The organism is Kribbella sp. NPDC006257, from assembly GCF_040613535.1.
Taxonomy (GTDB): domain Bacteria; phylum Actinomycetota; class Actinomycetes; order Propionibacteriales; family Kribbellaceae; genus Kribbella.
Genome location: NZ_JBEXSJ010000044.1, coordinates 1 through 56,421 on the forward strand (window position 1 = coordinate 1; position 56,421 = coordinate 56,421).

At 67.4% G+C, this 56,421-nt stretch carries 57 protein-coding genes and 1 tRNA gene (1 of these 58 only partly in view); 22 read left to right on the forward strand and 36 right to left on the reverse strand.

The window, feature by feature from the left end:
* Positions 1-61: 61 nt before the first annotated feature.
* Positions 62-520: a group II truncated hemoglobin gene (locus tag ABZ004_RS35300; protein ID WP_355685881.1), complete on the reverse strand. Its 459-nt coding sequence runs from the start codon at positions 518-520 to the stop codon at positions 62-64.
* Between the two features lie 36 nt (positions 521-556).
* A complete protein-coding gene (locus ABZ004_RS35305; protein WP_355685883.1) occupies positions 557-1,462 on the reverse strand; it encodes an aminoglycoside phosphotransferase family protein in 906 nt (301 codons plus the stop codon).
* A gap of 70 nt (positions 1,463-1,532) precedes the next feature.
* Between ABZ004_RS35305 and ABZ004_RS35310 the strand changes: the two genes are divergently transcribed.
* The gene (locus tag ABZ004_RS35310) at positions 1,533-2,306 is read left to right on the forward strand and encodes a hypothetical protein (RefSeq protein ID WP_355685885.1); all 774 of its coding nucleotides are present in this window, start codon (positions 1,533-1,535) and stop codon (positions 2,304-2,306) included.
* A gap of 677 nt (positions 2,307-2,983) precedes the next feature.
* Here ABZ004_RS35310 and ABZ004_RS35315 read toward each other — a convergent pair.
* The 8 genes from ABZ004_RS35315 to ABZ004_RS35350 form a co-directional block, all read right to left on the reverse strand.
* A complete protein-coding gene (locus ABZ004_RS35315) occupies positions 2,984-3,805 on the reverse strand; it encodes a siderophore-interacting protein (RefSeq protein WP_355685887.1) in 822 nt (273 codons plus the stop codon).
* A gap of 811 nt (positions 3,806-4,616) precedes the next feature.
* Entirely contained in the window at positions 4,617-5,594 is a 978-nt protein-coding gene (locus tag ABZ004_RS35320) for a cation transporter (protein WP_355685889.1), read from the reverse strand.
* Positions 5,591-5,923 (reverse strand): metalloregulator ArsR/SmtB family transcription factor, encoded by a 333-nt coding sequence (locus ABZ004_RS35325; protein ID WP_355685891.1) that lies wholly within the window; start codon positions 5,921-5,923, stop codon positions 5,591-5,593. Before ABZ004_RS35325 ends, ABZ004_RS35320 begins: the two co-directional genes overlap by 4 nt.
* A 43-nt stretch (positions 5,924-5,966) precedes the next feature.
* Entirely contained in the window at positions 5,967-7,199 is a 1,233-nt protein-coding gene (locus ABZ004_RS35330; protein ID WP_355685892.1) for an MFS transporter, read from the reverse strand.
* Positions 7,200-7,540: 341 nt separating this feature from the next.
* Entirely contained in the window at positions 7,541-7,981 is a 441-nt protein-coding gene (locus ABZ004_RS35335) for a type II toxin-antitoxin system VapC family toxin (protein WP_355685894.1), read from the reverse strand.
* The gene (locus ABZ004_RS35340; protein ID WP_355685896.1) at positions 7,978-8,250 is read right to left on the reverse strand and encodes a type II toxin-antitoxin system prevent-host-death family antitoxin; all 273 of its coding nucleotides are present in this window, start codon (positions 8,248-8,250) and stop codon (positions 7,978-7,980) included. Before ABZ004_RS35340 ends, ABZ004_RS35335 begins: the two co-directional genes overlap by 4 nt.
* A 115-nt stretch (positions 8,251-8,365) precedes the next feature.
* Entirely contained in the window at positions 8,366-8,797 is a 432-nt protein-coding gene (locus ABZ004_RS35345; protein ID WP_355685898.1) for a VOC family protein, read from the reverse strand.
* Positions 8,798-8,851: 54 nt separating this feature from the next.
* Entirely contained in the window at positions 8,852-9,973 is a 1,122-nt protein-coding gene (locus ABZ004_RS35350; RefSeq protein WP_355685899.1) for an endonuclease, read from the reverse strand.
* 156 nt (positions 9,974-10,129) lie between these two features.
* Between ABZ004_RS35350 and ctaD the strand changes: the two genes are divergently transcribed.
* Positions 10,130-11,890 (forward strand): cytochrome c oxidase subunit I, encoded by a 1,761-nt coding sequence (gene ctaD, locus ABZ004_RS35355; protein WP_355685900.1) that lies wholly within the window; start codon positions 10,130-10,132, stop codon positions 11,888-11,890.
* A gap of 13 nt (positions 11,891-11,903) precedes the next feature.
* Positions 11,904-12,515: a hypothetical protein gene (locus ABZ004_RS35360; RefSeq protein ID WP_355685901.1), complete on the forward strand. Its 612-nt coding sequence runs from the start codon at positions 11,904-11,906 to the stop codon at positions 12,513-12,515.
* A gap of 288 nt (positions 12,516-12,803) precedes the next feature.
* Here the strand turns inward: ABZ004_RS35360 and ABZ004_RS35365 are convergent, their stop codons facing one another.
* Positions 12,804-13,739 carry a glycoside hydrolase family 16 protein gene (locus ABZ004_RS35365; protein WP_355685903.1) on the reverse strand — a complete coding sequence of 312 codons (936 nt, stop codon included), beginning with the start codon at positions 13,737-13,739 and terminating at the stop codon, positions 12,804-12,806.
* Between the two features lie 152 nt (positions 13,740-13,891).
* Between ABZ004_RS35365 and ABZ004_RS35370 the strand changes: the two genes are divergently transcribed.
* Positions 13,892-14,599 (forward strand): GntR family transcriptional regulator, encoded by a 708-nt coding sequence (locus ABZ004_RS35370; protein WP_355685905.1) that lies wholly within the window; start codon positions 13,892-13,894, stop codon positions 14,597-14,599.
* Positions 14,600-14,696: 97 nt separating this feature from the next.
* Here ABZ004_RS35370 and ABZ004_RS35375 read toward each other — a convergent pair whose 3' ends face one another.
* The 7 genes from ABZ004_RS35375 to ABZ004_RS35405 form a co-directional block, all read right to left on the reverse strand.
* The gene (locus ABZ004_RS35375; RefSeq protein ID WP_355685906.1) at positions 14,697-15,530 is read right to left on the reverse strand and encodes a carbohydrate ABC transporter permease; all 834 of its coding nucleotides are present in this window, start codon (positions 15,528-15,530) and stop codon (positions 14,697-14,699) included.
* Positions 15,527-16,495, reverse strand: coding sequence for a sugar ABC transporter permease (locus ABZ004_RS35380; RefSeq protein WP_355685908.1), 969 nt, complete (start codon positions 16,493-16,495; stop codon positions 15,527-15,529). The genes ABZ004_RS35375 and ABZ004_RS35380 overlap by 4 nt, the downstream gene beginning before the upstream one ends.
* Before the next feature lie 4 nt (positions 16,496-16,499).
* Entirely contained in the window at positions 16,500-17,762 is a 1,263-nt protein-coding gene (locus ABZ004_RS35385; RefSeq protein WP_355685910.1) for an extracellular solute-binding protein, read from the reverse strand.
* A gap of 231 nt (positions 17,763-17,993) precedes the next feature.
* Complete coding sequence (locus ABZ004_RS35390; protein ID WP_355685912.1) at positions 17,994-18,902, reverse strand: hypothetical protein; 909 nt, start codon at positions 18,900-18,902, stop codon at positions 17,994-17,996.
* The gene (locus ABZ004_RS35395) at positions 18,899-20,029 is read right to left on the reverse strand and encodes a pyridoxal phosphate-dependent aminotransferase (protein WP_355685914.1); all 1,131 of its coding nucleotides are present in this window, start codon (positions 20,027-20,029) and stop codon (positions 18,899-18,901) included. The genes ABZ004_RS35390 and ABZ004_RS35395 overlap by 4 nt, the downstream gene beginning before the upstream one ends.
* A complete protein-coding gene (locus tag ABZ004_RS35400; protein WP_355685916.1) occupies positions 20,013-20,636 on the reverse strand; it encodes a PAS domain-containing protein in 624 nt (207 codons plus the stop codon). The genes ABZ004_RS35395 and ABZ004_RS35400 overlap by 17 nt, the downstream gene beginning before the upstream one ends.
* Positions 20,637-20,654: 18 nt before the next feature.
* Entirely contained in the window at positions 20,655-21,446 is a 792-nt protein-coding gene (locus ABZ004_RS35405; protein ID WP_355685918.1) for a PrsW family intramembrane metalloprotease, read from the reverse strand.
* Positions 21,447-21,491: 45 nt separating this feature from the next.
* Here ABZ004_RS35405 and ABZ004_RS35410 point away from each other — a divergent pair, with 45 nt between their 5' ends.
* A complete protein-coding gene (locus ABZ004_RS35410) occupies positions 21,492-21,866 on the forward strand; it encodes a PASTA domain-containing protein (RefSeq protein ID WP_355685920.1) in 375 nt (124 codons plus the stop codon).
* Between the two features lie 23 nt (positions 21,867-21,889).
* Here ABZ004_RS35410 and ABZ004_RS35415 read toward each other — a convergent pair whose 3' ends face one another.
* A complete protein-coding gene (locus ABZ004_RS35415) occupies positions 21,890-22,369 on the reverse strand; it encodes an alkyl sulfatase C-terminal domain-containing protein (protein ID WP_355685921.1) in 480 nt (159 codons plus the stop codon).
* A 19-nt stretch (positions 22,370-22,388) separates the two neighbouring features.
* On the opposite strand from ABZ004_RS35415, the gene ABZ004_RS35420 reads away from it, so the two are divergent.
* A complete protein-coding gene (locus ABZ004_RS35420) occupies positions 22,389-23,216 on the forward strand; it encodes an alpha/beta hydrolase (RefSeq protein WP_355685923.1) in 828 nt (275 codons plus the stop codon).
* 144 nt (positions 23,217-23,360) lie between these two features.
* Complete coding sequence (locus tag ABZ004_RS35425) at positions 23,361-27,017, forward strand: S8 family serine peptidase (protein WP_355685924.1); 3,657 nt, start codon at positions 23,361-23,363, stop codon at positions 27,015-27,017.
* Positions 27,018-27,060: 43 nt separating this feature from the next.
* On the opposite strand, the gene ABZ004_RS35430 is transcribed toward ABZ004_RS35425, so the two are convergent.
* Positions 27,061-28,035, reverse strand: coding sequence for a helix-turn-helix domain-containing protein (locus ABZ004_RS35430; RefSeq protein WP_355685926.1), 975 nt, complete (start codon positions 28,033-28,035; stop codon positions 27,061-27,063).
* 215 nt (positions 28,036-28,250) lie between these two features.
* On the opposite strand from ABZ004_RS35430, the gene ABZ004_RS35435 reads away from it, so the two are divergent.
* On the forward strand, positions 28,251-28,454 hold the full coding sequence (locus tag ABZ004_RS35435; protein WP_355685928.1) for a hypothetical protein: 204 nt from the start codon (positions 28,251-28,253) through the stop codon (positions 28,452-28,454).
* On the opposite strand, the gene ABZ004_RS35440 is transcribed toward ABZ004_RS35435, so the two are convergent.
* From ABZ004_RS35440 to ABZ004_RS35450, 3 genes are read right to left on the reverse strand one after another with little or no spacing between them, the layout of a single operon-like run.
* The gene (locus ABZ004_RS35440; RefSeq protein ID WP_355685930.1) at positions 28,398-30,269 is read right to left on the reverse strand and encodes a hypothetical protein; all 1,872 of its coding nucleotides are present in this window, start codon (positions 30,267-30,269) and stop codon (positions 28,398-28,400) included. The two genes, ABZ004_RS35435 and ABZ004_RS35440, sit on opposite strands and share 57 nt — an antisense overlap.
* The gene (locus tag ABZ004_RS35445; protein WP_355685932.1) at positions 30,254-31,006 is read right to left on the reverse strand and encodes an ABC transporter ATP-binding protein; all 753 of its coding nucleotides are present in this window, start codon (positions 31,004-31,006) and stop codon (positions 30,254-30,256) included. Before ABZ004_RS35445 ends, ABZ004_RS35440 begins: the two co-directional genes overlap by 16 nt.
* Positions 31,006-31,596, reverse strand: a complete 591-nt coding sequence (locus tag ABZ004_RS35450) for a TetR/AcrR family transcriptional regulator (protein ID WP_355685934.1) — start codon at positions 31,594-31,596, stop codon at positions 31,006-31,008. The genes ABZ004_RS35445 and ABZ004_RS35450 overlap by 1 nt, the downstream gene beginning before the upstream one ends.
* Before the next feature lie 84 nt (positions 31,597-31,680).
* Between ABZ004_RS35450 and ABZ004_RS35455 the strand changes: the two genes are divergently transcribed.
* A complete protein-coding gene (locus ABZ004_RS35455; protein ID WP_355685935.1) occupies positions 31,681-32,286 on the forward strand; it encodes a GNAT family N-acetyltransferase in 606 nt (201 codons plus the stop codon).
* Here ABZ004_RS35455 and ABZ004_RS35460 read toward each other — a convergent pair.
* The 5 genes from ABZ004_RS35460 to ABZ004_RS35480 all read right to left on the reverse strand — a co-directional run bounded on the left by ABZ004_RS35460 (position 32,283) and on the right by ABZ004_RS35480 (position 37,861).
* Entirely contained in the window at positions 32,283-33,110 is an 828-nt protein-coding gene (locus tag ABZ004_RS35460) for a carbon-nitrogen hydrolase family protein (RefSeq protein WP_355685937.1), read from the reverse strand. The two genes, ABZ004_RS35455 and ABZ004_RS35460, sit on opposite strands and share 4 nt — an antisense overlap.
* 76 nt (positions 33,111-33,186) lie before the next feature.
* Positions 33,187-34,239, reverse strand: coding sequence for a glucose 1-dehydrogenase (locus ABZ004_RS35465; protein ID WP_355685939.1), 1,053 nt, complete (start codon positions 34,237-34,239; stop codon positions 33,187-33,189).
* Between the two features lie 6 nt (positions 34,240-34,245).
* Positions 34,246-36,030: a glycoside hydrolase family 15 protein gene (locus tag ABZ004_RS35470; RefSeq protein ID WP_355685941.1), complete on the reverse strand. Its 1,785-nt coding sequence runs from the start codon at positions 36,028-36,030 to the stop codon at positions 34,246-34,248.
* Between the two features lie 90 nt (positions 36,031-36,120).
* A complete protein-coding gene (locus tag ABZ004_RS35475) occupies positions 36,121-36,696 on the reverse strand; it encodes a hypothetical protein (RefSeq protein WP_355685943.1) in 576 nt (191 codons plus the stop codon).
* Positions 36,697-36,712: 16 nt separating this feature from the next.
* Positions 36,713-37,861, reverse strand: coding sequence for a zinc-dependent alcohol dehydrogenase (locus ABZ004_RS35480; RefSeq protein WP_355685945.1), 1,149 nt, complete (start codon positions 37,859-37,861; stop codon positions 36,713-36,715).
* Between the two features lie 112 nt (positions 37,862-37,973).
* On the opposite strand from ABZ004_RS35480, the gene ABZ004_RS35485 reads away from it, so the two are divergent.
* A complete protein-coding gene (locus ABZ004_RS35485; protein ID WP_355685999.1) occupies positions 37,974-38,156 on the forward strand; it encodes a DUF2231 domain-containing protein in 183 nt (60 codons plus the stop codon).
* Between the two features lie 18 nt (positions 38,157-38,174).
* On the opposite strand, the gene glgX is transcribed toward ABZ004_RS35485, so the two are convergent.
* From glgX to ABZ004_RS35505, 4 genes are all read right to left on the reverse strand, one after another.
* Positions 38,175-40,298, reverse strand: a complete 2,124-nt coding sequence (glgX, locus tag ABZ004_RS35490) for a glycogen debranching protein GlgX (protein ID WP_355685947.1) — start codon at positions 40,296-40,298, stop codon at positions 38,175-38,177.
* A gap of 66 nt (positions 40,299-40,364) precedes the next feature.
* Positions 40,365-41,141, reverse strand: a complete 777-nt coding sequence (locus ABZ004_RS35495) for an MBL fold metallo-hydrolase (protein WP_355685949.1) — start codon at positions 41,139-41,141, stop codon at positions 40,365-40,367.
* A 31-nt stretch (positions 41,142-41,172) separates the two neighbouring features.
* Positions 41,173-41,382 (reverse strand): hypothetical protein, encoded by a 210-nt coding sequence (locus ABZ004_RS35500; protein WP_355685950.1) that lies wholly within the window; start codon positions 41,380-41,382, stop codon positions 41,173-41,175.
* A 274-nt stretch (positions 41,383-41,656) separates the two neighbouring features.
* Positions 41,657-41,740 (reverse strand) — tRNA-Leu (locus ABZ004_RS35505).
* Positions 41,741-41,961: 221 nt separating this feature from the next.
* Here ABZ004_RS35505 and ABZ004_RS35510 point away from each other — a divergent pair.
* The 6 genes from ABZ004_RS35510 (at position 41,962) to pknB (ending at position 49,457) form a co-directional block, all read left to right on the forward strand.
* Entirely contained in the window at positions 41,962-42,780 is an 819-nt protein-coding gene (locus tag ABZ004_RS35510; protein WP_355685952.1) for a DUF3662 and FHA domain-containing protein, read from the forward strand.
* A gap of 10 nt (positions 42,781-42,790) precedes the next feature.
* Positions 42,791-43,273: an FHA domain-containing protein gene (locus ABZ004_RS35515; protein WP_355685953.1), complete on the forward strand. Its 483-nt coding sequence runs from the start codon at positions 42,791-42,793 to the stop codon at positions 43,271-43,273.
* Positions 43,274-43,281: 8 nt separating this feature from the next.
* A complete protein-coding gene (locus ABZ004_RS35520; RefSeq protein WP_355685954.1) occupies positions 43,282-44,652 on the forward strand; it encodes a protein phosphatase 2C domain-containing protein in 1,371 nt (456 codons plus the stop codon).
* Entirely contained in the window at positions 44,649-46,046 is a 1,398-nt protein-coding gene (locus ABZ004_RS35525; protein ID WP_355685956.1) for an FtsW/RodA/SpoVE family cell cycle protein, read from the forward strand. Before ABZ004_RS35520 ends, ABZ004_RS35525 begins: the two co-directional genes overlap by 4 nt.
* Complete coding sequence (locus tag ABZ004_RS35530; RefSeq protein ID WP_355685958.1) at positions 46,043-47,500, forward strand: penicillin-binding protein 2; 1,458 nt, start codon at positions 46,043-46,045, stop codon at positions 47,498-47,500. Before ABZ004_RS35525 ends, ABZ004_RS35530 begins: the two co-directional genes overlap by 4 nt.
* A 115-nt stretch (positions 47,501-47,615) precedes the next feature.
* Positions 47,616-49,457: a Stk1 family PASTA domain-containing Ser/Thr kinase gene (pknB, locus tag ABZ004_RS35535; protein WP_355685960.1), complete on the forward strand. Its 1,842-nt coding sequence runs from the start codon at positions 47,616-47,618 to the stop codon at positions 49,455-49,457.
* 45 nt (positions 49,458-49,502) lie between these two features.
* Here pknB and ABZ004_RS35540 read toward each other — a convergent pair whose 3' ends face one another.
* Both ABZ004_RS35540 and ABZ004_RS35545 read right to left on the reverse strand, forming a co-directional pair.
* Positions 49,503-50,120, reverse strand: a complete 618-nt coding sequence (locus tag ABZ004_RS35540; protein ID WP_355685961.1) for an aminodeoxychorismate/anthranilate synthase component II — start codon at positions 50,118-50,120, stop codon at positions 49,503-49,505.
* 39 nt (positions 50,121-50,159) lie between these two features.
* Positions 50,160-50,936 carry a DUF881 domain-containing protein gene (locus tag ABZ004_RS35545; RefSeq protein ID WP_355685963.1) on the reverse strand — a complete coding sequence of 259 codons (777 nt, stop codon included), beginning with the start codon at positions 50,934-50,936 and terminating at the stop codon, positions 50,160-50,162.
* 126 nt (positions 50,937-51,062) lie between these two features.
* Here ABZ004_RS35545 and ABZ004_RS35550 point away from each other — a divergent pair, with 126 nt between their 5' ends.
* Positions 51,063-51,329, forward strand: coding sequence for a cell division protein CrgA (locus ABZ004_RS35550; protein WP_355685965.1), 267 nt, complete (start codon positions 51,063-51,065; stop codon positions 51,327-51,329).
* Positions 51,330-51,624: 295 nt separating this feature from the next.
* On the opposite strand, the gene ABZ004_RS35555 is transcribed toward ABZ004_RS35550, so the two are convergent.
* On the reverse strand, positions 51,625-52,515 hold the full coding sequence (locus ABZ004_RS35555; RefSeq protein ID WP_355685966.1) for an alpha/beta hydrolase: 891 nt from the start codon (positions 52,513-52,515) through the stop codon (positions 51,625-51,627).
* A 95-nt stretch (positions 52,516-52,610) separates the two neighbouring features.
* Between ABZ004_RS35555 and ABZ004_RS35560 the strand changes: the two genes are divergently transcribed.
* The 4 genes from ABZ004_RS35560 (at position 52,611) to ABZ004_RS35575 (ending at position 55,515) form a co-directional block, all read left to right on the forward strand.
* A complete protein-coding gene (locus tag ABZ004_RS35560; protein ID WP_355685968.1) occupies positions 52,611-53,144 on the forward strand; it encodes an EXLDI protein in 534 nt (177 codons plus the stop codon).
* 141 nt (positions 53,145-53,285) lie between these two features.
* Positions 53,286-54,254, forward strand: coding sequence for an ATP-binding cassette domain-containing protein (locus tag ABZ004_RS35565; RefSeq protein ID WP_355685970.1), 969 nt, complete (start codon positions 53,286-53,288; stop codon positions 54,252-54,254).
* On the forward strand, positions 54,251-55,033 hold the full coding sequence (locus tag ABZ004_RS35570) for an ABC transporter permease (protein WP_355685972.1): 783 nt from the start codon (positions 54,251-54,253) through the stop codon (positions 55,031-55,033). Before ABZ004_RS35565 ends, ABZ004_RS35570 begins: the two co-directional genes overlap by 4 nt.
* 197 nt (positions 55,034-55,230) lie before the next feature.
* The gene (locus ABZ004_RS35575) at positions 55,231-55,515 is read left to right on the forward strand and encodes a hypothetical protein (RefSeq protein ID WP_355685974.1); all 285 of its coding nucleotides are present in this window, start codon (positions 55,231-55,233) and stop codon (positions 55,513-55,515) included.
* Here the strand turns inward: ABZ004_RS35575 and ABZ004_RS35580 are convergent.
* Positions 55,478-56,197, reverse strand: coding sequence for a pyridoxamine 5'-phosphate oxidase family protein (locus ABZ004_RS35580; protein WP_355685976.1), 720 nt, complete (start codon positions 56,195-56,197; stop codon positions 55,478-55,480). The two genes, ABZ004_RS35575 and ABZ004_RS35580, sit on opposite strands and share 38 nt — an antisense overlap.
* A gap of 186 nt (positions 56,198-56,383) precedes the next feature.
* Here ABZ004_RS35580 and ABZ004_RS35585 point away from each other — a divergent pair, with 186 nt between their 5' ends.
* Positions 56,384-56,421 carry the beginning of a PLP-dependent aminotransferase family protein gene (locus ABZ004_RS35585; RefSeq protein ID WP_355685978.1) on the forward strand. Its footprint extends 1,333 nt past the window's final position, so 38 of the gene's 1,371 nt are visible here — the first part of the coding sequence; the start codon lies at positions 56,384-56,386; the stop codon falls past the right edge of the window.

Consider the following 56,421-nt stretch of genomic DNA (forward strand, 5'->3'; position numbering starts at 1 on the left):
CGCCGTGCGGTCCGCGGCGCCGGTGCGCGGGGCGGGGCGGGACGCCCGCGCTCCCCACGTACTACGGCTGGTAGGGCGGGGCTTCGCCCCAGCCCCATTTGGGGACGGGGGCCTTGGGGGGTGGGGTGGCGCCGGGTTGGGAGTTGGCGAGGGCGAGGCGGGTGCCCCATTCGACGTACGCGACGAAGGCGGAGCGGAACTCGGGGTCGTCCGGAAGGCCGGCCGGGTCGGCGCTGGCGGCGATCAGGGCGGCCCAGCGGGAGCGTTGTTCCTCGGTCAGGCCGAGGTTCAGGTGGTGGCCGAGCATCGCGGGATACCCACCGAGCTCCTCGGTGTAACCCTTGGGACCGCCGAACACCTCGCTCAACCAGATCGCCACATGCTCGCGATGCTTGTCGCTCATGTGCGCGAACACCGGCGCCAGGATCGGGTCCTCCAGCACCTTGTCGTAGAACACCTCGGTCAGCCGCCGGAACGCATCCAGCCCGCCTGCCCACTCGTACACCGTCGGCGTAGTCATCTCACATCTCCTCCTGATTTCACGGTAATCATGTAATCAGATCCCAGGTTCATCAAGCGCCTCGGCGATCGCGACCTGAATCGGATCGACCTCGCGTTCGCCGTCCGCCAGATCCCAGAGCACGTTCTGCAGGATCCGCCCGAGCGTCCACCCGACCGCCCGCTCGCGATCCACCCCGACCACCTCGGTCATCAGATCGAAGCGTCGCCGGATCGCCTTCGGCAGGTCGCCGGTCGCGGTCAGGTCGTCCCACCGGTTGTTCAGCGCCGGGAACAACTCGAAGCCCGGATCACCCGCGAGCGGCTTCGGGTCGATCACCAGCCACGGTTCACGGTCGGCAGCCATCACGTTGTCGTAGTGGAGGTCCCAGTGGAGCAGCCGATCACCAGGCTCGTCTGCCAAGTCGGCTAGCCGCGCAGCGCACCGGCGTACGAGTGCCTGTTGTTCTGTGTCCGCCAGTAGCGGGATCTGCGTCGGCGCCTCGGCCAGCATCGCGTCGGTGATCTCCTTGAGCTTCCGGAGCTGCGGAGGAGCCTGTACTGCGCTCAGCCGGGCGAGCAGCTCTGCAAGACGCTGCGTGGCTTCCTGGTCATCAGGAACGTCGCTGAGCATCTCCGGACGCAGCCGCTCGAGCAGGATCGTGGCGGTTTCCTGGTCGTCCTCCAGGACTCGTACTACGCCGTCGCCGTTCCAGACGCGGAGTGCCTGGGCCTCGCCGGCGTTCTCCTCGTTGACCGACTGCAGCTTCAACATCGCTTGTGTGCCGTCCTGCCGCACTACGGGGAGCACGAGCGAAGCAGCGCCGTACAGGGGCTCACCGTCTTGCTTCAGCGCCCACTGCTCGAGGTACGCGGTCACCTGCTTCGGTAGAGCGTCCAGCCACGGCTGTGCGTCTTCACCATGGAGCTCAACCAGCGCAGCCGGTACTACGAACTCGGGCAAGCTGTACTCCTTCAGTGTCGGCCGAGTCCGACAGTAGGTGCTCCGGGGAATGTGTGCTTGGGTTTTCCCCGTGAGCTCTCTGGAAGCGGCCGATGGGGCCAGTGAAGTCGACCGACAGCACCGGCGGGCTCAGGTACGGGTGGCGCTGGTCTACCTCGGTGTGCCGCTGGTGTTTCTGGCCGTGACGGTCTGGATCGCATCTACTCGGTCGTCGTTCGCCTGGCAGGCTGTGGTGTTTCCGGTCGTCTTGGTGATGCTCGGCTTGTTCCTGTGGCGGCGGCAGCGCTATGAGACCCGGTGGTGGACGACGATCGGCGCCTGGTTCGGTGGAGTCTCCACGCTGTACACCGGGTTCTTTTCGCTCGTACTCGGTGTTCGGTGGATGGGCGCGGCCGTCCTTCCCGCTGTGCTGGTCGGGACGCTCTTGGCCGCGTTCCTCGGACGAGCCGCACAGTCGGCGATCATGGTGCCGCTGCGGCCGGAGCTCGCCGGTACGCCGTACGAACTGCTCCTGCCGTTGCGTGGGGTGCTGCTTACGACGCTGGAGATCGGAACCTCATCCGTGACGATCAGGGCGCGCTTCTTCGCCAGCCCGCCGGGTGGACGCGACGCGGCCCGGCGTACCTATCAACTGTCCGAGGTGACCGGGGTGTATCCGGCGTCCCTCACCGGCTCGGAGCGACTCAAGTTCCCCATCGCCCTCCCGGCCAAGCCGGTCGGCTCCCCCGGCCCCGCCCTCATCCTCCAGGCCCGCGGCGAAGACTGGGTCCTCCCCCTACCCGCCGCCGACGCAGTAGCAGCCTTCCTCGACCGCCGAGTAGCCGCCGCCAAGCTCACCGCTTAGCGGCAAAGGTCGAGTGCGTCGCCGACCTCGGTCGAACGCCAGCCGTTCGCCCCACCAGTCCTCGGACGCCTACCCAAACCGCGAACACCACCCGGTCACCTCCAGCCCCACGCGCGGCGCCAGACACCCCCGGTGCCTCACCCAAGATCCCGGGGTCCGGCCAAGTTCCGCGGGGGGCCGGACAGGATGGCGGGGATCCGGACAAGATCGCGGGGGCCCGGACAAGATCGCGGGGGCCCGGACAGGATCGCGGGGGCCCGGACAGGATCGCGGGGATCCGGACAGGATCGCGGGGATCCGGATAGGTCGCAGAGTGCGGACAGGTCGCGGGGGCCAGGGCGGGTCCGCGGGGGTCCGGACATCAACCGGTACGCCCGGACAAGGCCTGCCATGACCCCACCCACCAAAAGGTGTCCGCACCCCCGCGTCCAGGCCCTGACCACCGACACCTTGGCCCAGACCTCGGGCACCACCCAGTAGGCCCGGACAAGCAATCGAGGGTCCGGACAGGTAATGCCATGACCCCACCCACCAGAAGGTGTCCGAACCCCCGGGTTCGGGCCCTCACCACCGAGTTGTGTTCGGACTCCCGGGTTGTGTTCGGACCCCCGGGCTAGTGTCCGAACCCCCGGGTTGGCACCCGAACCCCCCCGGGTTGGGGGCGGACTCGGTGGTTGTTAGGCGCTGGCGGTTTCGCGTTCTTTGCGGGCGGTTTCGGCTTTTTCGGCCTGCCAGCCGTCCTCGTTCTTGCCGAGGCGCCAGTAGCCGGAGATCGAGACGCGATCGCGGGGGAGACCGCGGTCGGCGTACAGGTGGCGGCGGAGTTGCGTGACGAACCCGGCTTCGCCATGGACGAAAACATGGACGTCGTCGGACGGGAACTCGAGCTCCTCGACCGCGCGAACCAGATCCGCACCCCGGGTCCCGGCTCGGTGGAACCAGGTGAGTTCGACGTCGCCCGAGATGTCGAGCTTCTGCTGCTCGCTCTCGTTCTCGACCTCCACGAAAACCTTGGCCCGCGCACCCGCCGGAAGCTGCTCGATCGCGGCGCTGATCGCCGGCAGCGCGCTCTCGTCGCCGACCAGCAGGTGCCAACCGGCCTCGGGATTCGGCAAGTAGGCGCCGCCCGGACCGTTGAACCAGAGCTTGTCGCCCGGCTGAGCCGACGCCGCCCACGGACCCGCGATCCCCTCGTCACCGTGATAGACGAAGTCGATCGTCAGTTCCTTCGCCGCTTCGTCCCAGCTGCGAACGGTGTAGGTCCGCATCGTCGGCCACTGCTCGGCCGGGAACTGCTCCCGGACAACACCCATGTCGAGCGGCTCCGGGTAGCTCACGCCCGGCTTCGGGAAGAGCAGTTTCACGTAGTGGTCGCTGGTGCCGTTGTCGACGAACTCGTCGCAGCTCAGCACCAGCCGGATCATGTGCGGGGTGATCCGCTCCCTCCGGCGGACAACCGCCAGTTTCGCGCGGCGACTACGGGGTGCGGGGCTGGTCACTCGACCACAGTCCTCTCAAAACTTCGGGCAGATAGTTAGGCATACCTAACTCAGGTTAACCGACACCCCCCAAATCCCCACCTCGCCGACAAAACACCACCCAGTACGCCGTACGCCGGTGCCACCGCGAGACCAACCCGCGCCCGAAGCGCAGGCCCCTCCATACGGGGATCTGCTGCCGGAGCGCAGACCCGCCCAGGACACCGGAGCGCTGCACCTCGTACGCCGTGCTCCCACAGGCGCAGGCCGACCGGCGCCGGAGCGCAGCGCCTCCGTACGCCGGGCTGCCGCGGCATCTACACCGGGCACGCACAGGCGCGCAGACCGACCGGTGCGCAGCACATCCGTACGCGGGATCTGCCCCGGAAGCGCAGATCGAACCGGGACACCGGACGGCAGCGCTCGTACGCCGGGCGCCCACAGGCGCGCAGACCGCTCAGGTGCCGGAGCGCACCACCCTTCGTACGCCGCGCTGCCGCGGGCGCGAGACCGACCGGCACCCCGGACCGCAGCGCTGGTACGCCGGCTCCCGCAGAGCGAGGACCGACCGGGCGCGGCGGGCAGCGCCTTGTACGCGGGCGCTGCCACCGGTGCGCAGACCGACCGGTGCACCGGAGCGCAGCGCGTCGTACGCCGGGCTGCTGCGGGGCTGATTACTCGAATGTCACCTGCGGGTGCCGGGAGAGCGTGCCGGGGTTGGTTCGGCGATGAGAGCGGGGGATGAGTCAGGCGTTCGATGCGATCGCGGCGGCGGCCGAGGGTGTCGGTTGCGGCGGCGTCGATCAGGTATGGCGAAGTGCGTGGTAAATGGCTAGCAGCAGCCGTCGGTGCAGGTGGACTTGGCGGTGGGGGCGCAGCAACCCTTGCCCTGCCAGGCCTGGATACCTTCGCGGAGAGCGATCGCGGCGATTATCAAGCCTGCAACGGGATCTGCCCAGTACCAGCCGAGGGTTGCGTTGAGCAGGAGGCCTATCAGGAGCACTGCGGACAGGTAGGTGCACAACAGAGTTTGGGTGCTGTCGGCAACTACTGCGTTGGAGTTGAGTGCCTTGCCCGTACGGCGTTGTGCGTACGAGAGCAGTGGCATCACGACGAGCGAGGCGATCGCCAGGCCGATGCCGATCCGTGAAGTGTCGGACTCGTGCTGGCCCAGCAAACCGCGGGCCGACTCGACTCCGACGTACGCGGCGAGACCGAAAAACGACAGCGCGATCAGTCGCAGTGCGCGGCGTTCGCGCGTCTCCGGCAGCGGGTGCCGGAACTGCCAGAGGATGATCAGCCCGCTCGCCACCTCGACGACCGAGTCGAGCCCGAACCCCACCAGCGCAACAGATCCCGCCACCGAGCCGGCCGAAATCGCGACCACCGCCTCGACGAGGTTGTAGCCAACACTCGCCCCCGCCAGCAATTGAGCCCGCCGCCCCAACTGCTTCCGCCGACCTGCCTCCTCAGGAGACGAGCCTCCACCGGCAACCGGCGGAGTCAGCGCCCCTCCGACGAGCGGCAAACTGCGGCGTTCACCAGCAAGCGGCGCAAGCGTCACCTCCGCCGGCGGCACGGCGACCGGCTGGGGCGACACGAGGTCCGACTTGATCGGCGGCACCACCGCCCGCTCGCTCGGTGACGCGGCGAGCGGCTCGCTAGGTGACAGGAGGTCGGGCTTGGTCGGTGACAGCGGAGCTGGCTCAGTCGGTGGCACCAAGGTCAGCTCGCTCGACGGTACGTCGGCCGGTTTGGGCGGTGGGACCACGGGCGGCTTGGTCAGGGGGAGTAGGTCTGGGTCGTTCATTGGCAGGTGCCGGTTGTGTCGGGGCGGCAGCAGGCTGGGTCTACTGCTAGGACGACGTTGAGTAGTTGGGCGAGCGCCGTACCGAGGGTTGGATCGGCTAGTTCGTAGCGGGTGCGGCGTCCCTCTGGTTCGGCGACGACCAGGCCGCAGCCGCGGAGGCAGGCGAGGTGGTTCGAGAGCGACTGCCGGCTGACACCGATTCGCTCGGCCAGTTCTGCCGGGTAGCTGGGCCCTTCGTGCAGCACGAGCATGACCTGCGTGCGCGTCGGATCGGACAGCGCGTGCCCGAAGCGGGCCAGCACCTCACTCCTACTGACGATCGTCTCCACGCAGCTGACAGTACACGATCCGCTGTATTCAGCGGAACCTGTACTACGCGTCGCTCGGCAGCACGTCCTTCGCCGATCGCTGCCAGAGCACCGCGAGCGGGATCGCCGCCAGTACGCCGGCCGCCCCGAACCAGCCGACCGCCTGCACCGCGTCCGTCCGGTCGGCGAGCACTCCGGCGAGCAACGGGCTGACTCCGGTCGCGGTCGTCAGACCCGAGTTGGACATTCCGATCGCCTGCCCACGCCTGGCATCGGGCAGCATGAACGTCATCGACGTCGTCGTCTGCATGACCACGATCGTCCCGAACGCGCCCGCGAAGACGAACAGCACAACGGACACCACCAGCCCGGGCCGCAGCAGACAGAGCGCCACCGGTACCGCGGACGCGATCGCGAGCGGGCCGAGCAACCCCGGCCGCTTGTCCTCCGGAACCAGCTTGCTGAACAGGAACGCGCCGACCACGCTGCCCAGCGGATCCGCGGCCAGGATCAGCCCGACCATCACCGAGCCGCCACCGAAGACCGCGGCGTACGGGGCCGCCATCCCTTCGTACACAGCGACCAGGGCCATCAGCCAGAGCATCAGCACCAGCGCCCGCATCCCGCGATCCGCGAACAGCAGTCCCCACGACTCACCCGCCGACGCCCGCCAGGACCGCCGTACGCCGGAGTCGGCCGACGCTCTCGCTGCTGGACGCGAGAGCAGCCGGCTTCGGATCAGGAGCGCGGACCCGAAGAAGGTGAGGGCGTCGAGCGCGAGTACGACGTACGGATTGAACAGGGCGATCAGCAGTCCGCCACCGGCGAACCCGGCCATCTGCGCGGACTGGATCGTGATGCTGCGGATCGCCATGCCGGTCGCGTAGCGCTCTTTGCCGAGTACTTCGGGGAGGAGCGCTAGCTGGGCGGATTTGAACACCGGCTGCAGCAACGAGACCACGCTGACCAGCACACATCGCAGCCAGAACGGCATCGGTGGGAACGCGACCAGCAGGATCAAGCATCCGCGGAGTCCGTCGACCGCCGTGATCAGTTCGCGCCGGGGAAACCGGTCCGCCAACCCCGTCAGGAAGATTCCGCCGAGCAACGACGGGACGAACGTCAGCGCATACGTCAGCCCGGTGAGTGCCGCCGAGCCGGTGTCGTTGAACACCAGCACCGACAGCGCAACCCGCGCCAGCTGATCCCCGGCGACCGACTGCAACTCCGCCAGCCACATCGCGCGGAACTCCGGGACCCGAAAACACTCCCGATAGCTACTACTCGAAGCTGCCATTCCAGGGCCTCACTAACCCTCACCCGCACCCGGCCGCGCCCCCCAGACGACCCTGCCAGCCGCAGACTAGGCCGCCCACCCACCCCAACACCCGCCTTTCAAACATCCTGCAAACCTCCCCGCCTCACACCGCCTTTCCCGCCCCCAATCGCCCCTCGCCCGCCCGAATGCTGATCTAGGCGGCGTCCACCGCCTCCCGCCCTTGCACCGGCGAGCGCGCAACAGGTAAATCCACGCGACGGTCGCCGGACTGCCCCCTTACCCGGCGATCGTCGCGGACGGCAACTTCTCTGCTCACGACCAGCTGACGCACTCGCCGAGCAGGTTGACCGACTCTCGAGCTACAGGTCTTCAGGGGTATTGATGTCGGCGACGGAGAAGCCGAGAGAGCGGCCGGCTTTCAGTTGCTGACGATCACCGGACGCGAAAACCAGATCATCATCGTTGACCTGCTCGGCGGCGGCGCAGTGCACAGCATCGTAGGCGCGAAGGCAGTGTGCCGAAGTCAGCGCGGCCGCTCTCCCAATCACGAGGGCCGTGGGCTCGATGATCAGAAAATCGCGCCAGAACCGATCGAGTTCCCGGAGTGCGACCGCTTCCCGATCGGCCGTGATTCGTCCTGTCCGAACCGCTTGGGCCAGGGCTGCCGCTGCCTCAACGTGGAGGAGCCTGCTGGTGGCGACATCGTCAGCGTCATCCCAGAGCCGACGGCAAGCAGCCGAAGACGGCTCCTGGATCAGCAGCGGCACGATGGCGGACGTGTCGAAGTAGCAAAGCATCATCGTCGCTGGTCTGCCACCAGCTCGCTGATCGGACCGTCCGCAGCATTTGGGCCGTCCGCCGGAGCTGGCACCGGCGCCTTTCGCTTGCGGCTCAGTGGAGGCCGTACGACGCCCTCGGCGATCAACCGTTCGAGCGCCGAGGGCTGATCGATCGGGACGATGCGAGCGATCGGCTTGCCGTGGTCGGTGACCGTGATCGTTCGTCCGCTCCGGACCTCGGCGAGGTGCCGGCTGAGTCCGTCCCGGAGTTCTCGGATGCCAATGTCCATGAGTGCTCCTGTGGTCACTATTCCTCCATAGATTGTAGCCACAAGTTGGTATGGCAATCCTGATCGCTCAGACCAGGGCGAGAGAAGGGCAGATGGCGGGGCAGGGTGGGGCAGGTCAGGTGGCGAAGATGGCTGATTCGTGGGCGAAGGCTTTGAATTCGAGGGCGTTGGTGGCTGGGTCGTGGAGGAACATGGTCCATTGCTCGCCGGGTTGGCCTTCGAAGCGGAGGTAGGGCTCGATGACGAAGGGGGTGCCGGCGGCGCGGAACCGGTCGGCGAGGGCGTGGAAGTCGGGGATCTCGAGGATCAGGCCGAAGTGGGGGACGGGGACATCGTGGCCGTCGACCGGGTTGTGGACAGGGGCCGGGCGAGCGGGGGCGAGGTGGGTGACGAACTGGTGGCCGCGCAGGTTCCAGTCGATCCAGGTGTCGGAGCTGCGGCCGCGTTCGCAGCCGATCACGTCGCCGTAGAACTTCGCGGCGGCGGCGAGGTCGTCAACGGGCATTGCCAGGTGGAAGCGCGGGAGTGGTGAAGCCGGAGTAGTCATGCCCTAGAACATACGAGCCCGTCCGGCCTCACCGCGCGTTGTCCACAAGGCAATTCACGGCCAGATCGAGCTGACCCACTCCGGGTGGTCGATGAACGGGTTCCGGTTGTGCTGCCAGGTGTCGAAGATGACCTGGTTGCGGCGCTTCTCGAAGGCGTCCGGCGGATCCGCCGCGCTCCACGCCTTCAGGACCGACAACTTGCCGATGTACGGCGCGGTGCCGTTGTTCACCGAGTTGTTCGGCTCCAGGTCCGCGAACCCGTCGCCACCGTCATAGCGAACGGCCATGTAGAAGATCATCCGCGCGACGTCACCCCGCACGGCCGGCCTCGGCGCGAACGAGTCCGCGTCCGCCGTACAGCCGGAACACTCCGCGACCGCGCTGCCGCCGTTGTCGAAGTCGAGGTTGCCTCGGGCCGCGTTCACCGAGACGTCCTCTGGCCGCAGGTGATGCACGTCGGTCCCCGGGCCGGTCGCGGTACCGAAGTCACCGTGCGACTTGGCCCAGACGTGTTCGCGATTCCAGTCGTTCACGCCGCTGCCGTTGGTGGTCTTGCTCTGGGAACGTCCGGAGTACAGCAGGATCACATTGCTGGAGTTGGCCGGATCCTGGTCGGTGTCCTTCAGCGCGGTCCACACCTGGTCGTAGGTGAGCTTCGTCTGGCTCGAGATGATCGTGTGCAACGCAGCCTTCAGCGCCGCACCAGACTTCCCAGCAGCTGCCGCGTAGTAGTCACCCGGGTCACCCGGATCCGAGGCACCACCACCCGAAAACGCAGTCGGGTCCTTCAACCCGGCATGCGGAGTGAAGTACGGCGTCAGGGTCCCGGTGACAGTGATCTTCGTACCGATCAGTCCAGGGTTCGACTGCAGCCCGTACTGCGCTCGGAAGCCGGTCGTGATCTGCACATAGAGCATCGACCCGGTACTGGTCTGAGAAGTCGAGTCCGCGAGAGCCAGCGCGGTGTCACCGGTGAATCCGCTCCGGATCACCGTGTTCGCGGCGGTCGGCTGCCCGACCACATAGCCCTCGACGGTCGCGACCGAGCCGTTCTGCTGACTGATGGCAGCACTGACGGTCAGATTCGCGGTAGTAGCCGCTGTCGACGGCGTGATGCCGTAGCCGAGCAGGCCTAGAAGGAGCAGTCCGATCCAGAATGCACGGCGTACTAGCACAGCGATCTCCCACGGGGCGGTGTGGAAACACGGGCGTCGCAGTGCAGTCTGCCCCTCAACCCAGCCGGGGAAGCCTCATCGAAGTAAATATTGTCCGACAAGCCTGCGACTGGACACCGCGCCTCCTGAGAGGGATCGTGCAATTGGGAGACGCAGATGGCTGACTTAGCGGAACGCATCGGTGCCGGGACGGCTACTACTACGCTGCCGCGCAGACGAAGCCTGGGCAGTGCGGTTGGCAAGTGGGTGAGCACCACCGACCACAAGCTGATCGGGCACCTCTACCTGATCACGTCGTTCGCTTTCTTCCTGATCGGCGGCGTGATGGCGCTGCTGATCCGGGCCGAGCTGGCCAAGCCGGGTCTGCAGATCGTGAACGAAGAGGTCTACAACCAGCTCTTCACCATGCACGGCACGATCATGCTGCTGCTGTTCGCGACGCCGCTGTTCGTCGGCTTCGCGAACGAGATCATGCCGGTCCAGATCGGCGCCCCCGACGTCGCGTTCCCGCGGCTCAACATGTTCAGCTACTGGCTGTTCCTGTTCGGCGGCCTGATCACCCTGTCGGGCTTCATCACACCTGGCGGCGCCGCGGATTTCGGCTGGACCGGCTATGCGCCACTGTCCGGCGGCACGCGCTCACCGGGCATCGGCGGTGACCTGTGGGTGATGGGCCTGTGGATGGCCGGCCTGGGCACCATCCTGGGTGCGGTCAACTTCGTCACCACGATCATCACGATGCGCGCCCCGGGGATGACGATGTTCCGGATGCCGATCTTCACCTGGAACATCCTGGTGACCTCGATCCTGGTGCTCATCGCGTTCCCGATCCTCGCCGCAACCCTGCTGATGCTGGAGGCGGATCGAGCCCTGGGGGCGCACGTCTTCGACGCGGCCAACGGCGGGCCACTGCTGTGGCAGCACCTGTTCTGGTTCTTCGGCCATCCCGAGGTCTACATCATCGCGCTGCCGTTCTTCGGCATCATCACCGAGATCCTGCCGGTGTTCAGCCGCAAGCCCATCTTCGGGTATGTCGGCCTGGTCGCGGCCACCCTCTCCATCGGAGCCCTCTCGATCGCCGTCTGGGCCCACCACATGTTCGTCACCGGGGCGGTGAACCTGCCGTTCTTCTCCTTCATGACGTTCCTGATCGCGGTACCCACCGGGGTGAAGTTCTTCAACTGGATCGGGACGATGTGGGGCGGATCGGTGTCGTTCGACACCCCGATGCTGTGGTCGGTCGGCTTCCTGGTGACCTTCCTGTTCGGTGGTCTGACCGGCGTCATCCTGGCCTCGCCGGCACTGGACTACCAGCTGTCCGACTCGTACTTCGTGGTCGCGCACTTCCACTACGTCGTGTTCGGCACGGTGGTGTTCGCGATGTTCGCGGGCTTCTACTTCTGGTGGCCCAAGTTCACCGGCCGGATGCTCGACGAGAAGCTCGGCAAGCTGCACTTCTGGCTGCTGTTCATCGGCTTCCACACGACGTTCCTGGTGCAGCACTGGCTGGGCGTCGAAGGCATGCCGCGGCGCTATGCGACGTACCGGGCCACCGACGGCTTCACCATCCTGAACCAGGTATCGACGGTCGGCGCCATGCTGCTGGGCGTCTCGATGCTGCCGTTCCTCTACAACATCTACAAGTCACGCAAGGCACCGCTGGTCGGTGTCGACGACCCGTGGGGATGGGGCCGCTCGTTGGAGTGGGCAACCAGTTCCCCGCCGCCGCGACACAACTTCGAGAAACTACCGCGGATCCGGTCCGAGAGCCCCGCCTTCGACCTGCACCGCCCAGCCGTCGCACTGATGGAGTACCCGGACAGCGGCGCCGGGCCGGACAACCTGCTGGACGCCGGCGAAGACGAGGGCCGGGTCGAGAACCTCGAAAGCCACGCCGAGACCGACAGGGACACCTGAGGGTGGCGACGCCATGGGCTATAGCTTCGTCTGGCGCACAGTCTGCGCTGCACTCGGCTGTCTCGGGATCATCCTGGGACTGATCGTCCTCCGGCCTGACCTGCTGATCCCGTACGTGCTGTTGACGATCGTCATCGGTATGACAGCGGCCGTCGGTCACACGACGAGTAGCGCTGACGCCCAGGATGCGCGGCGAGCCAGCAGGCAGGCAGGACTTCGCGCCATGCTGCCCCTCTTGGGGCTCCTGGCCATCGCGGGCCTTGGTTTCGCCCTCGGCATCGCAGTGCTGCCGCTGGCTCTGGCCGTGGTCATCACTTCACCGCCGGTCGTTCGCTGGTACGGCGACTCCCTCAGCCGGCCGCAGCCGGGGGAACCTGGTGAATCAGCGACCAGCACGGCCCAGCTCTGCCGCCAATGGCATGACAGCTTCGAGGACCTGCAAACGGCGATGACGCCGGCAGCTCGGCTGCGCATCGTCACGGCTCGCCAACGGTGCCTCGACGAGCTGGAACGCCGTGATCCCGACGGCCTGAACGCCTGGCTCAGCTCCACCGCCAGCGCCGCCGGCGACCCCAGCCGCTTTGTCCGGCTGGATCATTCAGACGCCCCGCCCACCGACGGCTGACCACTACTCGGCAAGCCGGCAAACTTGAGTCGGTGGGGCGGTCGCATGGCGGCCGCCCCACCTAGGTGTCAGGGCCCCCATCAGTTCCCGGCTTGTGCCGCGTTCTGCTCGCCCATCCACCAGCGAGGCGCTACTGGCGGGCAGCACCTCACCGACTGGTGGGAGAAGGACGATGAGGTCCTTCTCCAGCGGTGGCGTGGTGCGGACGCCGTAACGGACCGTACTCAGTCCGGAACGGATTGTCCATGGCGAACGGAACCCGTCTCAAGGTACTGACGGGTCACTGATTCAGCAGCTGATTGTGTCCGCGTGCGTGGTGCCGGCGGACCGGTAGGCGTTCACCCGAGCCGTGGCGGTCGCAGGCGACAACGCCTCGTTCTTCGCGTAGTACACCCAGTCCGCAGACTGGGTGTACGCCGCAGTGCTGCCGGTGTGACCGCTCAGGTCGATGAACCACTGGTTGTAGTTGAGCGTCATCGGTCGCCGCGGGTAGACCGAGTGCCCGTTACCGTCCGTGGTGTGATCGGCAGCGAGCGAGCCGTCGATGTAGTACTTCACGTGACCAGCAGCGACCACCGCCACCAGCGTGTGCCAGCCGGCGTGACTGAAGCGCCGCGCGGCACTGATCCGCCAGCCGTCGAACGGGTCCACCTGGTACGTGTTCCAGCTGGTGATGAAGTCCACCGGCCCGGTCTCGCCCCAGCCGCCGTTAGGCAAATACTCCGAGATGTCCAGCTCGCTATAAGTCGGCTCCCAGTCGTAGTCGAGCGGCGAGATCGTGTAGAAGGTCTGGTTCACCAGATCGCCGTCGTTCCCGCTCACGGGGCTGTCGCTGAACTTGAAGCGTGTCGCGTAGGTGCCCTCGAAGAACCGTTCCTCGTTCTGTTGCACCTGCGCCTGCGTAGTACCGCCAACAGTTCCATTGGTCGCAGCGCGGAGCTGCAGCGACTTCTGGCCGTCCACGGTCGGGAAGGTCACGTTGCTCGCTCTCCAGGTGCCTTCGATGCCCGGGCCACCGCCGCCGGTCCGGACGCTCCAGTCGTGCCCGGTGAAGTTCGGGTCGGTCCGGGAGCTGTAGTTGAAGTCGTCGAAGAACGCGCCACAAGCAGCGGCCTTCTGTGCAGGGGCGGGCCGCGCGCTGGCCGTAGTACTGATGCTGCCGGCCGCCAGCGCAGCCAGTACTACGGCAGTCGCGGTGATCCGGAGTTTGCGTGATCGAGCCATGGTTCACACCTTCGTCTCGGGGCGGGAAGACTGCATTGCATAAGATGTCTCCGTAAAAATGGTCTATCCAACTGGTCAAGTCAACCCCTCACTCAAGCGCAACCGCTTTCCGGTTCGGTATGACCACTGGTAAAGATTGGTAGGCTGGCCCGATGCGAAGGACCGAGGCCCGCGACCGGCTGCTCGAGCTGATCGAGATCCGCCGACCGGGTGAGCCGCTGCCGTCCGAGCGCAGCCTGAGCGAGGCGCTCGGTGTCTCCCGGCCGACCCTGCGCGCGGCGCTGGACGACCTGGCCCGCGACGGGCTGATCGTTCGCGAGCACGGCCGGGGCACGTTCATGAGCTCGCGCAAGATCCATCAGGCGCTCGAACCCACCCCCGACGGCAACTTCCAGGTACCGCCGGCCGACGGTACGCCGTGGCAGAGCCGGCTGATCAGCTTCGAGCTGGAACCCGCCGGCGCACGACTCGGCCAGCGGATGGAGATCTCGCCGGGGGACCAGCTCGTCTCCGTGGTCCGGCTGCGCCTGGTCGACGGCGCGCCGATGTGCATCGAGCGGATCAAGTTGCCGGCTGTCTTCGTCCCCGACATCACCGGGCGCGATTTCGAGATCGGCTCGCTCTACGGACTGCTGCGGTCGAGGTACCAGGTGGCGGCGAAGAACGCAGTACAGACGACTGAGCCGACGGTGACGGATGCGCAGGAGGCCGCACTGCTCGGCGTACCGCTGCATTCGCCGGCATTGCTGTTCGAGCGGACCACCCGGAACGCGGACAACGCGGTGATCGAGTACACCCGGTCCATCTACCGCGGCGACCGCTACCGGATCACCACCCGGCTGACGTTCCCCGACGCATAAAGCCAGACGCATAAAGCCCGACGCAGAAAAGCCAGCGGCCGGTGGCGCGGACCCCTGCTGAGGTTCGCGGCACCGGCCCTGGGTCCGGGGAGCTCGACTAACCCTTGACGGCTCCCGCGGCCACGCCTGTCGTCACCCGTCCCTGCAGGACGAGGAAGATCAGGAGTACGGGCAGCATGAACAGGGTCGCCGCCGCCATCGTGGCGCCCCAGTCCGTGCCGAAGGTGTTGCTGAACGACGAGAGCCAGACCGGCAGCGTGCGCTGGTCCTGGTTCTTGATGATCAGCAGGTTCGCGAACGCGAACTCGTTCCACGCGGTGATGAAACCGAACAGCGAGGTGGACAGCAGGCCCGGCGCGAGCAGCGGGAAGACGATCCGCCGGAACGCCGTGAACTGGTTGCAGCCGTCGACCTGCGCTGCTTCCTCGAGCTCGACCGGGATGCCCTTCAGGAAGCCGCGCAGCGTCACGATCGTGAAGGGCAGCGTCATCATGAAGTAGATCAGTGTCAGCATCGGCAGCTTGTCCAGCATGTCGGTGTCGCGGGCGATCACGTACATCGGGATCAGCAGCGCCTCCCACGGCGTCATCTGCGCGATGAACACCATGAGGATGAACGCCTGCCGGCCCTTCCACTTCATCCGGCCGACCGCGTACGCCGCCAGGCAGGCGATCACGAGCGCCAGCAGTACCGCGCTGATCGCGACCATCGCGCTGTTGCGCCAGAAGGTCCAGAAGCCGGCCGCATGCACTGCGGTACTGAAGTGGGACAGCGTGACGTGGTTCGGGAAGAACGACGGCGTCTCGGCCTGGATCTCCTTGGTCGGCTTGAAGGCGGTGAGCACCATCCAGTAGACCGGGAAGATCGAGAAAAGGAAGACGCCGAGAGCCAGGACGTTCAGCGTGATCCTGCGGCTGAGCCGGGTCCTCACAGTTCACCCTCCTCTTTGAACATCTGCCGGAAGTACGCGAGCAGCACCACGGCCAGGATCAGCACGGTGACCATCGAGATCGCCGCACCCAGGTCGTAGCGGTTCAGCGACTGCGCGATCTGGTACGCGTAGACCGGCAGGGTCAGGGTCGCGTCACCCGGGCCGCCCTGGCTGATCGCCCAGATCTGGACGAAGCTCTTGAAGACCCAGATCACCTCCAGGCAGAGGATCAGCCCGAACATCGGCCGCAGGATCGGGAAGGTGATCAGCCAGAACGTCTTCACCGACCCGGCGCCGTCGATCTGCGCCGACTCGTGCAGTTCTCGAGGCACCGACGTCATCGCGGCGTACAGGGTGAGCGCCGCGAACGGGACCGACTGCCAGACGATCAGCAGCACGATGATCGCGAACGTCGAGTTGCCGTCCGCGAACCACGCCTTGCCGTCGAACTGCTCGAAGCCGAGCGCGACCAGGACCCAGTTCACCACTCCCAGCTGGGACTGGAAGAGCCACTGGAAGACCGTCGTCGCGGCGATCACCGGGATCGCCCAGGCGACCACCAGGCCGCCCATCACGGCGAACCGCATCCACTTGCCCAGGGCACCGATCAGCAGTGCGACCAAGGTGGCGAGCACCATGATCAGGCCGACGTTGATCGCCGTGAACACAAAGGTCCGGCCGACCACACCCCAGAACTTGTCGTCGGACAGGATCCGCTGGTAGTTGTCCAGGCCGACGAACTCGGCACCACCCCGGATCAGCTGGGCGATGCCGAATTTCTGGAACGAGATCAGCAGGTTGCGGACCAGCGGGTAGGCCAGCAGGTACGCCGTACCGACGACCGTCGGTGCCACCAGCAGATACGGGAGGACGCGGGCCCACAGGGGTTGCCCCCGCCGGACCGGAACCGGTGAACCGGATTCGGGGGCGGGGGCCGCTGTGGTCTCAGCTTCAGCCACAGCCATGGCGCTACTTGGCGTTCAGGGCCTGGGTGATGATCTCGTCGGCCGCCTTGGCCGCGGCCGCCGGGTCACCGCCGGTCAGCACCTTGGTCTGGTACTCCTTGATCGGGTTCTTCGCCTCGACCGCGGCCCAGTTCGGCGAGTTCGGGGTGGCCTTGCCGTTGGCCGCGCCGGCCGCCATCGCCGCCACGCCCTCGTCCGCGCCGACCGAGGAGGCCAGGCTGGTCCGGTTCGGCACGTACTTCATCGACTTGGCCAGGTCGACCTGCCACTTCTCGCCGGCCAGTTCCTTGATGAAGGTGTACGCCGCGTCCTGGTTGGCCGAGGCCTCCGGGATGATCAGGTCGGAGCCACCGGTGAAGACGGCACCCGGCTTGTCGGCGGCCTTGCCCGGGATCGGGAAGTAGCCGATCTTGTCCTTCAGCGCCGGGTTCGCCTGGGCGATCAGCTCGGCCGCACCCGGTACGGCGATCATCTGCGCGACCTTGCCCTGCGCGAACACGTCGGTCTGGGTCGGCTTCGCCTCGTCGGAGTCCTTCGGGCCCTTGCCGAGCGCCTGGATCTGCTTGTAGAAGTCCATCCCCTTCAGCGCCTCAGGAGTCTCCAGCGCACCCTTCCAGGTGTCGCCGTCCTTGACCGCGAGGTCGCCACCCTCGTCCCAGATGAAGCCGGACAGCACGTAGAAGTTCTGGCCGGGCAGGTAGATGCCCTGGTTACCACCGGTGTTCACCTTGGCGGTGTCGGCCAGCCACTCCTCGCGGGTCTTCGGCGGGGTGGTGATGCCGGCCGCCTGGAACAGGTCCTTGCGGTAGAGCACGACCCGGTTCGCCGCGTAGTACGGAATGCCGAACTGCTTGCCGTCGAAGTTGCCCGGCTCGGCCAGACCGGCGATCCAGTCGTCACCCTTGAGGTCGGACTTCTTGTCGGTCAGGTCCTTCACGCCACCGCTGGCCGAGTACTGCGCGACCTGGGTGTTGCCGACCTCGATCACGTCCGGCGCGTCCTTGCTGGCCAGGGCGCCGATGATCTTCGGGCCGATGCCGTTCCACTCCTGGATCTGGACGTTGGCCTTGATGTCCGGGTGGGTGGCGGCGAAGTCGTCGGTGAACCGCTTGAGGAAGTCGTCGGAGACGCTGCCCTTCATCAGCCACACGTCGATGGTCGTCGGGCCGGACGCAGCGGTGTCTTTCTTGTCGGAGCTGCCGCAGGCAGCGAGCGCGGTCAGCGAGAGAGCTGCAACTGCAGCGACGGCAAGGGAACGGAACTTCATCGGATCACCTCTGGCGGAGTAGCCGGGGCACCCCGGCTGACTGGTATGAACCTGTCGTTCAGTGGCGCACAGAATTGCCCAGCTCCAGCTGACCAGTCAATAGTTCAGGAGTCTCCGTTACTAAGTCGTGAGAGCGTAGCCTTCCGCTTGCGCTCCGCGACGCCATGGTCCGCACGAGCAATGGCTGCATTTTGCGTTGCACATGGCGCAATAGACCAGATGGAATGCTGGTCAGCTCTTGGTCAGCGCCCGCAGTACGGCGGAGCCGACCGCGGCGTCGACGGCACCAATACCAGTGAGGTCCGCGATGGACAATCCGTCGTACGCCGGTCGCCCGTCGCGCAGGACAGTCCCGACCGCGATATCCGTGTCGGCGGCAACGACACCGGCCCGTACTGCGTTGCCGAAGTCGCCGTGATCGAGACACTGCGCGTGATCGTCGGTCGCGACGAGCGCGCCCGCGAACAATTGCTCCGGCAACTCGTGCTTGCCCGGCATGTCCGTGCCGACGCCGGTGACCTGCAGCGCCGTACGGAAGGCCTCGACGGGCAGCGGGCTCCGGGCAGCGGTCGTGGTGATGACGATCGGCGCCCCAGCGTCGAGCGCATCCGGCCGGGCGTCGATCCCGCGGGCCTGCAATGCCCGGCAGAGGTTATCGGCTGCCTCGGGCCGTCGACCCCAGACACGGACTCTGTTGAGAGGGCGAAGCTTGCGCAGCCACTCCACCTGCAACCGAGCCTGCTCGCCGGTGCCGAGAACGGCCACCTCGTCGATGCCAGTCGGAGACATCGCGTGCGTGATCAGGGCACCGGCGGCCGCAGTACGCCAGGCCGTCAGCAGCCCTTCATCGGCGAGCACCCCAGCCGGTACGCCGGTGGTCGCGTCGACCACGAGCATCAGCCCGTTGTTGACCGAGGCAAAGGTGCTCGCGATCTTCACCGCGAAGTGCGGCGAACCGTCGACATGGCCGGCCTTCACATGACAATCGCCTTGCTGCGCAGGGAATTCGAGCACCATCGGCGGCGGAACCGACGTACGGCCCTCGGCGTGCGCGATCAGCGCTTCCCGGACCGCTCGGAAGATCAGCTCGGGAGAAGCGGCCTCGGTGATCTCGGCAGCTCCGAAGACGGGCAAGGTCATCCGCGCTTGTCCAGCCAGTTCTCCCACTGCTGCAGGGCTTCCTCGGGCCCCGACCGGCCGAGGCCGACCCGGAACCGGTCCGCCGGGACCTCGGTCAGCTCGGAGCGGTAGATGCTCGAGGGCAGCAGCAGTACGCCGGCCTGCTCGACCAGCTCCGCGCACATCGTCTCGACACCCTCGGCGCCGAGGTAGCGCGGGAAGCACACGCAACCGCCTTGTGGGGCAGCGAAATCGAACAGTTCCCGATGCCGGCCGAAGAAGTCCATGAACAACGGCAGGTTGGTGGCAACGATCTGCCGATTCCTGGCCAGTAGGCGATCCCGAGCCCGCAGGCCGATCAGCGCGAGGATCTCGCTGGGTCCGGAGTTGCAGATCGACGTGTAGTGCTTGGCCCGCTCCAACCGGTCCAGGACCTCCCGGTCACGACAGGCGATCCAGCCGATGCGCAGACCGGGCAGTCCGTAGGCCTTGGACATCACGTTCAGGGACAGGGCTTTTGGCGACAGATCCGCTGCCTGCGGCAACGAAGGCCTGGTGAGTTCAAGCCCGCGGTAAACCTCGTCGCTGAACAAGGTGATTCCGCGGTCATCACACAGCCGCACCAACCGTTGCCAGGTCTCCAGATCCGGTACTGCGCCGGTCGGGTTGTTCGGGAAGTTCACCGACACGAGCTTCGTGTTCGGTCGCAGTGCCTGCTCGATCGCGTCCACGTCGAGCGACCAATCGTCATCCGCCCGCAACGCAACCCCGGTCACTTCGCACCGCGAGAGCGGGATCGTCTCGGCCGCCTGATAGTTCGGCGTCAGCACGACCGCGTGATCGCCGACGTCGAGCAGAACGTTCATGGCGAGATAGAGCGCTTCCTCTGCCCCGGCAAAACACAACACGTCCTCCGGTACGACGACGTCGTACGTGCGGGCGATCTCCTCCCGGAGCGCGGGCAGCCCTCGTGTCTCGGTGTAGCCGAGGGCGAGCGTCTCCCAACGGCGCCGGCCGTCGTCGTCGGCCAGTTCGAGCAGCTCCGAGACGGCGACGGTCTGGGCGTCGGACGCGGTCAGGTGATAGCGCGCGCTGAACTCCCACCGCGAGAAGTAGGTCTCCAGCTTGAAGTCAGGAAGGGTCGGCATCGTTCGGCTCCTTGCGTGCCTGCGCTAGCAGTTGGTAGAGGGCGGACCGGGAGATCCGCAGGGCCCGCGCGACCGCCGGCACGGATCTGCGCTGGCTGAGGACGCCTGCCTTGTCGAGCCGGGCGAGCAGTTCCAGCCGGTCCGATTTGGTCAGCCGATCGACGGCGACACCACGCTCGCGGACGAAACCACCGACGAGGTCGTTCAGCGTCTCGGTCCAGTCGTGCTCGAACAACACGCGGGGCTGCCCGGTCATGGGTGCGGCGAAGGCCGCCAGGATCCGGCCGGCCTCCTCGAACGCCGTCCGGTCCACGTTGACGCACAACACGGCTTCGGGTTTGCCGGCCGCGTCCCGGACCACCGCGCTGACGCTGGACAGCCGCCGGCCGTCGGGCAGCGACTTCGGGTAGGGACCGTAGACGTCGGGCCCGGTCTCGGTCAGCTCGGTGAGCTCGCCCAGCAACGACGGATCGCCGGCCGCCCGGTCCGAGAGCGAGTTCCAGATGCCGAGGATCTCGTCGGTCTCCGGATCGTGCAGCACCACCTCGGCGTGCGGCGACAGCAGCAACGCCACGGCTTCACAGACAGGGGCGAGGGGGTGGGCCATGCTGTGGACATTACATCCTCATTGGACAAAAGATCCAGAAATGGCCTCACCGCGCTGGGCACTCTTCAGCCCGAAGAGCAGCAGGCCGATGCTGATCACCCCGACCACGGCGTACGTGACCCGGCCGCCGATCCCGTCCCAGGTGGTGTGCAGCGCGACCGCCACGGCGTACAGGCCGACGAAGCCCAGGAACCGCTTCCCGGTCGGCTGTACGGCGAACCGCCAGAGTCCCCAGCAGGTCAGCCCGGTCCAGGCGGCGTGTCCGGCGGGCGAGAGCAGACCGCGGATGAACAGCGTCTGCTCGGCAGCACCGACGTTGCCGCCGGACTGGAGCAGCGCGACGAACGCGTATCCCATCGTCTCCAGTACGGCGAACCCCGTGCCGACCGCGACCCCGATGACGATGCCGCCACCGACCGAGCGATACCGGTGCCCGAAGAACAGCACCAGCACGACCGGGATCACCAGCTTCGCGGCCTCCTCGATCAGGCCGACCCCGAGCATCGGCAGCGCACCGAGCTTCCGCATCGCGTCGTACTCGAGCAGGCCGGCCACCACGACCCCGATGACGCCGCCGAAGATCAGTGCGCCGCCCAGCGTCGGCCCGTCGATCAGCCAGCGACCAGAGCGGCCCGCTGCGAACGTGACGAAGGTCAGCGGTACGACGAGCGCGCCGAGCAGGATCAGCGTCGGGAAGAGGTTCGGGTTGCCCGTATCGGACAGCACTGCGAGCACTGCGAGGTACAGCGCACTACCGATCACCAGCGTGCCGAGCCAAGCCCACCTACGAACCACCTGCTGTGCCGTCATGTTCTGATCCTGCACCGGTTACCGTCGAAGGAGGAGGTGGTTACAGTGCGCGTACTGCGAATCGGTTCGATATTGGGATGCGGCACGCTCCTACTAGTCGCCGGCACCGCCTGTGGCACCGGAGAGCCGGTCGGCCCTCCCACCGTCACAGTCACCGCGACTCCGTCCCCGACGCCGACCTCAACACCAACAGGTGCCAGCGGCGTTGTCCCTGACGTCGTCGGGGTCAACCACCAACTCGCCCAGGACACCATGCAAGCCGCAGGCTTCTTCTACCTCACCGAAGAAGACGCCACCGGCAAGGGCCGCCTCCTCATCAACGACCGCAACTGGGTAGTCGTCTCCCAACTGCCCACCGGCGGCACCCGAGTCCCCCTCACCACCAAAATCCTCCTCCGCTCCAAAAAGATCGGCGAGTAACTGGGTACCCACCAGCGAACGAATCAGGACCGAACAGACATCGGGAAGCAGTTCAAGAAGCGTTCGGCCGCTTCGCGGTTGCCGGACAGCGTGACTTCGCCGGCCTGTTCAGCGTCCAGGAGGCGACGGTCGGTGAACGCGAGGGACTGAAGGGCTGGTGCGTCCACGGTGATGACGGCGTCGGGGTCCGCGACCTCGCCGCGGGCGATCCCGAGCCGCCCCTGGCCGACCTCGACCCGGAACCGGTCGTGACCGACGTCGAGCTGGACTACCGCGTCGAGCCCATCGGCGAGCTCGGCATCGAACGTGGACTTGAGCGCGAAAAACAGCGCATCGGCGCCCAGGTCCGGGTTCGCCTCGTCGACCGGGAGTTCGGCGCCCCACTGCCTGATCGCCGCCAGCACGGGCTCCAGCGCGCGGCCGCGTTCGGTCAGCTCGTACGCCGACGTGCTGCTCGGCGCGAACCTGCGCCGGCGCACGATCTCGGCAGCTTGTGAGCGCACCTGCCGAGGGGAGTCAGGAATGGACGTCGTGAGGTCGAAGGACGGGACGCGGATCGCCTACGAGCGCCGTGGATCGGGGCCGGTGGTCATCCTGGTCGGCGGTGGGCTCGACGACGGTTCGGAGAACGAGCCGCTGGCGGCGGAGCTCGCGCGGCACTTCACCACGTACAACTACGCCCGCCGCGGGCGGGGCGAGAGCGGCGACACGGCGCCGTACGCCCTGCAGCGCGAGATCGAGGACATCGATGCGCTGATCGGCGAGGCCGGCCGGTCGAGCCGTCTCTTCGGCGCCTCGTCGGGCGGCGCACTCGCGCTCGAAGCCGCCGCCTCCGGGCTCGCGGTCGACTCGGTCGCGGTCTACGAGGTGCCGTACATGGCCGACGACGCGATGGTGCGGCACTGGGCGGAGTACGTCGACCAACTGACCGTCCTACTCGCCGACGGGCGGCACGCGGACGCCGTCGAGCTGTTCATGCGGCTCGCGGGATCGTCCGAAGAGGACGTCTCAGGAGCACGCAGCTCATCGTTCTGGCCCGGACTCGAGGTGCTGGCGCCCACCCTGGCGTACGACGCAGCCTGCCTCGGGGACGGGCAGCCACCGGTCGGGCGACTGGCCCGCATCACGCAACCCGTCCTCGTGGCGACCGGCGGGGGACCCGACCCGCACCTCGAAGGTCTGCGGCCCAGCTTCTTCGACGAGGCCGCCGACACGATCGCCGCAGCACTACCGAACGCCGAGCGCCGGACCATCGACGGCGAGACCCACGTCGCTGACCCACAGTCGTTCGCGGCCGTCCTCGAGCACTTCTTCACCTCGAGCGGAGACTTCCGCCAGGTGTCGCTGTAGGTACCTGCGTCCTCGTCCACAGACCTGGCGTTGTTGGGACATGGCGCAGGGACGGCAGGGGTGGACAGGGTGGAACGGGGTGGGGCGGCCGCAGACTCACTCGGAAGAGGTGCTTGCCCCTAACCTCTCGAAGGAGTCCCACCCATGTCCTCCCCGAAGAAACGTGCCGCCATCCTCGCGGCAGTTCTGGTCATCAGTACGACGGCGCTCCCGGCGACCGCTGCTCCACCCGGCTCCGGCCGGGCCACCCCGCGCACCACGGCGGGCCCCGCGTCCGGCGTACAGAAGGTCACGCTGGTCACCGGCGACGTCGTGCAGGTGTCCGACGCCGGCGGTGGGAAGAAGGCCGCCTCGGTGACCCCCGCGCCCGGCCGGGAGCGGATCGCGTTCCACACCATCGAGGTGGACGGCGGGCTGCGCGTCCTGCCGAGTGACGCGGTGCCGTACATCTCCAGTGGCGTCCTGGACGCGAACCTGTTCGACGTGAACGAGCTGATCGCCGACGGCTTCGGCGACTCGACCGCCAGCAGCCTCCCGCTCATCGTGCGGTACGCCGACCAGAGCACCGCCCGCTCCCAGTCACTCGCCGGTACGACGACCGTCCGGCAGCTCCCGTCGATCGGCGCCACCGCGATCCGGGCCGGCAAGGGCGAGCTCACCTCGCTCTGGCAGTCGCTGAAGCCCTCGCAGACGGCTCGCGCGCTCAACAGCGGCATCACCAAGGTGTGGCTGGACGGCAAGGTCAAGGCGGTACTCGACCGGAGCGTGCCGCAGATCGGCGCTCCTGCTGCTTGGCAGGCCGGTTACGAAGGCACTGGCGTCTCTGTCGCAGTGCTGGACACAGGTGTCGACGCCAACCACCCTGACCTTGTCGGCAAGGTCAAGAAGGCCGTGGACTTCTCCGACAGCCCCAGCGGAACTGTCGACCACTTCGGTCACGGCACACACGTCGCTGCGACCATCGCGGGCACCGGAGCCGGTGCGGGCGGCACGCGCAAGGGGGTAGCGCCCAAGGCCGACCTGCTGATCGGCAAAGTGCTCGGTGACGACGGCTACGGCTACGACTCGGGGATCATCGCCGGCATGGAGTGGGCCGCCGCCGAGGGCGCCAAGGTGGTCAACATGAGTCTCGGCGGCGAAGCCACCGACGGCACGGACCCGCTCAGCCAGGCGGTCAACGACATCACCGCTCGCACCGGCATGCTGTTCGTAGTTGCCGCCGGCAACGAGGGCGCGGACCAGACGGTCGGTACGCCGGGCGCCGCCACCTCCGCGCTCACGGTCGGCGCGGTCGACCGGGACGACAAGCTGGCCGACTTCTCCAGTCGCGGACCGCGGCTCGGCGACGGTGGCCTCAAGCCGGAGATCACCGCACCTGGTGTGGACATCGTCGCGGCCCGCGCCGCCGGTACCGAGATGGGCCAGCCGCTGGACGACCTCTACACGGCAGCCTCCGGTACGTCGATGGCCACGCCGCACGTGGCAGGCGCTGCCGCCCTGATGGCTCAGGCACACCCCGACTGGAAGGCAGACCGCCTGAAGGAAGCACTGGTCAGTACCGCGAAGACCGCTGCCGACCAGACCGTCTACGCACAGGGCGCCGGCCGAGTCGACGTGGCTCGAGCCATCTCACAGAAGGTGTTCGCAACTGGCGTGGCCGACTTCGCTCTGGCGAACGAGTCCGCTACCAGGACCGTCACCTACCGGAACGACAGCACCGCACCGGTCACCCTGGACCTCAAGGCCGCAGTGGACAACCTGGACTCGCACACCCCCGAGACCGACGCGTTCACGGTGCCCAGCAGCATCACTGTGCCGGCGGGCGGAAGCACCGACGTACCGGTGGCAGTGGACGCGACCAAGCTCGGCCGTGGTCTCTACAGCGGCTGGATCGTTGCCACTGGCCCCGACGGCATCCTCACGCACACCGCAGTCGGAGCACTGCGCCAGGGACCGAGCCACACGGTCACCCTGCGAGCAGTCGGCCTCGACGGCAAGCCAACCGGCGTACCGGTGGTCTCTCTGTACGGCGAAAACTCGCGGTCCGACACGTTGGCGTGGATCGGTGAGGGTGGCAGCTACGAGGCCGTGGTCGAGGAAGGCACGTACCTGCTGCACTCGCTCGTCGAGAACAACGACCCGCAGGACGAGAAGGTCAGCCTGTTCACCGACCCGAACGTCGTGGTGAACAAGGACATCGAGGTGGTGATCGACGCACGCAAGGCGGTTCCGATCACGATCGAGACGCCCAAGCCGTCGGAGCAGCAGGCAGTGCTGAGCTACTACGTGCACCGCGTGTACGGCAACGGCCGCAGCATCGCTCACGGCGTGATGCACTTCAGCACGGTCAAGCAGGTCCTGGTCACGCCGACCAAGCCGGTCGCCGACGGCAGCTTCGAGTTCTCGTCCCGCTGGCAGCTGGCGGCACCGATCGTGCAGGCGTCCATCCCTGGCGTCTCCGGGCCACTGGACATCAACCTGCTGCACCAGTCGCCGTCCCTGGCCGGCAAGAAGCAATTCCCGCTGACCACAACGGTCGTCAAGGGCGCGATCGCCGTACTGAAGGACAGTGAGGACGGCGACGAGGAGGCGCAGATCGCTGCCGCAGCCCAAGCCGGTGCCGCAGGCGTCATCCTGGTCCGGCCGCCGGACTGGTCGGCCTGGACCGTCTGGAACCCGACCGGCGAGCGCGAACCCATCCCGGCAATGGTCACCACCACCAAGGACGGCCAGAAGCTGATCGACCGGGCCCGCAAGGGCCACGCCACGATCGACCTGATGCTGACCACCTCCAGCCCTTACCTGTACGACGTACAGCAGGTCTCGGCCGGCCGGATCCCCGCGAAGATCACCTACAAGGTGAGTGCCGCGAACAGTGCGCGAGTGACCACCTCGTACGCCGACAACGGTGGCTTCAACTGGGCCAAGGAGCAGCGGTTCGGCTGGCGGCCGTGGCAGACGTACTCCTGGAACGACCAGCAGCGCTTCGTCGAGACTCCGAAGGTCCGCGAGGAGTGGGTGACGACCGGCGACTCGCTCTGGCAGCACCGGGTACACCACCTCTTCACCTGGGACTCGATGAACCCGCTAGCCGGTGGGATGACCTCCGTGCCGCAGTCGTACCGCCCTGGTTCCACCAAGGAGACCTGGTTCGGTCCGGTGGTTCGTCCGGCGGCCGCACCTGGCCTGGTGTCCACCAGGACCGGTGACAGGTTGTCGCTGCGGATCCCGTCGTTCGTGGACGCTGCCGGGCACTACACGGTTGGTGAGACCACGTCTGCTTCGGCAGTGCTGAGCCGAGACGGTCAGGTGGTATCGGAGCTGCCCGATGCCTGGCAGGACGTCATCACGAGCAGCGGCGATTCGGCTTACAAGCTGGACCTGTCGACGGCACGGGTGGATCCGGACGGTGAGTGGAACTGGGGGACCAGTACTCGTACGGTCTGGGACTTCCGGTCCAAGAAGGCCTCGGAGACCACTGCGACCGCGCTGCCGTTGCTGCAGGTGGACTACGAGGTGCCGACGGATCTGAACGGACGGGTGGCAGCACGGCCGCACCTGATCGGATTCAAGGTTCACCAGCAGGCAGGAGTCGCCACGCCTCGTTCTACCTGGCTGCAGGCGCAGGCGTCGTTCGACGAGGGCAAGACGTGGCGGCGGATCGTCACTGTCGGCACCCACGGTCACTACGTCGCCGTAGTACCGGCAGGCAAGGGGACTGTCTCTCTCCGGGTCGTCGCCGGTGACAACATGGGCAACAAGATCAGCCAGACGGTCATCCGGGCCTACGGACTGAAGTGAGCACAGGGCGCGGGCAGGTAGCAGACTGCCCGCGCCCTTGTGTCTACAGCCAGCTTCGCTTAGCTGCTTGGAACGCCAGCCCAGTCCGGGTGTCCACACCGGCCAGCGCCATCATCCGATCGAGTCGGCGTTGCACCGTCCGGCGGCTGATGCCGAGCTGGGATGCAATGGACTTGTCCGGTACTCCGGCAACCATCAGCGACAGCAGGAACCGCTCCGAGTCATCCAGCCCGTCCGAACCCTGCTGCTCTCCGCCCTGCAGCTTCACTGGCGTCGCCTGCTCCCAGTGGCTCTCGAAGAGCGAAAGCAGTGCGTCCAGTAATTGCCCACGGCCTATCACTGCGGCCGTGGGCTCACCGATGCCGAGCTCGTTGTCGCGCACCAATGGGCATACAGCAGTAGCCCGGTCCACGATGGCCAGCCGCACCGGCAAAGTCGGTAGCGTCCGGGCCTCTTCACCCCAACCGACACCTTCGGCAATGCTGTCCAACTCACCAGGCGTCTCCAGCAGAGCCCGCTCGTAAATAGCGCGATACCGTACGCCGCGGCTCAGCGCGCCGTACTCCTCGGTGTTGTCCGCACCCTGCATCGCCAGTGGATTGGCCCGGCAGAACCAGAGGATCTCCTCGCGGGCCGAGTTCTGCAGATCGCGGAGCCGGTCCCGCAGCGGGGCGGCGCCGACGATCACCTCGACCAGATGATGCGCGTCGCGGCGACTCGCGCTGGCCCGGAACTCCTCGCTCAGCGACGCGACGGTCTTGCGCGCAGACTCCAGCGACTCCTGCCGCCGTAACAACGTTGTACCGAGCGCGACGTCAGGCGGCAGCGGGCGAAAGACCGGCTCCTCGCCGGGCTGGATCGCGACCAGCCCCTTGGCCTGCAGCCGCTGCAGCACCTCGTCGGCCTCCTGCTGCGGGAGCTCCGCGACCTCGGCCAGTTCGGCCGACCTGGCGACGGACAACCCGACCAGCAACCGATAGGCCTGCTCCTCGCGGGCGTCCAGCAACCCGTCGTGCATCGTCGCCTCCCCTCCCGTGCTCGAAGCTCAACCTAACCAGGCGATCCAACGCAGTGGCGAGCATTTTCGGCCAAGATCCGGCACATCTGGGCCAACAGGGCTCTCTGGCACTCCTGGCACCGGAGTGCCATCACGAAACCCGCGCAACTCCGTCACTACCGGTGAAGGACGCAATCGCGAGACTCCCGCCCGAGCCGCCATCGAGAGAGAACACCATGCACTGGACTGACTACGCCGGCCTCGTCGGCCTGGCTGCCGCCGCCGTTCTCGCCGCCTGGATGCTGCTGGGCGCGGGCAACACCACTCCACACCGCGGAGACCACCGCCACCCCGGCAGCCATCCCACCGCCCTCACCACCCGCCTAGGCCGCCACCGCGCCCCCGCCGCCCGCATCCTCCGGCGCCTCCATCTGCGGTGACTTGAGTTTGCCGGCCCGGTAGTAGGTCAGTCCGCCGAACGCATACATGCCGAGGCCCAGCGAAGCCATGCCCACAATCACCGGCCACTGCCAGGGCCCGGACACATAGAGCGCGAGGAACCAAGCCTTCGCATCGACATCGTTCAGCTTGAAGACAGCCGGTACTACGGCCTGCGGGATCAACGGGATGGCCCCGAACCCCAGGCAGAGGCCGGCCAACGTGCGTCGCCACGGGGGAAGCTGCTGCAGTTTGCTCGACAGAGACGACGCGGCTGCCTGCTGACCTGGCTGGCGGCCGTGCCGGAGCAGCGTGAGCAACTCAGGACCCCGCTTCTCCAACCGATGGGTGGCCAGCCTGCCGAAGTACCACCAACTGAGTACGCCGGTGGCGAGGCCGATCGGGATACCCCACCACGACCAGGCAATGGCGGCCAGCAATGCGGGAGCACCGGTGAGCGAGATCAGGACGAGCATCACGTAGACGAGGCCCATCGTCTCGCCTTCGTTCTCACCCGAGTTCAAGGGATTGCCGGAGCGCTTGTGAGCATCTGTGGTCGGCACTGGTGAGTAGACCGAGGAGGCAAGGATCAGGCCGGTTGCGCCGCCGAGGACTGCCGGCAGTGTGCTGAGCGCCAGCGGCCAGGCACTGCTCGAGCCGGACCACCAGGTGAGCAGCAGGGTGATCAGCAGGCTCGGAGGACCGAACACGAGCAGGAATGACTGCTGCTTGGCGCGGACGTCGGCTCTGGCCGAACCGGGCGTCATCACCGTCATCCAGAAGGCAGTGCCCTCGGAGCCGTAGAGGTTGGAGAACATCGCGCCGCCCATCACTACGGCAGCGGCGCCGGCCCACGGAAGCATGGCCTTCCAGCCGACCGCGAGCGGCATGAGGCAGAAGAACAATCCATAGGCGATCGCGAAGACCGCGCGGTGCCCGTAGAGCAGGTCCCGGGTCCAGGAGCGAATCTCCTTGGCTCCGGCAGCACCGCCAGCAGTAGCGGCCGACAGTGGGCGACGAACCCGTACGCCGGCGCGCGTCGCCGTCGTACGGCGTACTAGCAGCGCTGACCAGGCGACGAACATCAGTGCGTTGAGTAGCACAAGCCCGGCTAGTGCTACGGCGACCTGCAGCCAGTCGTTTCGTCCGGCGGCCTCTACTGCTGCCAGACCCCAACCAGACGGTGCAATCCGGGCTGCGTGAGCGACAGTCCCCTGCACATCGGTGCTGATGAACGCAGCGATCAATGCCCAGCCCTGCGCCGTGAACGCGAGGATGAACGCGTTGACCAGTGCAGCTATGACCGCGCCGACCCGCACCTGCAGCAGTACGCCGTACACAGCAACTGCCAGCCGCGACGCCAGCACGAATGAGAGCAACTGCAACACCACGGCAGGCAGCGCGATCAACAGCGCTCCGAAGGAGAGCTGACTACCGACCACCACCAGGCAGAGCAGCGCCACGAAGCTCACTGCGGGCGCGAAGCCGGCTAGAGCGGCTGCGAGTAGTCCGCCCGACAAGGTTCGCGGCGGCAGCGGCAGGATGGTGAAGTACTCCGGCTTGAGCGTCTCGTCGCCGCCGCCGGCGAACAGCGGACCGACGATCCAGCCCAGTGCCCAAACAGTCACCGCCACTGCAACCAGGTCGGTGTCACCGCGAGCAGCAATCCAGATGGTTCCACCCGCGAGCACCAGGCCGAGGAACGCACCGCCTGCTACCCACGAGACCCGGTTCTTGTCGCGCAGCGCATGCCGCAGGGCGGCTAGCCGCATCCGGACCAGCGTCTGCGAGGTCGCGTGGATCAGACCGAGAGCCATGCCAGCCCCTCGGCGCCACGGGTCGACGCCCCGACCAGGGACACGAAGGCATCCTCGAGCGATCCGCCTGCCTGCACCTCGGAAATGGTGCCGGAGGCAACCACTTTGCCGTCGGCGACCACCGCGACCCGATCGCAGAGTTGCTCGACCAGCGCCATCACATGACTCGACATCACCACCGAGCCGCCGCCGGCGATGAACCTGTTCAGGATCGTCCGGATGGTCGCCGCCGAGACCGGATCGACCGCCTCGAAGGGTTCGTCGAGCACCAGCAGGCGCGGGGCGTGCAGCAACGCGACCGCGAGCCCGAGCTTCTTCCGCATCCCGGTCGAGTAGCCGATCACCTGCTTGTCGTCCTCGTGATCGAGCTCCAGTACTTCGAGCAGCTCCGTCGTACGGGCGGCGACCTCGCTGGCCGGCAGTCCGCGCAACAGGCCGAGGTAGGTGAGGACCTCGCGACCGGTCAGCCGCTCCGGCATCCCGAGACCGTCCGGGAGCACGCCGACCAGCCCCTTCGCCCGGACCGGCTCGGCCCAGACGTCGACGCCGAAGATCTTCGCCGTACCGGTGTCGGGCCGGAGCAGGCCGACCGCCATCGACAGCGAGGTGGTCTTGCCGGCGCCGTTCGGGCCGAGCAGGCCGAAGAACGAGCCCTGCGGTACTGCGAGGCTGAGGTCGTCCACGGCCTTCTGGGTTCCGAAGGCCTTGCCGAGTCCGAGTAGCTCCAGCGCTTCCATCAGGTGCCTTCCTTCCGCGTCGCGCGGTCGAAGAGGTCGGCGAGCTCCTCGCCGTACGCGGTCAGGTCGAGGTCGTCGCCGCGGCTGAGCAGCGTCGGTACGGCGTCGATCGCGGCCCGGATCGTGGTCGCCATCACCCGGGTGTCGAAGGTGCCGAACTCGCCGGACGCCTGCCCCCAGTGCAGGACCTTCTCGACGTCGGAGATCGCCTGCGAGCCCTGCGCGGCGTACACCCCGTCGTCGGCGCGGATGATCTCCAGCAGCGCCCGCAACGCGTTCGGGTGCAGGCGCATGAACTCCAGGTTGCTGGTGATCAGCGTTCGCAGGCCGTCGGCCGCCGACGGCTGGGCGACGATCCGCGGCTCCATCAGCGCGACCGCCGTCTTGGCGACCTGGTCGACGACGGCCGCGATCAGGCCGGCCTTGTTGCCGAAGTGGTACGAGATCACGCCGACGCTCACGCCTGCCCGCTCGGCGATCCGGGCCATCGATGCCTTGCCGATACCGCTCTCGGCGATCACGTCGATCGCGCAGTCGGCGAGCTGGGCCCGACGGGCCGCTTCGATGAAGGTCTCATTTTCTGTACGCACGTTCAAAAATTAGCACGCATCTTCAGAGGCGGCGTCGAGTATGGTTTGGGAGCGCTCTCACGCCTGTTTGTCTGGAGGGGTTTCATGCCTGAGATCCGGTCGTACCGGCCGACCGATCGAGCCGCCGTCGCCGACATCTGCGTCCGTACGGCGGACAACGGCGGCGACTCCCGATCGCTCTACCCCGACCTCGACCTGATGCCGAGCATCTTCGCGTTCCCGTACGTCGACCTCGAGCCGGAACTCGCCTTCGTTCTGGACGACGGCGAGCGGGCGGTCGGCTACGTCATCGGCTGCGCGGCCACCCCGTCCTTCGCCCGCCGCTGGCGAATCGACTGGCTGCCCCGTGTACCGCAGTACGGGCCGTTGACCGGACCACCCGAGACACCGACCGAACAGATGATCGGCCTTCTCCACAACCCCGAACGACTTGTCATCCCCGAGGTCGCGGACTACCCCGCGCACCTCCACATCGACCTACTCCCGGAGTACCAAGGCGCCGGCCACGGCCGAGCCCTGATGACCCGCCTGCTCAACACCCTTGCCGCCAAGGGCGTCCCCGCCATCCACCTCACCATGCTCACTGCGAACACTCCGGCCCGAGCCTTCTACGACCGCCTCGGCTTCCACCACATCCCGGTCCCCGGCGCCGACATCGTCACCTACCTCGGCCGCAGCACGAGCGTTTAGACCGTGGTGCGGTTGGTGGAGCGGGGGTCGGTGACTCGGCGGGTTTTGTAGAGGTCGCCTTTGAGGGCGGTGGTGCGCCAGGGGCGGGCCAGGTGGAGGGGGATGTGCAGGGACGGGTCGTCGCGGTTGAGGTCGGCGATGACCAGGTCGGCGGCCGACACCAGGGCCGCGTAGGTGCCGGCGGGGGTGATCAGGCCCGAAGGCATCAGGTGGTGGGTCTGGGCGGGCAGCGACATGGCGATCCAGTAGGCGTTGATCGCGGCGTACGCGCGGGCCTTGACCTCGAAGATCGAGTCGACCGGATACGCCGAGAGCAGCAGGCACTCGACGCCGAGGCGTTCGTACTCCGAGAAGAGGTGCGGGAAGTTGATCTCGACGCAGATCATCAGGCCGAACCGGTAACCGTCGACGTCGAAGACGACCGGCTCGAAGCCGGGGCTGTAGTACTGCGTGATCTCGGTCTGCGAGCAGAAGCGCTTGTCGTACCGGTCGACGATCTTGCCCGTGTCGGAGATCACGTAGAGGCTGTTGTGCGGCCGGTTCGGCGGGGTGAGCGGGTGCGCGGAGCCGAGGACGACCCAGAGTTTCAGCTTCGCGGCAAGCGCCATGATCTGCTCGAGCTCGTCGCGGACCGCGGCCCAGTCGACGTCGGCCCAGTCCTGGATCTGCTCCTTGGCATAGCCCGAGAGCAGCCCCTCCGGGAACTGCACCAGCCGGGCCTTCCCGGCCGCCGCCTGCTTCATCAGCCGCCGAACCTCGGCCCCGTTCTTCCGCGCGTCAGCCGTGATCTCCGGCTGGGCGATCGCAATCCGTATCCCCGTCATCACTCAACGATCGCAGGCCGCACCGACAGAAACAGAATCGGGCAAAGAAAAAACTCCCGGCCAGAGATCTGAGGGATCAGGCGTCGAGGGTGATGACGACCTTCACGTCGTCGTCCCGAGCGGTGAAGGCCTCCGCGAAACGTTCCAGCGGAACCCGCCTGCTGATCAGCCGGGACAGCCAGCCGGTGTCGGCCTTGGCCAGTGCATCCGCGGCGGCGGCGTAGTGCGCGAGGTTGGCGTTGACGGAGCCGATGATGACGTCGTTCTCCAGCACGATGTCGCGGTTGAGCGAACCCGCGTCGATGGTGAGCGGACGACCGACCGACGACACCCCGGTGAGGCAGACGACGCCGTACGGCGCGGTGTGGGCCGCGGCACCGAAGATCACCGGGCCGGCGCCGGTGGCCTCGATGACGACGTCGGGCTTGAGGTCGGCAGCCACGTCGTTGATGTCACCGTGGTGGTAGGTGGCGCCGAGGTCTCCGACCAGCGCCGGTTTCGGACCGCCGGTGACGCGGTCGAGGACGTGCACCTCGAGGCCACGCTGCACACCGAGCAGGGCGGCCAGGAGGCCGATGGGACCGGCGCCGGTGACGAGTGCGGTAGTGGGTTCGAACCAGGCTCGGGCGCCTACTTTGCCGACCTCGTCCCACGCTTTGGCGACGACGCTGGTCGGCTCCATCAGCATTCCGACATCGGCCAGACGCGGATCGAGCTTGACGGCGTAATCCGCCTCGACGGACCACTGCTCTGCCGCGTAGCCGTCGATCTCCTTGATACCGCGCTCGGTGTAGCGCCCGTTGCGGCACATGTCGAACTGTCCGTGGGCACAGGCTCCGCAGGGCACCGGATCGGGGCGCCGGACGACACCGACGACCAAGTCTCCGGTGCTGAAGGCGCTCCCGGGTGGAGCAGTGCGCACCCGGCCGAGGGACTCGTGCCCGACGACGAGCCGGTCATGTCCAGGTGGCGCCCAGCCGTACTCGCCGGCGGCGATCTCCTTGTCGGTGCCGCACACCCCGACGGCAAGCCCGTCGACGAGCAGGTCACCGTCGCCGGGCTGCGGGTCAGGCACGTCGGAGACGGCCAAGGAGTCCTTCTGCAGCGGGGTCACGGTCAGGGCGCGCATCAGTACTCACCTTTCGGAGGATGGCGGGCTGGAGAACAGGTGCCGAGCGGCATTGACCAGGCCGACGTGGCTGAATGCCTGGGGAGTGTTCCCGAGCTGCCGCCCGGTCGCCGGGTCGTACTCCTCGCTCAGCAGGCCGAGGTCGTTGCGCAGATTCACGAGCCGTTCGAACAGCTCCTGGGCTTGCTGTTGGCGGCCGATGCCGAACAGTGCTTCGGCCAGCCAGAACGTGCAGGTGATGAACGCGCCTTCGGTGCCCGGCAGGCCGTCGACGTTGCCGTCGGCCTGCGGCTGGTAGCGCAGCAAGAAACCGTTGTGGCACAGCTCGCGCTGCACCGCATCAACAGTTCCGGCTACCCGCGGGTCGTCCCACGGCAGGAACCCCACCCGGGGAATCAGCAGTAGCGCCGAATCCAGCCCATGGGAACCGTAGAACTGGGTGAACGTGTTGCGGTCGGCGTCGAACCCGCGTTCACAGACCTCGGCATGGATGGCGTCGCGGGTCGCGCGCCACCGGTCGACGGGACCGTCGAGGCCGAACCGCTCGATCGCCTGGACGGCCCGGTCCACGCCGGCCCAGGCCATCACCTTCGAGTGCACGAAGTGCCGGCGGTCGCCGCGGACCTCCCACAGCCCGTTGTCCGGATCCGCCCAGTGGCCTTCCAGATAGTCCAGCAACGCCCGCTGCAGATCCCACGCATCCTCCTCGACCGCCAGTCCGGCCGACCGGGCCTCGTGCAACCCGTCGAGAACCTCGCCCCAGACGTCGAGCTGGAACTGTCCGGAGGCGGCATTGCCGATGCGGACGGGAGTCGCGCCCTCGTAACCCGGCAGCCAGTCCAGCTTGTACTCCGGCAGGCGCCGCGTTCCGTCGATGCCGTACATGATCTGAAGGTCTGCTGGATCACCGGCAGCCGCCCGGAGCAGCCACTCCCGCCACGCCTTCGCCTCTGCGACGAAGCCCGTTCCCAGCAGCGCCTGCAAAGCAAAGGTTGCATCCCGCAACCAGCAGTACCGGTAGTCCCAGTTCCGTGGGCCGCCCCACTGCTCGGGTAGAGACGTGGTGGCGGCGGCGACGATCCCGCCGGTCGGCGCGTAGGTCAAGGCCTTGAGCACGATGAGGGAACGGCGTACCACCTCGTCCCACCGGCCCTTGTACTGGAAACCGCGCATCCATGAGGTCCAGAACGCTTCCGTGTCGGCAAGGGCCTTGTCCGGGTCGACCGCTTGCGGTGTCGGTTCGTGTGACGGCCGGTACGTCAGAACGAACGGCACTCGCTCGCCGGCCGCCACCGAGAATTCGCCGTACGACGTGAAGTCCTCGCCGTGCAGCTGGACCGGAGTGCGGAGCCACACTGCATCGGGACCTGCTACTGCGGCGAGCTGCCCGTCCAGGTGCCGCACCCAGGGCACGATGCGCCCGTAGTCGAAACGCAACCTCAGGGCCGTTCGCATCGGCACCCGGCCGCTGAGACCCTCCACGACGCGAACGACGTCGGCTGCCTGCCCGCGCGGCGGCATCGTGTCGGTCACCCGCACCGAGCCTTCTGGGGTGTCCCACTCCGTCTCCAGAATGAGCGAATCGCCGCGGTACCGGCGGCGCGTGCACAGGCCTCCGGCCGCCGGCGCGAGGCGCCAGAAACCTGCCTGCTCGTCACCCACCAGCGCGGCGAAACAGGCCCCGGCGTCGAAGCGTGGCAGGCACAGCCAGTCGATGGACCCGTCCCGGCCCACCAGCGCCGCGGTGTGCAGGTCGCCGATGAGCCCGTAGTCCTCGATCCGTAGCGCCACCGCGACATCTCCTCGCCAGCCGATCTCCGCGGACTTTGTCCCGAGTACCCGTGGCCTGGACATCTATGCCGCGGCCCGGCCCGAAGGCGGTCAGCGCCGGATGTGACGCGACAGCCGCCGGACCGCCCGCAGACCCAGTACGCCGGCGGCTATCCACGGCCAGCTGACGACCACGAGGTCGAGCGGCTGGTGCTTGAGATCAGCACGCTTCTGGCCGCGCCGCGAGCGGATGCCGTGGTACTTGAACTCCGCCACGACTCCTGTTTCCGCGATCAGGTTGTCGGGGTGCCGGGTGGCGAAGGAACGGACGGTACTGCCGAAGGCATCGACCCGGTCGGCACCGAGCAGGAGCAGCCAGTGCGCGGCGCGTCCTTCGCTGTACCGGCGGTAGGCGAACTTGCGGATCGCTCCGGAGACACCGTGCGGCGGGCACGACGTACCGAAGACCGGGGTGACGAACGCGTGCTCGTTCGACCGCTCGCGTGGCCAGTGCTCCGGCTGTCGCTCGGGGAAGTCCCAGACCGCGCCGTACGGGTGTGGATCGTAGACCTCCTTGGGGACGGCGGGGCGGACGCTGGGATCGAGGTCGGCTCCCCAGCCCGGGATCCGGGCGCGAAGCTGTGCGCTGGACTCAGCGATCGGAGGACGCTCGGAGGTGTAAGTCATCTCGGACTCCTGTCGGTCACGCGGCGGTCGGGACGATGAGCGGTTTGATGCAGCCGTCGAGCTTGGCCGAGAAGAGGTGATAGCCCTCGGCGATGTGCTCGAGCGGAATGCGGTGGGTGATCAGCTCCGTGGGCCTCAGGTAGCCGTTCTGGATGTGCTCGAACAGCCGCGGCCATTGCCGCTTCACCGGGCACTGGTTCATCCGCAGCGTCAGGCCCTTGTTCATCGCGTCGCCGAACTTGACCGCGCTGAACATCGGACCGTAGGCACCCATCACCGAGACGGTGCCGCCCTTGCGGACCGAGTCGATCGCCCAGTTCAGGGCGATCGGCGAACCGCCCTGCAGCTTGAGCTTCGCCGAGGTGATGTGCTGGAGCAGGTTGCCGTCTGCCTCCGCGCCGACCGCGTCGATCGCCACGTCGGCACCGAGGTGGTCGGTGAGTTTCTTCAGCAGCACCACGATGTCGGCGTGTTCGGCGAAGTTGTACGTCTCGGCGTGGGCGAACGTCCGGGCCTTGGCCAGCCGGTAGTCCAGATGGTCGATCACGATCACCCGGCCGGCGCCCATCAGCCAAGCCGATGCCGCGGCGGTCAGGCCGACCGGGCCGGCGCCGAAGACCACCACCACGTCGCCTTCGGCGATATCGCCGAGTTGCGCACCGAAGTACCCGGTCGCTACCGCGTCGGTCAGCAGCACCGCGGTGTCGTCGTCCATCCAGTCCGGCACGATGCTCGGCCCGACGTCGGCGAACGGCACCCGGACGTACTCCGACTGGCCACCGTCGTACCCGCCGCAGGTGTGCGAATATCCGTAGATCCCGCCGACCGCGGTCGCGTTGGGATTGACGTTGTGGCAGTTGGCGAACAGACCGCGGGCGCAGAAGTAGCAGGTCCCGCAGAAGATGTTGAAGGGCACCATGACCCGGTCGCCCGGCTGCAGGGTCCGGACCGCCGGACCGACCTCGTCGATCACGCCGACGAACTCGTGCCCGAACGTCATCCCGACCCGGGTGTCCGGCATCATCCCGTGGTACAGGTGCAGGTCCGAGCCACAGATCGCGGCTCGGGTGACCCGGACGATCGCGTCGCCCGGATGTTCGATCCGGGGCCGTTCCTTCTCCTCGACCCGGATCCGGTAGGGACCCCGATAGACCATCGCACGCATGGACAGCTCCCTTCGAACCGCTCTCCGACGAGTCAGCAGGTGAGCCCGAGGTACCCCGCTGACCGGCTCGTATGCGAGCTGAAGCCGCAGGGTTACAGGGACCCGCCGGGGTATCGGCGAACGTCCGGACGCGGCCGCCAAGGGTTCTGAAGAAGCGACCGTGCTGGGCTTTGTGCTCACCCTGATCGCCCTGGCGGTGCTGGGTGCCTCCGGCTGGCTGGGCGGCAAGCTCGCCTACACCTACGGCGTTCGGGTCGCCGACGAAACAACCCAGAACAAGGGCTTCTCCCAGTGAGTCGATGATCCCGCCGGCTCAGCGGAGCCGGCGGCGGGACTTGCGCGGCCGGGTGAGGATCAGAGCGCTGTGCGCTTCGACCGTGATCGGACTGCCCGCCTTGTACTCCGTGCCGCCATCAGCCCCGGTTGGTTTCGTGGCGTCGACCGCCACCGCCCACGACTTGCCGTGCTCCTTGGCCGGCAGCCTGAAGTTCCTCGGCTGATCGCCACTGTTCAGCAGGATCAGGAACGAGTCGTCGACCACCGGCTCGCCGCGAGGGTCCGGCTCGGAGATCGCGTCACCGTTGAGGAAAACGGCGATCGCGTTGCCGCCGCGAAGCCAGTCGTCTTCCTGCATCTCGGCGCTTTCCGGGGTCAGCCAGACAAGATCGCGGACTCCGTCGACATCGGTGTCGCCGTGGAAGAACCGGCGACGGCGCAGTACGGGATGGTTGTTGCGTAGCTCGACCAGCCGGCTGGTGAACTCCAGCAGCTCCTTCTGCTCCTCGGTCAGATCCCAGTTCACCCATGCAAGCTCATTGTCCTGGCAGTAGACGTTGTTGTTGCCCGACTGGGTCCGGCCCAGCTCGTCGCCGTGCGCAAGCATCGGCACGCCCTGCGAGATCAGCAACGTGGTCAAGAAGTTCCGCTGCTGCTTGGCCCGCAACTCGAGCACCGCGGGATCATCGGCCGGGCCCTCGACACCACAGTTCCACGAACGGTTGTGGCTCTCCCCGTCGTTGCCGCCTTCACCGTTCGCCTCGTTGTGTTTGTCGTTGTACGAGACCAGATCACGCAACGTGAACCCGTCATGTGCCGTGATGAAGTTGATACTCGCCAATGGGCGACGGCTGTCGTCCTGATAAAGATCTGACGATCCTGTCAGCCGGGAGGCGAACTCGGCCAAGGTGTACTCCTCACCCCGCCAGAAATCCCGCACGGTGTCGCGATACTTACCGTTCCACTCCGTCCACAACGGCGGGAAATTGCCCACTTGGTAGCCGCCGTCGCCGACATCCCAGGGCTCCGCGATCAGCTTCACCTGGCTGACCACCGGGTCCTGCTGGACCAGGTCGAAGAACGCCGACAGCCGGTCCACCTCGTGGAACTGCCGCGCGAGGGTAGCGGCAAGGTCGAACCGGAACCCGTCCACGTGCATCTCGGTCACCCAGTACCGCAGCGAGTCCATGATCAGCTGCAGCACATATGGGTGCCGCATCAGCAGGCTGTTCCCGGTGCCGGTGGTGTCGTAGTAATGCGACCGGTCCTCATCGACCAACCGGTAGTACGCCGCGTTGTCGATGCCCTTGAACGACAGCGTCGGACCGAACTCGTTCCCCTCGGCGGTGTGGTTGTAGACCACATCGAGGATCACCTCGATATCCGCCTCGTGCAGCGCCTGCACCATCGTCTTGAACTCGGTCACCTGCTGACCACGGCTACCCAACGACGAATAGGCGTTGTGCGGCGCGAAGAAACCGATCGTGTTGTACCCCCAGTAGTTCGACAGCCCGCGCTCCTGCAGATGACCGTCCTGGGCGAACTGGTGCACCGGCATCAGTTCGATCGCACTGACTCCCAACTGCTTGAGGTGATCGATGATGACGGGATGCCCGATCCCGGCGTACGTGCCACGGATCTCCTCCGGTAGACCCGGATGGGTCTTGGTCAGTCCCTTCACGTGAGCCTCGTAGATCACCGTCTCGTGATAGGCATGGCCGGGCGGACGGTCGTTGCCCCAATCGAAGAACGGGTTCGTGACCACCGACAACATCGTGTGCTCGCGATTGTCCATCGTGTTCAACTCGGCCGGGTTCCCGAAGCGGTAGCTGAACAACGACTCGTCACCGTCGAGTTCGCCGTCGATCGCCCGCGCATAGGGATCCAGCAGCAACTTGGAAGGGTTACACCGATGCCCTTCGGCGGGGTTGAACGGACCGTGCACCCGGAACCCGTACCGCTGGCCCGGCTGCACCGCCGGCAGATAGCCATGCCAGACGAAACCGTCCACTTCCGTGAGCCGAACAAGCTGCTCGGTACCGTCGTCCGCGATCAGCGCCAGCTCGACGCGTTCGGCCACCTCCGAGAACAGCGCGAAATTCGTTCCGGCGCCGTCGTACGTCGCCCCCAACGGATACCTTCGACCAGGCCAAACATTCATACCTGGCGGTTCCCTCCAGCGCCGCGCCGAACCGTCCGTCTCACCAGCTGACACAACCCGGTAGTCCTACAGCGGGAAGGTTTCGCCGCGGGCCGGCGTCGCGACCTGCCAGCGGTCCGGGCTGGTCCGGACGCGGTCCAGGAAATCCGACAAAGGTGACCGCATCACGCGGTAGTCGTCGTAGTGAACCGGGATCGCCAGCCGCGGACGAACCCGTTCCAGGAAGTCCAGGCCCTGAGGACCGTCCATGGTGACCGTGGCGAAGAGGATCCTGGTACCGCCCAGGTGCAGCACCGCCACGTCGATATCGGGATGTCGTTCCCGGATCTCGTCCAGATGGTCACCGGTGAGCGTGTCGCCGCTCAGGTAGATCCGTCGCTGGACCTCGCCATCGACCCGATGGGTCAGCAATGACCCCATCACCGGTGGCAGCAGTTTCGCCATCACCCCGCGGCCGTGGATGCCGGGCAGCGCCTCGACCGTCAGTGACTCGTTGCCGTGGTGGTGCTCGGAGCGTTCCCACACCGGCAGCCCTTCGGCGGCGAAGCCCCAGCGACGCAGCCGCTGTGCTGCCGGCTCGGTGGTGACCAGTGGCACCGACCGATCGAGCCGCCGGCGGGCGACCCGGTCGAAGTGGTCGCCGTGCAGGTGTGAAAGCACGACGACATCCAGCCCTGGCAGCTCTTCCGGCTGCAGGGCAGGCTCCTTCAGCCGCCGGCTCCACAGCCCCTTGCCCAGGTACGCCCGCTGCCCCTGGTGCAGGAAATTCGGGTCGGTGAGCACGGTGAACGACCCCACCCGGATCAGCGTCGTCGCGTTACCGACGAAGGTCAGTGAGTCCACTATCCCGTTCCACAATCCCTGCCGGTCGGCATCAGGGCCGGGAGTCGGCGGGTGGGTCGGTGTCGATGTCGCGGATCTTGGTGTGTTCAGTGGTGTGCGGAGCGGTCTCTCCGGAGCCCGGCTCGGTAGCTGATTTGGCTGCCCCGGACGCACCCCACCCGACGGCAAAGAGTGTCCAGAGCAAATAACCGACGGCCAGCAGGACGACGATCATCAGTGGAATCCACAGTACGGCGCCCATCAGAACCTCCCGGTAGGACAGTGATCGGTTGACCGGGCCCCCGGTACCCGCGTCGTCGAGCGGAACACGCTCTATCTCAGCTACCTCAACCATTCCAGCGGAGCAGGGCTGCGGCCGGCGCACCGCCGAGGGCCGCGCGTCAGCCGTGATCTCCGGCTGGGCGATCGCAATCCGTATCGCCGTCATCACTCAACGATCGCGGGCCGCACCGACAGAAACAGAATCGGGCAAAGAAAAACTCCCGGCCAGAGATCTGACCGGGAGAGAGACGCTGTGCGCGAGGGGGGAGTTGAACCCCCACGCCCTTTCGGGCACACGGACCTGAACCGTGCGCGTCTGCCTATTCCGCCACCCGCGCGCATGGTCACGAGCTGCTCTCCGTGACCGAGAAGAACGTTAGCACGACCTGCGGCAGACTCTGACATTGCGGGTTCGGTCGAACCTCCCGATACGATCGATCGTCGTACCCGGTGTGCCCACCACACCGGAGGGCGCGGCGTACGGCGAGCCTGTTGGAGGCGCCGGACGGCAAGCACGATCGTTGGCTCCAGCCGGCGACCGACGAGTGGAGGAGGACGCGTGCGACCGCTGCAGCGCTTCGAGCGGCGCCTGGAGGGCATCGTGAGTGGTGTCTTCGCGCGCGCGTTCAAGGGTGACGTGGAGCCGATCGAACTCGCCGCCGCCCTCAAGCGTGAGATCGACAACACCGCCCGGATCCTGTCCCGGGACCGCCGGCTGGTGCCGAACCACTTCACCATCGAGCTCGGCCCGGACGACTTCGAGCGGCTCAACGCCTACGGCCGGACGCTCAACCACGAGCTGGCCAACGAGCTGCGCGACCACGCCGACATCCAGCGGTACACGTTCTCCGGGCCGGTGGAGATCGAGCTGACCCAGCAGGACGACCTGCCGACCGGGAAGTTCCGGGTGGTCAGTGCGACCATCGGCAAGCCGCAACGTCCCCGGCCGCAACCCCCGCAGCCATACATCCCCGATCCGAACGAGGGCCAGACCGTGATGCAGAGCGCCCCGGTCCCGCCGCCGCCCGCGCAGCCGATCCGCCAGGGGCACCCCCAGGTGATGCTCGAGGTGAACGGCCGCCGCCGCCCGATCAACCCGCCCGGGGTGGTGCTCGGCCGCGGCACCGACGCGGACATCCAGATCAACGATCCGGGCGTCTCCCGGCGGCATGCGGAGATCCGGTTGATGCCCGAGGGTCCCGGAGGTGTCAGGGTGGTCCTCGTCGACCTCGGCTCGACCAACGGCACGCTGGTCAACGGCCGCCGGGCCGCCGAGGCCGAACTGACCGACGGATCTACGGTAAGGATCGGGAACACCACCATGACGCTGCGCCTCGCGGACGAGCCGATCGCCCAGCCGCCGAGCAGCGGGTGGTGACCGAACTTCCATGTCGGAACTCACGCTGACCCTGATCAAACTGGGGTTCCTGGCCCTGTTGTGGATGTTCGTGCTCGCCGTCTTGTCGGTGATCCGGTCGGACCTGTTCGGCGCCAAGGTGGACGCCCGCGCGGTCGCCGCGCCGGCCGCCGCGCCGGGCCGGACGCCGAAGGCCGCCAAGCCGGTGAAGAAGCGCAAGGGCCTGCCCGGCTCGGTCACCATCGCGGACGGCCCGCAGGCCGGCGTCGGCGCCACCCTGGTCTCCGAGCCGGTCGTGATCGGCCGCGGCTCGGACTGCCAGATCCGCCTCGACGACGACTACTCCTCGACCCGGCACGCCCGGGTCTTCCAGTCCGAGGGCGAGTGGTGGGTCGAGGACCTCGGCTCCACCAACGGCACCTATCTGGACGGACAGCGGGTGACCCGGCCGGTTCCGGCCGAGATCGGCGGTTCGATCCGGATCGGCCGTACGACGCTGAACATCGCGAAGTAGGCCCGTCCATGACCCTGTCGCTCGACTACGCCGCACTGTCCGACGTCGGACGGGTGCGCCGCAACAACGAGGATTCGGCGTACGCCGGTCCGCATCTGCTCCTGCTCGCCGACGGGATGGGCGGCGCCGCGGCCGGTGAGGTGGCCAGCGCGGCCGCCGTCCAGGTGATCCGTCGCCTGGACACCTCGAACATCGCCGGCCCGGACATGATGGAAGCGCTCGCGGGCGCCGTCCACCGGGCCAACGAGAAGCTCTCCGAGCTGGTCGAGGAGGACCCGGAACGCGAGGGGATGGGCTCCACCGTGACCGCCCTGCTCTTCGACGGCGAGCACCTCGGGCTGGCCCACCTCGGCGACTCCCGGGCCTACCGGCTGCGCGACGGACTGCTCTACCAGCTCAGCCACGACCACACGTTCGTGCAGTCGCTGGTGGACGAGGGCCGGATCTCCAAGGAAGAGGCCTTCACCCACCCGCACCGGAACCTGATCCTGCGCGTCCTGGACGGCCGGCCGGACTCCGATCCGGACCTGGAGATGCTCGACGTCCAGGCCGGCGACCGGCTGCTGCTCTGCAGTGACGGGCTGCCGGACTACGTCAGCGACCAGGTGATCGCGACCTCGCTGGCCGACGGTACGCCGGACTCGGTCGTGGTCGAGCTGATCACGCACGCGCTCGAAGCGGGCTCCAACGACAACATCACCTGCATCGTCGCGGACGTGGTCGAGACGGCACCGGCCAGCGGTGACCGGCCGCAGCTCGTCGGGGCGGCAGCCGAGCTTGCTCAGGGCGGTACCGGACGTGGCGAGCCGACCATCGCCGTACGGGGGCATGGCGAAGGCGAAGGCGGTGGCGCAGGTCTCGATCCCGAGGAGCTGCGGTACGCACCGAGGCCGCCCAAGCGCTTCCTCTGGTTACGCCGGCTCGCCGTGCTCGCCGTAGTGCTGGCACTCATCGGTGGTGGCGGCTGGTTCGCCTACAGCTGGACCCAGAAGCAGTACTACGTGGGCACCGACGGCGATTTCGTGGCCATCTTCAAGGGTGTGGACCAGGAGTTCCCCGGGCTCACGCTGTCCCGCGTCTACGAGAAGCAGTCGCTGCAGGTGGACAAGCTCCCGACGTACAGCCGCCAGCAGGTGGAAGGCACCATCCAGGCAGACGACCTGGCCGGGGCCCGGACCATCGTGACCGAGCTGCAGCGGACGGCTGACGAGTGCGCGGCCAAGGCGACGCCGAAGCCGACCACCAAGCCCACCACGTCGCCGTCGGGCAAGCCGGCGCCGACCCCGCCGAAGACGACTCCGGTCGCCAAGTCCCCGAGCACCACGCCCTCCACGCCGTCCAACGGCGCCAACCCCGACGACTGCGACGGGGTCCGATGAGCATCGCCTCCACCTCGGTCATCCAGATCATGCCCCGCACCCGGCGCGGGGTGGAGCTGATGCTGCTGATCATCGCGATCGGTGTCTCGGTCGGCGCCTACGTGAACATCGGCCTCACCGTGCAGGACAAGGTGCCGGCCAGCACCGGGTACTACGCGGCGGGCATCGGCCTGCTCGCACTCATCGCCCATCTCGCGCTGCGCTACCGCGCCCCGTACGCCGACCCGGTGCTGCTCCCGTGCGCGGTGGTCCTGAACGGCCTCGGCGTCGCGATGATCCACCGGCTCGACCTGGGTCTGGAAGCGGTCGCGATCGCGAACGGCAAGACCCCGAAGTCACCGGCGGCCCCACAGCAGATCACCTGGACCGCGGTCGGCATCGTGCTGTTCCTGGTGGTCATCCTCGTGATCAGAGATCATCGCCGCCTGCAGGCGCTGACCTACACCGCCGGCCTGGCCGGTCTGCTGCTGCTCGTGCTGCCGCTGATCCCGGGTCTCGGCGTGAACATCAACGGCGCCCGGATCTGGATCCGGCTGGCCGGGATGTCCTTCCAGCCCGGTGAGTTCGCGAAGCTGTGCCTGGTCATCTTCTTCGCCGGCTACCTGGTCGTGAAACGCGACGTGCTGACCCTGGCCGGGCACCGTTTCCTCGGCCTCGACCTGCCGCGCGCCCGCGACCTCGGGCCGATCGGGATCGCCTGGCTGGTCAGCTTGGGCGTCCTGGTCTTCGAGAGCGATCTAGGGTCGTCGCTGCTGTTCTTCGGGCTGTTCCTGTTCCTGCTGTACGTGTCGACCGAGCGAGCCGGCTGGCTGATCATCGGTGGGCTGTTGTTCGTCGCAGGCGCCTTCTTCGCCTACACGGCGATCGGCCACGTGCACACCCGGATCACCGACTGGCTGGACCCGTTCTCGATCGACGGCGGCCAGATCGCGGTCGGCAAGATGGGCCAGGCCTGGGGCGGTATTCTCGGCCGCGGCCTCGGTGAGGGTCGCCCGGAGATCACCCTGTACTCGCAGAGCGACATGATCATCTCCTCCTTCGCCGAGGAGCTGGGCCTGACCGGCCTGATCGCGATCATCTTGATCTACACGCTCGTGATCGAGCGTGGCCTGCGGACCGCGCTCGGCTGCCGGGACATCTTCGGCAAGCTGGTCGCGACCGGTCTGGCGATGTCGTTCGCGCTGCAGGTGTTCGTGATCATCGGCGGTGTCACCGGCCTGATCCCGCTGACCGGTCTGGCCACGCCGTTCATGGCACTGGGCGGTACCTCGCTGGTGGCGAACTGGGCGATCGTCGCCTTGCTGCTGCGGATCAGCGATCAGGCCCGCCGGCCGCAGACCCCGGCTGCTCCCGTGTCCGACGAGACGATCGCCATGGCGGTGCAGAAGGCATGAACTCAGCAATCCGACGACTGGCCGTGGCCGCGCTCATCCTGATGCTCGCGCTGATGGCCAACTCCACCTATCTGCAGGCGTTCCAGGCCGGCGAACTCAACGGCCGCAACGACAACCGCCGGGTCCGCGACTCGCAGTTCTCGGTGAACCGCGGCCCGATCCTGGTCGGCGGTACGGCGATCGCGGTGAGCAACAAGTCCAACGACCGGTTCGTGTACCAGCGGACCTATCCGCCGAACATCGCCCAGATCTACGCCCCGGTGACCGGGTACTACTCCTACTTGTTCGGCCGCGGCGGCATCGAGCTGACCCAGAACTCCGAGCTGAACGGCTCGGACCCGTCGCTGGCCTTCCGCCGGGTGGTCGACGTGATCACCGACCGGCAGCAGCAGGGGGCGAGCGTGTCGCTGACGCTGAACTCGGCAGCCCAGGTGGCGGCGTACAAGGGACTGGCCGGGAAGAAGGGCGCGGTCGTCGCGATCGAGCCGAAGACCGGCAAGATCCTCGCGATGGTGAGCTTCCCGTCCTACGACCCGAACCAGCTGGCCTCGCACGACCTGACCAAGGTCGGCAACGCCTGGAAGACGCTGAACGCGGATCCGGACAAGCCGATGCTGAACCGCGCGATCAAGGAGGTCTACCCGCCGGGTTCGACCTTCAAGCTGGTCACCGCGGCGGCCGCGCTGTCGAGCGGCAAGTACAACCCGCAGACCCAGGTGCGGTCGCCGGCCGAGCTGGACCTGCCGCAGACCACGGTCAAGCTGCCGAACGAGAACGGCAAGAACTGTGGCGGCAGCGACAACGCCACCCTGACGGTCGCGCTGCGGAATTCCTGCAACACCGCGTTCGGCTCGATCGGCCTCGATCTCGGCGCCGACGCGCTCCGCGAGCAGGCGGAGAAGTTCGGCTTCGGCGAACGCCAGCTGCCCGAGCTGGGCGCCGCGGCCAGCCAGTTCCCGCAGGACCCGAACGCACCGCAGGTCGCACAGTCCGCGATCGGCCAGTTCGACGTCCGGGCCACCCCGCTGCAGATGGCGATGGTGTCGGCCGGGATCGCCAACGGCGGCAACGTGATGAAGCCGTATCTGGTCCAGAACGTGAAGACCGCCGACCTGAAGACGGTCTCGGAGACCAAGCCGGAGTCGCTGCACCAGGCAGTCTCCTCGGAGGTCGCGAGCCAGCTGACCCAGATGATGGTCGACGTGGTGAAGAACGGCACCGGCCGGCCGGGCCAGATCAAGGACGTCGAGGTGGCCGGCAAGACCGGTACGGCGCAGACCTCGCCGGAGAAGCCGCCGTTCGCCTGGTTCACCGCGTTCGCCCCCGCCAACGACCCGAAGATCGCGGTCGCGGTGATGATCGAGGATGCGAACGTCCCGCGCAACGACATCGCCGGCGGCGCGCTGGCGGCACCGATCGCCAAGAGTGTGATGGAAGCGGTGCTGGGCCAGTGACGACGATGAGGTACAACCAGGTGACGATGCGTCCGCAGTACCAAGGTCCCACTAGCGTGGGCCCCACGAATGAGCTTTGGCCGAGTTCGATCCGCGCAGGTTGGAAGGCAGAGGAATGACATCGCAGGCACGTCTCGTCGGCGGCCGCTACGAAGAGGGCGAACCGCTGGGTCGAGGGGGCATGGCCGACGTCCGCAGGGGCATCGACAACCGACTGGGCCGGGCGGTCGCGATCAAGCGGCTCCGGGTCGATCTGGCCAGCGACTCCACCTTCCAGGCAAGATTCCGGCGGGAGGCGCAGTCGGCCGCCTCGCTGAACCACCCGACCATCGTGTCGGTCTACGACACCGGCGAGGAGCCGGACCCGAACGGCTCGGGTATCACCATTCCGTACATCGTGATGGAGCTGGTGACCGGCAAGACGCTGCGCGACCTGATCCGTGAGGGCCGCAAGATCATGCCCGAGCGGGCCCTGGAGATCACCTCCGGCGTTCTGGAGGCGCTCGACTACAGCCACCGGGCCGGCATCGTGCACCGCGATATCAAGCCCGGCAACGTGATGCTGACCCCGCAGGGCCAGGTCAAGGTGATGGACTTCGGCATCGCCCGGGCCGTCGCGGACACGTCGTCGACGATGACCCAGACCGCCGCCGTGATCGGCACGGCGCAGTACCTGTCGCCCGAGCAGGCCCGGGGTGAGACGGTCGACGCGCGCTCCGACCTCTACTCCACCGGCTGCCTGCTGTACGAACTGCTCGTCGGCCGGCCTCCGTTCGTGGGCGAGTCGCCGGTGTCGGTGGCCTACCAGCACGTCCGGGAAGAGCCGCTGCCGCCGTCGTCGTTCGACCCGGACATCCCGCCGGAGGTCGACGCGGTCGTGCTGAAGGCGCTGACCAAGAACCGTGAGCACCGTTACCAGAGCGCATCGGAGATGCGCGCCGACATCCACCGGGTGCTGGCCGGCCAGCAGGTGACGGCACCGATGGCCGCGGTCGCCGAGACCCGGGCGATCCAGCCGACCCAGGTGGCGCCCGCGATGGCGGCGACCCAGGCGTACCGGCCGCAGCAGAACGATCTGCTGCCGCCCGGCAACGGCGACGACGAGGTCGAGGCGGCCCGGGCCCGGCGCAACCGTGGCCTGGCGTACTTCCTGCTCGGCCTGGCGATCGTGGCCGTCGCGGTCGGCGCGTACGCGATCATCACGAACGGCAACAAGGACAACAAGCCGCCGGCCACCACGCAGGTCGCTGTACCGAATGTCGCCGGCAAGCCGGTGGACGAGGCGACCGCGATCCTCGAGGCGAAGAAGCTGCAGGTGACCACGACGTCGGTCGCGAGCACCGCGGTCGCGAAGGGCTCGGTGATCGACCAGAAGCCGGGCGCGAACGCCCTGGTCGACGAGAACTCGACGGTCGCCCTGCGGATCTCCGCGGGCCCGAACACCTTCCCGGTGCCGGACGTGATCGGCAAGTCCGAGCAGGACGCCCGGGACCTGCTGGAGAATTCGGACGGGAAATTCCAGGTCGCGTCCAAGGTGAACACCGAGGACAGTGACAAGCCCAAGGGCACCGTGACCAATCTCAGCCCGGACCCGGGCGGCCAGTACGCGCCGGGGACCAAGTTCACCCTGACCGTCTCCAGCGGCAGCGTGAAGGTCGAGGTTCCCGACGTCACCACGCAGAACCAGGACGACGCGACCAACACCCTCAAGGGTCTCGGCCTGGCGGTCGGCTACCTGCAGGACAACTCGGACCCGAACGCGGTCGAGGGCACCGTCGTCAAGCAGAACATCAAGGGCGGCACGAAGGTTGCCAAGGGCACCAAGGTGGTGCTGACCATCGCGACCGCGCCGGACGAGCCGAGCGAAACACCGTCCAGCACCCCGACCAACTCCGAGACGCCGATCATCCCCGGCACCGGCGGCGGACCGGCGGGGCACCTGCCCGAACAGCACTGAGCACAGCGAAAGGGCCGCGGAATTTCCGCGGTCCTTTCTGTTTGTTCAGCTGACGACGGGTGCCATGCCTGCCGAGCGCGCCACCGCGCCGGTGTCGCCGCAGATCGCCAGCCAGTTGGCCAGCATCCGGTGACCGCCTTCGGTCAGCACCGACTCGGGGTGGAACTGAACGCCTTCGACCGGCAGGTCACGGTGCCGCGCCGCCATGATCACGCCGGCCTCGGTCCGGGCCGTCACCTGCAGCTCGTCGGGCACGCTGTCCTGCGCGATCGCCAGTGAGTGGTACCTGGTCGCGGTGAACGGCGACGGCAGTCCGGACAGCACCCCGGCGCCTTCATGGAAGACCAGGCTGGTCTTGCCGTGCAGCAACTCGTCCGCCCGGCCAACCACTCCGCCGTACGCGACGCCGATCGCCTGCAGACCCAGGCAGACCCCGAAGATCGGGACCTCGCCGCCCTTCTCCCGGACGATGTCGACGCACGCGCCGGCTTCCTCCGGCGTCCCCGGACCGGGCGACAGCAGGACACCGTCGTACGCCGTGACGTCGTCCGGGGTTACCTCGTCGTTGCGCAGCACGGTGGTGTCGGCCTGCAACTGCTGCAGGTACTGAACCAGGTTGTAGACGAAGGAGTCGTAGTTGTCGACGACAAGGATCCGGGGCATGCGGACCATTCTGACAGGCGCTCGGGAAGGCCGCTCGGTCTAGCGACCGCTGCCGGTGATCGACGGGCTGGCCGACGGGGTCTTCTCGAAGCCCGGCACCGTCGCGCTCTGCAGATCCAGGGTGCCCTCGTACGCCGGCATGGAGATCGACGACTGGTTCTTCACCTGATACCCGAGCTGGAACTTCACCACGTAGTCCTGCAGGTTGTCGATGTACTGCGAATCGTCCAGCGCCTTCTGCAGCTTGCGGCGATCACCGATCGCGGTGATCACGTACGGCGGCAGGTAGGGCACCCCGTGCAGGACGACCGAGTTGCCGACGCACTTGATCCCGGTGGTCGAGATGACCCGGTGGTTCTGGATCGAGATGGCGTCGGCGCCGCCCGCCCAGAGCGCGTTCACCACCGCCTGGATGTCCTGCTGGTGGATCACCAGCCAGTCGGCGTCGACGTCCGGGTTGTCCTTCACGACCTGCGACGGCGCGTCCTTGAGCGTGACGGTCAGCCCCGGGCCGGTGACCGGCACCGTCCCGACCTGCTCGGACAGGTCCTTCAGCTGCTTGGCCAGCTTCGGCGCGATCGAGCCCTGCTGGGCCTGCAGCTTCTCGATGTCCTGGGTCAGCGCGGCGTGCTGGCGGGTCAGGGCCGCGCTGCGGCGACTCTGTTCCTCCACGAGGCCCGCGAGCGTAGTGTTGCGGCTAGGGCGCAGGTCGGTGCCACGCGCGTTGGTGGCACTGGTCGCGAACAGCAGACCGGCGCACAGCAGCGCCACTGGCGCGAGAATGCGCCAGAGCGAAAAACGCCGCAGCCTGCTCACCCGTGAACCCCTTGCTCCCGTCTGCACTACGCTAACCGAGGCCAGACCCAGTGGTGTGGCTGGTGCCGGCCTCGCGAACCGAGGCGACACCACTCACCTTAGTGTCCGCTACAAGGAGTCGAATCCGTGCCCGAGTCGAGCAGTCGCAAAACCAAGAAGTCGTCCGCCGAGAAGGTGAAGGTGGAGAAGACCCCGAAGAAGCCACGCACCACCAGCCGCGTCTGGGTGGCGCCGCTGATGCTCGGTTGCTGGCTGCTCGGACTCGCCTGGCTGGTCGTCTTCTACGTAGCCGGCCAGGACATCCCGGTGATGAAGGACCTGAACAACTGGAACCTGCTGATCGGGATGGGCCTGATCGCCTGCGGTTTCGTCGTCTCCACCCAGTGGATCTGACGCCCCCTTCCAGAACTTCAGTACTCCGCACAACCTTCTGTGCTGCTGATGAAACTTCAGCACTCCGTACGACGTACCTCGGGCCTCAGCCGGCGATCGGGCGCAACCGGCTCAGGTCCGAGGTCTGTTGCTGTGTGGTTGCAGTGGCGTGAATTACACCGCTGAAGTTATCCACATCGGTATCCCCAGCTGTGCACAGCTTTTCCCCGCGTTGTCCCCAGGTTGTCCCCGGCTTTCGGCCGGCTCCGGCGGGAAATCGCCGAAATCTGTGGATGAAAGAGGTTTGGCCCCCAAGTTATCCACAACTGGGGAGAAGCTTTCCGAGCCGCTCGGCGAAGTCCTGGGGGAACTCGTGCGCCAGCCCCGGCACCCGCTCGATCTCCAGGCCGAAGGCGGTCAACTGCTCGCCCGCGTTGTCCACAACCTCCAACAGGTCGTCGTCCTCGCCGATCAGCACCGCAGCCGGCTGCAGCTTGTTCCGCGCCTCGCCCGGCAACTCCCGTAGCGCCGGCCCGACCACGATCACACCCGCTGCCCGCGTCGGCTCTCCCGTCAACGCCCAGTCGAGCGCCGCCCGTCCGCCGGCCGAGAACCCGGCCGCGATCAGCGGCAGCCCTCGCAGCTCTTCCGGCAACTCGTCGAGCGCCCGCGCGATGTCCTCCACCGCCCGCTCCCGCTCCGGCCAGGTCCGGTACGTCGGCGTCATCCGCTGCGAGGACTCCACACAAACCAGCGCATAACCCAGTTCCAACACCCCACCCCAATCCATCGCAGCCCGCTCCGCCCCTTGCCCCGCCCCATGCAACGCCACCACAACACCCACAGACTTCTTCGGAAGCTGGATGAGGGCGGGGCGTGGATCCGGGGTTCTGCGGCTCGCTGAAAGGGCGACGAGTTCCTGGAATTCCGGTAGTGACTGGAGGTCGGCTAGGTCGTCGTCGGTGAGGATTGACGGGGCCCACCAGGCTCCCGCGTCGCTGGCGGCGCGTAGTACCTGGAGAGCGGCCGTTGGTTCGCCGAGGGAGCCGTGCAGGCACGCCGCCAGGTGGGCGAGGTCGGCCGACCACGGCTCGAACGCGGGATCCGGCGCGGCGAGCAGCTCGAGCGCCTCGCGTTGCCTGCCCTCGGCATACAGGGTCTCGACGCGGTCGGTCAGGTCATCGAAGCGCTGCTGCGGAGTGTCCATGGGGCAGATCGTTCCAGACTTGACGCGTATACGCAGGGATATATGTAGACATCTACGTAGTGGTGTGCGTATAGTTCTGCGTAGGAGGAGAGAGCATGCCGAACAAGACGATCTATGTTTCCGACGACGACCTGGCCCTCTACAAGCGGGCCCAGGAACTCGCCGGGAATCTGTCCCAAGCGATCTCGACCGCGCTCCGGCGCTATGTCGAGATGGAGGAAGGCCGGCTCGAGGGCTTCGACGAGATCACCGTCCGGGTCGGCCGCGGAGCCGGCCGCAAGCAGCGGTTCTCCGGCGTCCTGATCGCCGAGGGCGGCCGGTCCAACAAAGACGGCTACGAGGCGTTCAAGGTCTATCGCAGCCGGACCGGGAAGTTCGTCCTGCACGCCGACCGGAGCAACCAGTACACGACCCTCCACACCGTCAACGGGGAGGAGCAGAACTTCACCGGCTGGCGGAGCTGGATCGGCAGCTTCAGCAGCAACCAGTCCTGGAGCATGGCGCAAGGCGAGTCGACCCTGAACATCGTCGACACGGTCGAGGAACTGCGCGACCTGATCCCGAGCGACCTCTACGCCCTCGTCGAGGAAGCCGCCGATCAGCCCGCGGTCGAAGACCTCGACATCTGATCATCCCCAGCTGACCAACTGAATACCTGATCCACCGAGCGGCGACCCGACCTGGTCGGCCGGCTGGATCAGCACGCCTCTCTTCCACACCCCTTCAGCCACCAGGCCAGGTTCACCCTGCCCGAAAACAAGCGAGGAAGCATGAACAGTTCATCCCTGGCGATCGACGTCGCCGGCCTGCGCAAGTCGTACGGCGACAAGCTCGTCCTCGACGGCATCGACCTGAAAGTTGCCGAGGGCACCATCTTTTCGCTGCTCGGCCCGAACGGGGCCGGAAAGACCACCGTCGTACAGATCCTGTCCACGCTGATCACCGCCGACGCCGGCGAGATCCGGGTCGCCGGACACGAACTGGCCGGCGATCCCGAAGCCGTCCGGGCCGCGATCGGCGTCACCGGCCAGTTCTCCGCGGTCGACGGTCTGCTGACCGGGGCGGAGAACCTGATCATGATGGCCGACCTCAACCATCTGGGCCGCCAGGAAGGCCGACGACGGGCCGCCGAATTGCTGGAGCAGTTCGACCTGGTCGAGGCCGGCAAGAAGCTCGCGATGACGTACTCCGGCGGCATGAAGCGCCGGCTCGATCTGGCGATGACGCTGGTCGGCAGCCCGCGGATCATCTTCCTGGACGAGCCGACGACCGGGCTCGACCCGCGCAGCCGGCACCGGATGTGGCAGTTGGTCCGCGAACTGGTCGCCGGTGGCGTCACGGTGCTGCTGACCACGCAGTACCTGGACGAGGCCGACGAGCTCGCCGACCAGATCGCCGTACTGGACCACGGCCGGCTGGTCGCCCAGGGCACGCCGGCGGAACTGAAGCGGCTGGCTCCCGGCGGGCACATCCGGCTCCGGTTCAACGCACCCGACCAGTTCGCGCTGGCCGCCCAGGTGCTGCCGACCGGCTCGCGCGACGACGAGTCGCTGGTCCTCCAAGTACCGAACGACGGCAGCGTGCAGTCGCTGCGCAGCCTGCTGGCCCGGATCGACGACGCCTCCCTGCAGGTGGACGAGCTGACCGTGCACACCCCCGACCTGGACGACGTGTTCTTCGCCGTCACCGGTCAACCCACCAAACAGAGCACCGACGCCGAGAAAGCGATGAGCCGATGAGCTACCCGATGGCCGACACCGCCACCATGTTGCGCCGTAACCTGCGGCACGCCCAGCGCTACCCCGGCCTGTCCCTCGGCGCGCTCGGGATGCCGGTGATCATGATGCTGCTGTTCGGCCTGATCTTCGGCGACACCTTCTCGGCCGGCCTCGGCGGCGGCCGGGACTTCGACTACATCGACTTCCTCACTCCCGGCATCCTGCTGATGTCGATCGCGTCCGGAACGATGTCGCCAGCCGTCGGCGCCGCGATGGACATGAGCGAAGGCATCGTCGCCCGGTTCCGGACGATGGCGATCTTCCGCCCCGCCGTACTGACCGGCCACGTCCTCGGCAACGTCCTGATCACCATCGTCAGCCTGGCCCTGGTGATCGGCTTCGCCATCCTGATCGGCTTCCGCCCGAACGCAACAGTCGGCGAGTGGTTCCTCGCAGCGGGCCTGCTGATCGCAGTCACCGTCGCCCTCACCTGGTTCGCGATCGCCCTGGGCCTGACCAGCAAGACCGCCGAAGGCGCCAGCAACATCGTCCTCCCCATCAGCCTCCTGCTGCCCTTCCTCAGCAACACCTTCATCCCCTTGGAGTCGATGCCGAGCGGCATCCGCTGGTTCGCCGAGTACCAGCCCTTCACCGCGATCATCGACACCCTCCGCCACCTCCTCCTCGGAGCCCCCACAGACCCCGGCACCGGCTGGCTGTCCCTCGCCTGGTGCGCCGCCATCGCCTTGGTCGGCTACCTCTGGTCCCAAAAGAGCTACAACAAAGGCACCGCGGCATAGTTCCTGAACTCTTGAATCTCCGGGAGAGGGGCCGCCTCGGCGGGAGGCCGAGACGTGGGGGTGTTGGCAGAGTTGCGCGAGGGTGGGACGGCGGCAGAGCGGGCTGTCGGTGCGCACGATGCCGCGGTGCCGGCTCACTCGGCCTGTCGACGCTGTCCGCCGCGATCTCCGATTCGCTACCACGCGACCAGGCTGGGATGGGCGCCGGATTGCAGGCCGCAACCCGTGAGTTCGGCAGCGCACTCGGAGTCGCGGTGATCGGGACCGTGCTCACTGCTCGGTTCGTCAACGAACTGTCGATCGGGCTCCGCGGCGAGCACACCGTCGCGCAGGCACTCGCCGTCGAGCCCGGTTCCGCTCACCAGATCCTCGCGGCGTTCGTCGCGGGTGCGGACGAGGGACTGCGGGTGGTCGGCATCGCCGTACTGGTGATCGGCTGTCTGGTCACCGCGCAGTCGCTGCTGGTTCGGCGAAGCCGGTGAGCGACGGGGCACCGAGCTGGTTGGCGCGGGTCCGGATGTGGGCCGGGGTGAGCAGGTCGCAGTCGGTGTTGGTGATCGGCTCGCCCGCCGTCACGCGGAGCGGGATCACGCCGGTCCAGTAGGGAAGGTCCAGGTCCTCGGGCTCGTCGTTCGCCTCGCCGCTGCGGGTCTTCAGTGAAGCCTCGGTCAGCGAGAGCGCGAGGACGGAGGTCTTGGCGAGCTCCTTGCGGTTCGGCGGACGGGTGGCGTGCGAGCGGCCGGGGACCAGATGGTCGACGATCACGTTCAGGCCGTGCAGCTTCTCGTCGGGGTCCGTGACGAGCCGCGGTACGCCGAAGATCACCGCCGACCGGTAGTTCACCGAGTGATGGAACGCCGACCGGGCCAGCACCAGGCCGTCGGCGTGGGTGACCGTCACGCAGATCGTCTGCTCGGGCGCAGCCACCACACTCCGGGCGGCCACCGAGCCGTGCAGGTAGAGGGTCCCGTCGACGCCTCGATCCAGGTCGGTCCCGTACGCCGTGGGCAGGACCAGCGGGGCGTCGCCGAGGATCACGCCGAGATGGCAGAACATGCCGTCGCGCAGTACGGCGTGGAGTTCGTCGCGGTCGGTCCCGGCGCGCTCCTTCGAGCGGCGCAGGGAGGTGCGGTCGGTCGGCTGGAGCGGCGTGGTGATGGTCATGGGGCCTCCCGGCCTGGACTGAGGAGTGGAGGGAGCGAAGCGACCGGAGGGACGAGGGAAGGGCGGGAGCTCAGCCCCATGACCCGCCGAGCCGGAGGCGAGGCCAACAACATGGTCATGGGACCAGCCTGCTGCCGGCAGTGGCATGCTGGCACGGTCCATTCCGATCCGAATCGGGTAGTCCACTTGAAGAGCTCGCTCCCCCTGGTGCTCGACCGCGGCGG

Coding starts and splice junctions, on each gene's coding strand:
- ABZ004_RS35300 (WP_355685881.1), bottom strand. CDS start 520: ATGACTACGCCGACGGTGTACGAGTGGGCAGGCGGGCTGGATGCGTTC.
- ABZ004_RS35320 (WP_355685889.1), bottom strand. CDS start 5,594: ATGAACGACCCAGACCTACTCCCCCTGACCAAGCCGCCCGTGGTCCCA.
- ABZ004_RS35330 (WP_355685892.1), bottom strand. CDS start 7,199: ATGGCAGCTTCGAGTAGTAGCTATCGGGAGTGTTTTCGGGTCCCGGAG.
- ABZ004_RS35335 (WP_355685894.1), bottom strand. CDS start 7,981: ATGATGCTTTGCTACTTCGACACGTCCGCCATCGTGCCGCTGCTGATC.
- ABZ004_RS35340 (WP_355685896.1), bottom strand. CDS start 8,250: ATGGACATTGGCATCCGAGAACTCCGGGACGGACTCAGCCGGCACCTC.
- ABZ004_RS35345 (WP_355685898.1), bottom strand. CDS start 8,797: ATGACTACTCCGGCTTCACCACTCCCGCGCTTCCACCTGGCAATGCCC.
- ctaD (WP_355685900.1), top strand. CDS start 10,130: ATGGCTGACTTAGCGGAACGCATCGGTGCCGGGACGGCTACTACTACG.
- ABZ004_RS35360 (WP_355685901.1), top strand. CDS start 11,904: ATGGGCTATAGCTTCGTCTGGCGCACAGTCTGCGCTGCACTCGGCTGT.
- ABZ004_RS35365 (WP_355685903.1), bottom strand. CDS start 13,739: ATGGCTCGATCACGCAAACTCCGGATCACCGCGACTGCCGTAGTACTG.
- ABZ004_RS35370 (WP_355685905.1), top strand. CDS start 13,892: ATGCGAAGGACCGAGGCCCGCGACCGGCTGCTCGAGCTGATCGAGATC.
- ABZ004_RS35380 (WP_355685908.1), bottom strand. CDS start 16,495: ATGGCTGTGGCTGAAGCTGAGACCACAGCGGCCCCCGCCCCCGAATCC.
- ABZ004_RS35385 (WP_355685910.1), bottom strand. CDS start 17,762: ATGAAGTTCCGTTCCCTTGCCGTCGCTGCAGTTGCAGCTCTCTCGCTG.
- ABZ004_RS35390 (WP_355685912.1), bottom strand. CDS start 18,902: ATGACCTTGCCCGTCTTCGGAGCTGCCGAGATCACCGAGGCCGCTTCT.
- ABZ004_RS35395 (WP_355685914.1), bottom strand. CDS start 20,029: ATGCCGACCCTTCCTGACTTCAAGCTGGAGACCTACTTCTCGCGGTGG.
- ABZ004_RS35400 (WP_355685916.1), bottom strand. CDS start 20,636: ATGGCCCACCCCCTCGCCCCTGTCTGTGAAGCCGTGGCGTTGCTGCTG.
- ABZ004_RS35405 (WP_355685918.1), bottom strand. CDS start 21,446: ATGACGGCACAGCAGGTGGTTCGTAGGTGGGCTTGGCTCGGCACGCTG.
- ABZ004_RS35420 (WP_355685923.1), top strand. CDS start 22,389: ATGGACGTCGTGAGGTCGAAGGACGGGACGCGGATCGCCTACGAGCGC.
- ABZ004_RS35425 (WP_355685924.1), top strand. CDS start 23,361: ATGTCCTCCCCGAAGAAACGTGCCGCCATCCTCGCGGCAGTTCTGGTC.
- ABZ004_RS35430 (WP_355685926.1), bottom strand. CDS start 28,035: ATGCACGACGGGTTGCTGGACGCCCGCGAGGAGCAGGCCTATCGGTTG.
- ABZ004_RS35435 (WP_355685928.1), top strand. CDS start 28,251: ATGCACTGGACTGACTACGCCGGCCTCGTCGGCCTGGCTGCCGCCGCC.
- ABZ004_RS35440 (WP_355685930.1), bottom strand. CDS start 30,269: ATGGCTCTCGGTCTGATCCACGCGACCTCGCAGACGCTGGTCCGGATG.
- ABZ004_RS35445 (WP_355685932.1), bottom strand. CDS start 31,006: ATGGAAGCGCTGGAGCTACTCGGACTCGGCAAGGCCTTCGGAACCCAG.
- ABZ004_RS35455 (WP_355685935.1), top strand. CDS start 31,681: ATGCCTGAGATCCGGTCGTACCGGCCGACCGATCGAGCCGCCGTCGCC.
- ABZ004_RS35460 (WP_355685937.1), bottom strand. CDS start 33,110: ATGACGGGGATACGGATTGCGATCGCCCAGCCGGAGATCACGGCTGAC.
- ABZ004_RS35465 (WP_355685939.1), bottom strand. CDS start 34,239: ATGCGCGCCCTGACCGTGACCCCGCTGCAGAAGGACTCCTTGGCCGTC.
- ABZ004_RS35475 (WP_355685943.1), bottom strand. CDS start 36,696: ATGACTTACACCTCCGAGCGTCCTCCGATCGCTGAGTCCAGCGCACAG.
- ABZ004_RS35480 (WP_355685945.1), bottom strand. CDS start 37,861: ATGCGTGCGATGGTCTATCGGGGTCCCTACCGGATCCGGGTCGAGGAG.
- glgX (WP_355685947.1), bottom strand. CDS start 40,298: ATGAATGTTTGGCCTGGTCGAAGGTATCCGTTGGGGGCGACGTACGAC.
- ABZ004_RS35500 (WP_355685950.1), bottom strand. CDS start 41,382: ATGGGCGCCGTACTGTGGATTCCACTGATGATCGTCGTCCTGCTGGCC.
- ABZ004_RS35515 (WP_355685953.1), top strand. CDS start 42,791: ATGTCGGAACTCACGCTGACCCTGATCAAACTGGGGTTCCTGGCCCTG.
- ABZ004_RS35520 (WP_355685954.1), top strand. CDS start 43,282: ATGACCCTGTCGCTCGACTACGCCGCACTGTCCGACGTCGGACGGGTG.
- ABZ004_RS35525 (WP_355685956.1), top strand. CDS start 44,649: ATGAGCATCGCCTCCACCTCGGTCATCCAGATCATGCCCCGCACCCGG.
- ABZ004_RS35530 (WP_355685958.1), top strand. CDS start 46,043: ATGAACTCAGCAATCCGACGACTGGCCGTGGCCGCGCTCATCCTGATG.
- pknB (WP_355685960.1), top strand. CDS start 47,616: ATGACATCGCAGGCACGTCTCGTCGGCGGCCGCTACGAAGAGGGCGAA.
- ABZ004_RS35540 (WP_355685961.1), bottom strand. CDS start 50,120: ATGCCCCGGATCCTTGTCGTCGACAACTACGACTCCTTCGTCTACAAC.
- ABZ004_RS35555 (WP_355685966.1), bottom strand. CDS start 52,515: ATGGACACTCCGCAGCAGCGCTTCGATGACCTGACCGACCGCGTCGAG.
- ABZ004_RS35560 (WP_355685968.1), top strand. CDS start 52,611: ATGCCGAACAAGACGATCTATGTTTCCGACGACGACCTGGCCCTCTAC.
- ABZ004_RS35565 (WP_355685970.1), top strand. CDS start 53,286: ATGAACAGTTCATCCCTGGCGATCGACGTCGCCGGCCTGCGCAAGTCG.
- ABZ004_RS35570 (WP_355685972.1), top strand. CDS start 54,251: ATGAGCTACCCGATGGCCGACACCGCCACCATGTTGCGCCGTAACCTG.
- ABZ004_RS35575 (WP_355685974.1), top strand. CDS start 55,231: ATGGGCGCCGGATTGCAGGCCGCAACCCGTGAGTTCGGCAGCGCACTC.
- ABZ004_RS35580 (WP_355685976.1), bottom strand. CDS start 56,197: ATGACCATCACCACGCCGCTCCAGCCGACCGACCGCACCTCCCTGCGC.